The sequence below is a fragment of the Mucilaginibacter sp. OK098 genome, assembly GCF_900142915.1.
Classification (GTDB): domain Bacteria; phylum Bacteroidota; class Bacteroidia; order Sphingobacteriales; family Sphingobacteriaceae; genus Mucilaginibacter.
Map to the genome: position 1 here is coordinate 13,503 of NZ_FRCM01000006.1, position 57,671 is coordinate 71,173.

The 57,671-nt window shown below is 40.1% G+C and carries 47 protein-coding genes and 1 pseudogene (1 of these 48 only partly in view); 21 read left to right on the forward strand and 27 right to left on the reverse strand.

Annotated features, from left to right (window positions below):
• Together BUE31_RS31135 and BUE31_RS19810 are read left to right on the forward strand one after the other, a co-directional pair.
• Nucleotides 1-321, forward strand: a pseudogene (locus BUE31_RS31135) (hypothetical protein); the annotation flags it as partial.
• Nucleotides 322-354: 33 nt separating this feature from the next.
• Nucleotides 355-2,451, forward strand: coding sequence for a M56 family metallopeptidase (locus BUE31_RS19810; protein WP_073405582.1), 2,097 nt, complete (start codon nucleotides 355-357; stop codon nucleotides 2,449-2,451).
• 239 nt (nucleotides 2,452-2,690) lie between these two features.
• On the opposite strand, the gene BUE31_RS19815 is transcribed toward BUE31_RS19810, so the two are convergent.
• Nucleotides 2,691-3,140, reverse strand: a complete 450-nt coding sequence (locus BUE31_RS19815; RefSeq protein ID WP_073405583.1) for a hypothetical protein — start codon at nucleotides 3,138-3,140, stop codon at nucleotides 2,691-2,693.
• Nucleotides 3,141-3,631: 491 nt separating this feature from the next.
• On the opposite strand from BUE31_RS19815, the gene recN reads away from it, so the two are divergent.
• Nucleotides 3,632-5,323: a DNA repair protein RecN gene (recN, locus tag BUE31_RS19820; RefSeq protein ID WP_073405584.1), complete on the forward strand. Its 1,692-nt coding sequence runs from the start codon at nucleotides 3,632-3,634 to the stop codon at nucleotides 5,321-5,323.
• A gap of 398 nt (nucleotides 5,324-5,721) precedes the next feature.
• Here the strand turns inward: recN and BUE31_RS19825 are convergent, their stop codons facing one another.
• Together BUE31_RS19825 and BUE31_RS19830 are read right to left on the reverse strand one after the other, a co-directional pair.
• On the reverse strand, nucleotides 5,722-6,312 hold the full coding sequence (locus BUE31_RS19825) for a hypothetical protein (protein WP_073405585.1): 591 nt from the start codon (nucleotides 6,310-6,312) through the stop codon (nucleotides 5,722-5,724).
• On the reverse strand, nucleotides 6,302-6,772 hold the full coding sequence (locus tag BUE31_RS19830) for an RNA polymerase sigma factor (protein ID WP_073405586.1): 471 nt from the start codon (nucleotides 6,770-6,772) through the stop codon (nucleotides 6,302-6,304). Before BUE31_RS19830 ends, BUE31_RS19825 begins: the two co-directional genes overlap by 11 nt.
• Nucleotides 6,773-7,009: 237 nt before the next feature.
• Between BUE31_RS19830 and BUE31_RS19835 the strand changes: the two genes are divergently transcribed.
• Nucleotides 7,010-7,822 (forward strand): enoyl-ACP reductase FabI, encoded by an 813-nt coding sequence (locus tag BUE31_RS19835; protein WP_073405587.1) that lies wholly within the window; start codon nucleotides 7,010-7,012, stop codon nucleotides 7,820-7,822.
• Nucleotides 7,823-7,947: 125 nt separating this feature from the next.
• Here BUE31_RS19835 and BUE31_RS30765 read toward each other — a convergent pair whose 3' ends face one another.
• A complete protein-coding gene (locus tag BUE31_RS30765; protein ID WP_143167193.1) occupies nucleotides 7,948-8,358 on the reverse strand; it encodes a hypothetical protein in 411 nt (136 codons plus the stop codon).
• Between the two features lie 144 nt (nucleotides 8,359-8,502).
• Between BUE31_RS30765 and BUE31_RS19845 the strand changes: the two genes are divergently transcribed.
• Nucleotides 8,503-9,627, forward strand: coding sequence for a carboxypeptidase-like regulatory domain-containing protein (locus BUE31_RS19845; protein ID WP_073405589.1), 1,125 nt, complete (start codon nucleotides 8,503-8,505; stop codon nucleotides 9,625-9,627).
• 62 nt (nucleotides 9,628-9,689) lie between these two features.
• Here BUE31_RS19845 and BUE31_RS19850 read toward each other — a convergent pair whose 3' ends face one another.
• The 4 genes from BUE31_RS19850 to BUE31_RS19865 all read right to left on the reverse strand — a co-directional run bounded on the left by BUE31_RS19850 (nucleotide 9,690) and on the right by BUE31_RS19865 (nucleotide 15,523).
• Entirely contained in the window at nucleotides 9,690-12,404 is a 2,715-nt protein-coding gene (locus BUE31_RS19850) for a TonB-dependent receptor plug domain-containing protein (RefSeq protein ID WP_234997874.1), read from the reverse strand.
• A gap of 176 nt (nucleotides 12,405-12,580) precedes the next feature.
• Nucleotides 12,581-13,117: a dCTP deaminase gene (gene dcd, locus BUE31_RS19855; RefSeq protein ID WP_073405590.1), complete on the reverse strand. Its 537-nt coding sequence runs from the start codon at nucleotides 13,115-13,117 to the stop codon at nucleotides 12,581-12,583.
• Nucleotides 13,118-13,345: 228 nt separating this feature from the next.
• Complete coding sequence (locus BUE31_RS19860; protein WP_073405591.1) at nucleotides 13,346-14,539, reverse strand: Gfo/Idh/MocA family protein; 1,194 nt, start codon at nucleotides 14,537-14,539, stop codon at nucleotides 13,346-13,348.
• 138 nt (nucleotides 14,540-14,677) lie between these two features.
• On the reverse strand, nucleotides 14,678-15,523 hold the full coding sequence (locus BUE31_RS19865) for a phytanoyl-CoA dioxygenase family protein (protein ID WP_073405592.1): 846 nt from the start codon (nucleotides 15,521-15,523) through the stop codon (nucleotides 14,678-14,680).
• A gap of 99 nt (nucleotides 15,524-15,622) precedes the next feature.
• Between BUE31_RS19865 and BUE31_RS19870 the strand changes: the two genes are divergently transcribed.
• The 5 genes from BUE31_RS19870 to BUE31_RS19890 are packed head-to-tail and all read left to right on the forward strand — an operon-like array spanning nucleotide 15,623 to nucleotide 18,636.
• Nucleotides 15,623-16,258: a 4'-phosphopantetheinyl transferase family protein gene (locus BUE31_RS19870; RefSeq protein ID WP_073405593.1), complete on the forward strand. Its 636-nt coding sequence runs from the start codon at nucleotides 15,623-15,625 to the stop codon at nucleotides 16,256-16,258.
• A gap of 3 nt (nucleotides 16,259-16,261) precedes the next feature.
• A complete protein-coding gene (gene lipB, locus BUE31_RS19875) occupies nucleotides 16,262-16,987 on the forward strand; it encodes a lipoyl(octanoyl) transferase LipB (protein ID WP_073405594.1) in 726 nt (241 codons plus the stop codon).
• Nucleotides 16,984-17,712 (forward strand): SGNH/GDSL hydrolase family protein, encoded by a 729-nt coding sequence (locus BUE31_RS19880; RefSeq protein WP_073405595.1) that lies wholly within the window; start codon nucleotides 16,984-16,986, stop codon nucleotides 17,710-17,712. Before lipB ends, BUE31_RS19880 begins: the two co-directional genes overlap by 4 nt.
• A gap of 55 nt (nucleotides 17,713-17,767) precedes the next feature.
• Nucleotides 17,768-18,178, forward strand: a complete 411-nt coding sequence (locus tag BUE31_RS19885) for a type II RES/Xre toxin-antitoxin system antitoxin (protein ID WP_073405596.1) — start codon at nucleotides 17,768-17,770, stop codon at nucleotides 18,176-18,178.
• Nucleotides 18,175-18,636: an RES family NAD+ phosphorylase gene (locus BUE31_RS19890; RefSeq protein ID WP_073405597.1), complete on the forward strand. Its 462-nt coding sequence runs from the start codon at nucleotides 18,175-18,177 to the stop codon at nucleotides 18,634-18,636. The genes BUE31_RS19885 and BUE31_RS19890 overlap by 4 nt, the downstream gene beginning before the upstream one ends.
• Nucleotides 18,637-18,709: 73 nt before the next feature.
• On the opposite strand, the gene BUE31_RS19895 is transcribed toward BUE31_RS19890, so the two are convergent.
• Together BUE31_RS19895 and BUE31_RS19900 are read right to left on the reverse strand one after the other, a co-directional pair.
• Entirely contained in the window at nucleotides 18,710-20,026 is a 1,317-nt protein-coding gene (locus BUE31_RS19895; protein WP_073405598.1) for an aminotransferase class V-fold PLP-dependent enzyme, read from the reverse strand.
• Between the two features lie 90 nt (nucleotides 20,027-20,116).
• Nucleotides 20,117-21,544, reverse strand: coding sequence for an L-serine ammonia-lyase (locus tag BUE31_RS19900; RefSeq protein ID WP_073405599.1), 1,428 nt, complete (start codon nucleotides 21,542-21,544; stop codon nucleotides 20,117-20,119).
• A gap of 131 nt (nucleotides 21,545-21,675) precedes the next feature.
• Here BUE31_RS19900 and BUE31_RS19905 point away from each other — a divergent pair, with 131 nt between their 5' ends.
• Both BUE31_RS19905 and BUE31_RS19910 read left to right on the forward strand, forming a co-directional pair.
• On the forward strand, nucleotides 21,676-22,167 hold the full coding sequence (locus BUE31_RS19905; protein WP_073405600.1) for a DUF5684 domain-containing protein: 492 nt from the start codon (nucleotides 21,676-21,678) through the stop codon (nucleotides 22,165-22,167).
• Complete coding sequence (locus tag BUE31_RS19910) at nucleotides 22,167-22,532, forward strand: DUF2752 domain-containing protein (protein ID WP_083620141.1); 366 nt, start codon at nucleotides 22,167-22,169, stop codon at nucleotides 22,530-22,532. The genes BUE31_RS19905 and BUE31_RS19910 overlap by 1 nt, the downstream gene beginning before the upstream one ends.
• Here the strand turns inward: BUE31_RS19910 and BUE31_RS19915 are convergent.
• Entirely contained in the window at nucleotides 22,514-23,239 is a 726-nt protein-coding gene (locus tag BUE31_RS19915) for an RDD family protein (protein ID WP_073405601.1), read from the reverse strand. The two genes, BUE31_RS19910 and BUE31_RS19915, sit on opposite strands and share 19 nt — an antisense overlap.
• Before the next feature lie 87 nt (nucleotides 23,240-23,326).
• Between BUE31_RS19915 and BUE31_RS19920 the strand changes: the two genes are divergently transcribed.
• The 7 genes from BUE31_RS19920 (at nucleotide 23,327) to BUE31_RS19950 (ending at nucleotide 30,656) form a co-directional block, all read left to right on the forward strand.
• Nucleotides 23,327-24,304: a stage II sporulation protein M gene (locus BUE31_RS19920; protein ID WP_073405602.1), complete on the forward strand. Its 978-nt coding sequence runs from the start codon at nucleotides 23,327-23,329 to the stop codon at nucleotides 24,302-24,304.
• Nucleotides 24,288-25,163 carry a hypothetical protein gene (locus BUE31_RS19925; protein WP_073405603.1) on the forward strand — a complete coding sequence of 292 codons (876 nt, stop codon included), beginning with the start codon at nucleotides 24,288-24,290 and terminating at the stop codon, nucleotides 25,161-25,163. The genes BUE31_RS19920 and BUE31_RS19925 overlap by 17 nt, the downstream gene beginning before the upstream one ends.
• A 4-nt stretch (nucleotides 25,164-25,167) precedes the next feature.
• The gene (locus BUE31_RS19930; RefSeq protein ID WP_073405604.1) at nucleotides 25,168-25,896 is read left to right on the forward strand and encodes a DUF4129 domain-containing protein; all 729 of its coding nucleotides are present in this window, start codon (nucleotides 25,168-25,170) and stop codon (nucleotides 25,894-25,896) included.
• A complete protein-coding gene (locus tag BUE31_RS19935; protein ID WP_073405605.1) occupies nucleotides 25,896-27,071 on the forward strand; it encodes a DUF4350 domain-containing protein in 1,176 nt (391 codons plus the stop codon). Before BUE31_RS19930 ends, BUE31_RS19935 begins: the two co-directional genes overlap by 1 nt.
• 1 nt (nucleotide 27,072) lies before the next feature.
• Nucleotides 27,073-28,050: an AAA family ATPase gene (locus tag BUE31_RS19940; RefSeq protein WP_073405606.1), complete on the forward strand. Its 978-nt coding sequence runs from the start codon at nucleotides 27,073-27,075 to the stop codon at nucleotides 28,048-28,050.
• A gap of 91 nt (nucleotides 28,051-28,141) precedes the next feature.
• Nucleotides 28,142-29,488, forward strand: a complete 1,347-nt coding sequence (locus BUE31_RS19945) for a DUF58 domain-containing protein (protein ID WP_073405607.1) — start codon at nucleotides 28,142-28,144, stop codon at nucleotides 29,486-29,488.
• Nucleotides 29,489-29,696: 208 nt separating this feature from the next.
• Nucleotides 29,697-30,656, forward strand: coding sequence for a hypothetical protein (locus BUE31_RS19950; RefSeq protein ID WP_143167194.1), 960 nt, complete (start codon nucleotides 29,697-29,699; stop codon nucleotides 30,654-30,656).
• 181 nt (nucleotides 30,657-30,837) lie between these two features.
• Here the strand turns inward: BUE31_RS19950 and BUE31_RS19955 are convergent, their stop codons facing one another.
• From BUE31_RS19955 to BUE31_RS19995, 9 genes are all read right to left on the reverse strand, one after another.
• Complete coding sequence (locus tag BUE31_RS19955; protein ID WP_073405609.1) at nucleotides 30,838-31,629, reverse strand: mechanosensitive ion channel family protein; 792 nt, start codon at nucleotides 31,627-31,629, stop codon at nucleotides 30,838-30,840.
• Between the two features lie 415 nt (nucleotides 31,630-32,044).
• The gene (gene groL, locus BUE31_RS19960) at nucleotides 32,045-33,679 is read right to left on the reverse strand and encodes a chaperonin GroEL (RefSeq protein ID WP_073405610.1); all 1,635 of its coding nucleotides are present in this window, start codon (nucleotides 33,677-33,679) and stop codon (nucleotides 32,045-32,047) included.
• 166 nt (nucleotides 33,680-33,845) lie between these two features.
• Nucleotides 33,846-34,133 (reverse strand): co-chaperone GroES, encoded by a 288-nt coding sequence (gene groES / locus BUE31_RS19965; protein WP_073405611.1) that lies wholly within the window; start codon nucleotides 34,131-34,133, stop codon nucleotides 33,846-33,848.
• 247 nt (nucleotides 34,134-34,380) lie between these two features.
• The gene (gene secG / locus BUE31_RS19970; protein WP_073405612.1) at nucleotides 34,381-34,737 is read right to left on the reverse strand and encodes a preprotein translocase subunit SecG; all 357 of its coding nucleotides are present in this window, start codon (nucleotides 34,735-34,737) and stop codon (nucleotides 34,381-34,383) included.
• 11 nt (nucleotides 34,738-34,748) lie between these two features.
• A complete protein-coding gene (locus BUE31_RS19975) occupies nucleotides 34,749-36,941 on the reverse strand; it encodes a hypothetical protein (protein ID WP_073405613.1) in 2,193 nt (730 codons plus the stop codon).
• Nucleotides 36,942-36,959: 18 nt separating this feature from the next.
• The gene (locus BUE31_RS19980) at nucleotides 36,960-37,487 is read right to left on the reverse strand and encodes an LptE family protein (RefSeq protein WP_073405614.1); all 528 of its coding nucleotides are present in this window, start codon (nucleotides 37,485-37,487) and stop codon (nucleotides 36,960-36,962) included.
• A gap of 4 nt (nucleotides 37,488-37,491) precedes the next feature.
• The gene (locus BUE31_RS19985; protein WP_073405615.1) at nucleotides 37,492-38,739 is read right to left on the reverse strand and encodes a sigma-54 interaction domain-containing protein; all 1,248 of its coding nucleotides are present in this window, start codon (nucleotides 38,737-38,739) and stop codon (nucleotides 37,492-37,494) included.
• A gap of 96 nt (nucleotides 38,740-38,835) precedes the next feature.
• The gene (locus tag BUE31_RS19990) at nucleotides 38,836-39,204 is read right to left on the reverse strand and encodes a four helix bundle protein (protein ID WP_073405616.1); all 369 of its coding nucleotides are present in this window, start codon (nucleotides 39,202-39,204) and stop codon (nucleotides 38,836-38,838) included.
• A gap of 52 nt (nucleotides 39,205-39,256) precedes the next feature.
• Nucleotides 39,257-40,783 carry a MiaB/RimO family radical SAM methylthiotransferase gene (locus BUE31_RS19995; protein ID WP_073405617.1) on the reverse strand — a complete coding sequence of 509 codons (1,527 nt, stop codon included), beginning with the start codon at nucleotides 40,781-40,783 and terminating at the stop codon, nucleotides 39,257-39,259.
• A 472-nt stretch (nucleotides 40,784-41,255) separates the two neighbouring features.
• Between BUE31_RS19995 and BUE31_RS20000 the strand changes: the two genes are divergently transcribed.
• Nucleotides 41,256-43,073: a hypothetical protein gene (locus tag BUE31_RS20000; RefSeq protein WP_073405618.1), complete on the forward strand. Its 1,818-nt coding sequence runs from the start codon at nucleotides 41,256-41,258 to the stop codon at nucleotides 43,071-43,073.
• A gap of 129 nt (nucleotides 43,074-43,202) precedes the next feature.
• On the forward strand, nucleotides 43,203-43,901 hold the full coding sequence (locus tag BUE31_RS20005; protein WP_073405619.1) for a head GIN domain-containing protein: 699 nt from the start codon (nucleotides 43,203-43,205) through the stop codon (nucleotides 43,899-43,901).
• Nucleotides 43,902-44,203: 302 nt separating this feature from the next.
• On the opposite strand, the gene sprA is transcribed toward BUE31_RS20005, so the two are convergent.
• The 7 genes from sprA to gatA form a co-directional block, all read right to left on the reverse strand.
• Complete coding sequence (gene sprA / locus BUE31_RS20010) at nucleotides 44,204-51,250, reverse strand: T9SS outer membrane translocon Sov/SprA (RefSeq protein WP_083620144.1); 7,047 nt, start codon at nucleotides 51,248-51,250, stop codon at nucleotides 44,204-44,206.
• A gap of 23 nt (nucleotides 51,251-51,273) precedes the next feature.
• A complete protein-coding gene (ruvA, locus tag BUE31_RS20015; RefSeq protein ID WP_073405620.1) occupies nucleotides 51,274-51,858 on the reverse strand; it encodes a Holliday junction branch migration protein RuvA in 585 nt (194 codons plus the stop codon).
• A 247-nt stretch (nucleotides 51,859-52,105) separates the two neighbouring features.
• Nucleotides 52,106-54,397 carry an NADP-dependent malic enzyme gene (locus BUE31_RS20020; RefSeq protein WP_073405621.1) on the reverse strand — a complete coding sequence of 764 codons (2,292 nt, stop codon included), beginning with the start codon at nucleotides 54,395-54,397 and terminating at the stop codon, nucleotides 52,106-52,108.
• Nucleotides 54,398-54,564: 167 nt separating this feature from the next.
• Nucleotides 54,565-54,954, reverse strand: a complete 390-nt coding sequence (locus BUE31_RS20025; RefSeq protein ID WP_143167195.1) for a VOC family protein — start codon at nucleotides 54,952-54,954, stop codon at nucleotides 54,565-54,567.
• Nucleotides 54,955-55,037: 83 nt separating this feature from the next.
• On the reverse strand, nucleotides 55,038-55,505 hold the full coding sequence (locus tag BUE31_RS20030) for a hypothetical protein (RefSeq protein ID WP_073405623.1): 468 nt from the start codon (nucleotides 55,503-55,505) through the stop codon (nucleotides 55,038-55,040).
• 146 nt (nucleotides 55,506-55,651) lie between these two features.
• Nucleotides 55,652-57,055 carry a lytic transglycosylase domain-containing protein gene (locus BUE31_RS20035; protein ID WP_073405624.1) on the reverse strand — a complete coding sequence of 468 codons (1,404 nt, stop codon included), beginning with the start codon at nucleotides 57,053-57,055 and terminating at the stop codon, nucleotides 55,652-55,654.
• A gap of 57 nt (nucleotides 57,056-57,112) precedes the next feature.
• Nucleotides 57,113-57,671, reverse strand: the 3' portion of a protein-coding gene (gene gatA, locus BUE31_RS20040; protein WP_073405625.1) for an Asp-tRNA(Asn)/Glu-tRNA(Gln) amidotransferase subunit GatA. Its footprint extends 866 nt past the window's final position; the window shows 559 of its 1,425 coding nt (coding positions 867-1,425); its start codon lies off the right edge, out of view; its stop codon occupies nucleotides 57,113-57,115.

The following is a 57,671-nucleotide window of genomic DNA, read 5'->3' on the forward strand; positions in this document are numbered from 1 at the left end:
CAAATGTTAGCCATGAAGAAACAGGGTGAAGAAATGAAAAAGCATTTCGACAGCCCCGAGTGGAAAGCCCAGATGGAACAAATGAAGAAACAAGGCGAGCTGATAAAAAAACAATTTGACAGCCCAGAGTGGAAAGCCCAGATGGAACAAATAAAGAAACAGGGTGAGCTGATGAAAAAACAGTTCAACAGCCCTGAGTGGAAAAAGAATATGAAAGGCAGAAAATGGATCTTAAAAGATTCGGTAGGCGGTGTAAAGATCTACGCGCCAAAAGATACTGATGAAAAGAATGACCAGCCTGTTAAAGAAGATCAGCAATAAACCAGGATAATATTAACGCTAAGCTTTAATACAATGCAAAACATATTGTATAACATCAGCCAGGTTTTAGGGATTACCATAATCCATTCCTTATGGCAGGGTTTGCTCATCTATTTTGCGCTCAGGTTAGCGTTAATGTTCTCGGGGCAGTTATCAGCATCAAAAAAATATGTGTTTGCCGTGATAAGCCTGTTTGCCATAACCGGCTGGTTTGGATATACGCTTATTAACGAGATAAATATTTACAACTGGCTGGCAGTTGCTCCTTCAAAGCTATCAGTTTTACCTTTGCTTACTGAATTACCATCGGGAATCAGCCAGTTTAATGATCAAACTGTACGCTATTATTATAGTATTGAAGAATACCTACCTTATATAACTGCCATATATGTTGCCGGCTTGTTGTTTAACACCGGCAGGTTGGTACTGGCGCGAAAAAAAATAAGCGCCATAAAGCAAAACCTGGGTATTGATAATGCACTGCAGCAAACTGTAAACAAGTTTACCGGAATGCTCAATATCCCTAAAAATGTAAAGGTAGGGTTAAGCAAGCTGGTTGATGTGCCCTGTATGGTTGGCTACTTTAAACCGGTGATCCTGCTGCCATTTGCTTTGGCTACTTATCTGTCTGCCGAAGAAATTGAAGCTATATTATTGCATGAGCTTGCCCATATTAAGCGTAACGACTACCTGGTAAATATGATACAACAGGTTATATCAATCCTGCTGTTCTTTAATCCGTGTGCGCTACTGATAAACAAGATCATAAACGAAGAACGTGAGAACTGCTGCGACGACCTGGTTGTAAAGGCCACCGCAGACCCTATCATCTATGCAAAAGCTTTATTGAAGCTGGAGCAAACCCGCCAAAACGACTGGCAGCTAGCGCTGGCCGCAACCGGCAAAAAGTACCAATTACTAAACAGAATTGAAAGAATCATGAAAACCAAGAAACAACTACCCAGCCTGCGCCCAACATTGTTGGCCATGCTTATATTAACCATGGGCATATGTGCCATGGCCCTGCTTAAACCTGAAGTGGCACAGGGAAAAATTTCTGTAAAAGCCCTTACCCCTATAATTAATGAACTGCTTGCCGATACCGGTCGTAAAGTGGCTGTAAAAAAATCAACACACCTGCGGGCTCATCCGGCAAAGAAAGTTGCACATGCCGTTAAGCCGAATGATGACAGCGACAACAATGACAGCTATACTGATAGCTACGCCAATGAAGACGGCGATAAAAAGATGCAGGCTTTAAGCGCCGAGATACAAAGACACTCACAAGCAGTTACCGCATATTATCAGAGTGATGAATTTAAAAAGGCGCAACACGAATTGGAAGAAAATGGTAAAGTGATCCAGGATTTTTACAACCGCCCGGAGTTGAAAAAATTACAGGAGGAGTTGTCAAACGCCAGCCACGACTATTCAAAAAACTTTGGCGAAACCGACAAAATAAAAGCGATTACCGAGCAAATGGGTGAAAAAGGCCGCAAGATAGGTGCTTACTATAGAACGCCCGAGTTCAAGAAAATGAACAATGAGCTGAAAAAGAAATACGGCATTCCTGAAAACTATTATTACGATGACAGGGACCGGGAAAGTGATAACTACAAAAAATACCAGGCCGAACTGGACACCCATATTCCATCAGATATTAAATTGACACAGGAAGATTTAAAAAAGATGGGCGAGCAGGTGAGCGCACATTATGAATCACCTGAATTTAAAGCTCAAAATAAAAAGGTCCAGATGCTGGGTGATAGTTTGAGAAGAGCCTATGATGACCCTGCTATAAAAGAAAAACAAAAGGACATGGACAGGCTAAGCCGCCAAATGAGTCACTTTCAAAATAACGCCGAAATAAAAAATGAGCAGCGGCTATTGGAACAGGCCGTTAAAAAGATGACTGCTTACGAGCACAGCCCGGAATTCAGAAAATACTTAAAATCAAAAATGAACTATAGTTTTGATTTTAACTATAATAATGATGAGAATGAAAAGTCGGAAAAGGTAGAAAAAGCCGACAAACAGGAACGGCACGAAAAAAGACAAAAAGCCGAGAAGGTTGAAAGAAAAGAAAAGGCTGATAAAGCTGAGAAAGCAGAAAAATCAGAAGATGAGTAATAAGGTATAATTACCCTAATTACATACTGTAACTGCCCAAAGCGGGTAAACTCATAACACATCCCTTGCGATTAAAGCTGCAAGGGATGTATTATTTAATAAGGTTTCCTCTAAAAATAAAGTAATTAGAACAACATTGTTTTTCGGTTAGTACTTAAGTTTGACCCATAAGAAGTTTTAGTATACTCCATGCGGACAATTTTAGAAGAATCTCAATTTTATGTTTGCTTGTATTCTTATTAAAAATTTCTCCACACCCTATCTTCCTTGAATTTGATATGATCTTTATCAAAGCAATTGATCAGAGCATACATGGCAGCAAACATATAGCCTATAGCTTGCGAATCGACAGGGTGATAGCTTCCATCATTTATTTCAAATATTAACGCAATTGACTCCCCTTTAATACCTGCAAAGTAATCTATAAAATATTCAAGCACTTTTTTGATAGCCGTCTTTGCACCATATTCGTCCGGCAACTGTTCTTGCGTTAAATTCCAAATCATCTTACTTTCTTGGTTTGATGATTTATACATTTTGATTTGAATATGGCCATATTTGGTGTGCATAGCACCTAAATGAATCCCTTTTCCTTCTACGGGGCTTAAATCCCAACTAACTAAATATTGATTTATATTAGAGAGTCTGTAGGCATCAAACACTGTTTTTCTTAGAAAAATTTCTTCCACGCTATTGGTTTTTATAGAAATTTAAATCTATTAATAATTAAGCTAAGCTACTAATCATCTAATATTAAAAATCAACGTTACCTTTTGTAAATCACTAAAACATATCTGGGAAAATTACGTAATTACACCCCAATTTCTTATAAAACAAGTTTCCTCTGCGTTCTCACGGAAAAAGCCTGGGTGCTATCCGCAGTTTGGGCAACTTGGGTTTCAGATTTTTTATCCTATTACCTTTTCCGTCCTTTTAGTTTTTTTAGTCAGTATTGGTTTGAAGCCATAATTCCTGCGCCTTATGATATAACGCTGCCTTGGCCTCATAAATATCCTCCATCTTTTCTATGAAGTACATTTTTATGAGCCCGGGTGTTTTCAAATGATGATATTTAGGTTGATAAGTTTTAAAAAAAACAACCGCTCACTTAATCAACTCAATCTAACTTAATCAACTAAAACTCCTAATTTAGTACCTTTAAAACAGAGGTACTTTTTTTATGCTTCAGAAGCTCAGTATTAATAATTACGCATTAATTGATAACCTTGAAATTAGTTTCGACGGTGGTTTAAATATCCTTACAGGTGAAACCGGGGCGGGAAAATCAATCATATTAGGTGCTCTTTCCCTTATTTTAGGGCAGCGTGCCGAGAGTCGCTATTTTTTTAACCAGCAAAAAAAATGTGTTATTGAAGGCACATTCAAAATTGGTGCATTCCATTTAAAACATTTTTTTGAGGATAACGACCTGGATTATGAAGCCGAAACGGTTTTAAGGCGCGAGATCTCTGCCGATGGTAAATCACGGGCATTTGTAAATGATACCCCTGTTAATTTAAATTCGCTTAAAGCCTTAGGTGAAAAACTGATAGATATCCACTCGCAACATGCCACCCTGGAAATTAACGACCCTGAGTTTCAACTGCTGGTGGTTGATGCCGTTGCCAAACACGATGATCTGTTAAGCGATTACAGGTCAAAATTCCGTGCATACAAAAAATCGACAGCAAAGCTGCAACAGCTTATTGAGGAAAGTGATAAAGCAAAAGCCGATTTGGATTATTACCAGTTTCAGTTTGATGAGCTCGAAAAAGCAGCAATTGTAGCAGATGAGCAGGAATTGTTGGAGCAGGAACTTTATTCGCTCAACAACGCAGGCGAGATAAAACGGAACCTGCTGGGCGCTTTTTACTTAATGGAAGATGGCGAAGCATCTGCCATTATTCAGTTACGTGAGGCCGGTCACCAGCTTTTAGCCCTGGAAAAATTCAATCTGTTAATTGCAGAACTGCACCAAAGATTAAACAGCGCGGTTATTGAATTAAAAGACATAGCCGCTGAAATAGAAACCATTGAACAGCGTACGCACACTAACGAAGCAAGGGCTGAAGAAGTGAATACCCGCCTGAGCCTGATCTATAACCTGCAGAAGAAACACCGTGTTGATACCAATGCCGAACTACTGCTGCTCCAGGATGAGCTTTCAGATAAAATACAACAAGCCGTTTTTGGCGATGAGGCGATTGAGAAGCTAAGGGCTCAACTTGGATTAGATAGAAAAGAGCTTGAAGAATTAGCGGCCCAATTATCGGCTAACCGCAAAAAAGTTATTCCTGCAATAGAAAAACAAGTATTGCAAACATTAGGTGAAATGGGTATGAATAACTCCAACCTAAAAATTGAGCTATCCACTCCCGCAGGACATAACTCTCCGCCGGGTAGCGGAGGTTTGGGGGCTGACGGAATTGACCACGTTCGTTTTTTGTTTACTGCGAATAAAGGCCATGCGCTATCCGAAATGAGTAAGGTAGCATCTGGAGGTGAGCTTTCAAGGCTAATGCTAAGCATTAAATCATTAATAGCACAAAACACCGCATTGCCTACTATAATTTTTGATGAGATAGATACCGGAGTGTCCGGCGAGGTGGCTAACCAGGTAGGCCAGATAATGGAAAAACTTGCTGATAACTTACAGGTGATCACTATTACCCACCTGCCGCAAATTGCCAGCAAAGGCCAGAGTCATTATTTTGTTTACAAAGATGACGAGGCGGCAACCACCTATACCCGCATTAAGCAGTTAAATAAGGAAGAGCGGATTTTAGAGATAGCCAAAATGTTAAGCGGCGATAAGCCGGGCGAAAGTGCATTACAAAATGCAAGGGAATTGCTAAGCCCCCTGGCCCCCTGAAGGGGGAATGACAAGAAAAAGGGTGCCATGCTGAGGCACTCGAAGCATGCGGGCAAAGGCCTCAGCACCGTGCTTAGCAAGCGGATAGGCCACTGCGCTCATCCTTCGAGTGCCTGCCAATGACAAGTTTCAACACCGTCAGATTTACGAAGTTTTTAAAACTTCGTAAATCTTTATACCCCGTGTCATTTCTCCTTCAGACTTCCCCGGAGTTTATATCTCAGGATGACATCCCATTTAGTGCCCTTGTTGGTGTTGTCACCAACGAGTTGGATGAAGCTTTTGCATTTGAGAATCAGCCGCATGCTAAGTACACCATGTTTCATACCACAGGCCCTGCGTTTTGTTGGTGACAACACCAACAAAGGCGTAAAATAATAAAAAGCCTCAATTCCCAATCAATCCAATAACTGCTTGTTAACCACTTCCAGCCTGGTAATAATATCATTAATAGCGCTTAGTTGTTTCTTAACGGTCTTTGCGCGGATATAAAACCAGTTAAAAGCTATCCAGGCGAATGTTATTCCATAGGCAGTTAATTGGAAAGTAAGACTTCCACGCCCGGCATACTCTATCATGTAAAGGAAAATACCAAGGGATAAAAAGATGAAGTAACCGGTAAGCATGGTTTTATTTAAAAACTCCTGCTTTTGTTTAATACGGATCATCTGTGCCAAAAAATGCTGGCTATCGGTTTCCACGTTGGTTTTTGCCAGCAAGGGAACCATTTGATTGGTGGTTGCCAGGAACATAACAATAGCCGTGATAACCAGTGTTAATCCAATTTTTGTAGTGATTAGCTGCGGCTGGTAATACCACCAGATAAATATCATAAAAGCAACAGTTAATGATAATAAGAGATTCCCCCGCCAGATCTTATTGCGTGTTTTGCGGTTGAGCTGATCTGCTTTTGCAAAAATCTCGCTTATATCCGGTGCGCTGGACTTTCCGCGATTCCATAGCTCTTTAAAATCTATGTTATTGCTCATATTGTTTAAATTTTTGAGTCAGCTTTTCTTTTATCCTGAATACTTTAACCCTTACATTGCTTTCTGAAAGCCCGGTTATTTTGGCTATTTCGGCTTGTTTTACATCCTCCAGTTCCAATGAAATAATTATACGGTCGGTTTCCGGCAACTCCGCAATACATTTATATAAAAGTTTACTTTGCCATTCTTTATCCGGATCGGGCTTATACTCAATTTGCTCCGGCAGCTCAGTTGTGGGCATCCGGTTTTGCCGCTCAATTTGGCGCAGGCAATTATTTGAAGCTATCCGGTAGATCCAGGTGCCAATAGCAGATTCATTTCTAAAATTTGGCAGTTGCTTCCATATAATAATGAAGATTTCCTGCGCAATATCTTTTGCCCAGTCGGCATCATTAACATAACCCATACAAATCCTGAATACTTTATTCCAATAATCCCGGTAAATATCTTCAAACACCATAAGGGGTTTTATTTTGCAATTTGTTTACTGTACAACAAAATATGTTTATAGCTAATACAAGTAATATACATTATTTTCTTACCCTCATTTTGTTTGATTTTGCTGTTAGATACGGTGAGCTATAAAATGCTACAGTAATAAATGATTTATTTTTTCAGATAAATTCTATCAGTAAAGCGAAAATTCTCAATACCAATAATTAATTTTAATTTTATCGCGATAATCAAAATCACTAAAATGGCTTATAACTTATTAAAAGGTAAAAAAGGAATAATTTTTGGCGCTCTGAATGAGCAATCAATAGCCTGGAAAGTAGCTCAGCGAGCTGTACAGGAAGGTGCGGAAATTATTTTGAGCAACGCCCCTATTGCTTTACGCATGGGCGAGTTAAATAAACTGGGCGAAGAATGCAATGCCCCTATTATTGGTGCCGATGTAACCAATAATGACGACCTGGTTAACCTGTTTACCAAATCACAGGAACATTTTGGCGGCGGTGTTGATTTTATATTGCACTCTATTGGGATGAGCGTCAACCTTCGTAAAAATGTTCCCTACGTTGAAAATAATTATGACTTTACCCATAAAGGGTTTGATATATCGGCCCTAAGCCTGCACCGCGTATTGCAAACCGCAATGAAAATGGATGCAATAAACGAATGGGGGTCAGTACTGGCTTTAACTTATATTGCTGCACAGCGTGTATTCCCTGATTATAATGACATGGCTGATAACAAAGCTTACTTAGAAAGCATTGCACGCAGCTTTGGTTATTACTACGGTAAAAAGAAACATGTACGCATCAATACCATATCACAGTCGCCAACCCGCACAACAGCAGGATCGGGTGTTAAAGGGTTTGAAGGATTTATAAGTTATGCCGAAAAAATGAGCCCATTGGGTAATGCCAGTTCAGATCAATGCGCCGACTATTGTGTAAGTATGTTCTCTGATCTTACCAAAATGGTAACTATGCAAAACCTGTTTCACGATGGCGGTTTCTCTTTTACAGGGGTAACTGATGAAGTGATTGAGCAGATGGAGAAGTAGGTTGTAGTGATTAGAGACTGGAGGTTAGAGATTAGTTTTTTGTCCTCCCGAAGCCCGAAGAATAAAAAAGCCTTTGCAATTAGTTTGCAAAGGCTTTTCCTTTTCAATTAGATGCTCTTCTATTATTAATTACTGGATGCCACCAACACAATTTTCGCATCAATCACGTCAGTAGGCTTAATAGGCGTTGTTCCGTTGGGTGCCTGCGCATAGATTGCTAAACTTCCCGGATTGTAAGTAAAGCTAAAAGATGTTCCTCCATAAACTTCGGGCAATTGCTCATACACCTCATCATTAGGATTTGAGTTTGGATAAGATATGGAAACTATTACGCCGCCAAAATGATTAAAATCAGTCCCTATCTCATCCATTTTTAAAGCTGCCGAATAAGATGTTCCGTCTGATGATAAAGTCCAATCCGAAGGATTTATTGTTCTAAAAACCGTTAGATTCGGATTAGGAGTAATATACTTTTTAGTACATGAAGATGCTGCCAATACTATAACGCAGCCGATGATAGATAAGATTCGTTTCATATGTATGTTGTTTATTTATATACTAAGAACAACGTTTTTAAAAAAGGTTTAATATAAATTTTAACTTTTTTTTAAAATCCTGTTTATCAAGCAAAAATAAAACTCTTTTTTTGCTTAAACTAATTATTTAGTTAATTTTAAAGCATGAGATGGTCATGTTTCCTTATTTTATTTTTATTACCCGTTACCTGTTTTGCGCAATATGTAATTACAGGTAAGGTTTTAAACAGTGCAGATAAAACACCTGTAGCCAATGCCAGTGTATTTTTAAATAATGCAGTGGCGGGAAGTAAAACGGATGACAAAGGCGCCTTTACAATAACAAATGTAAGATCAGGCCAGTATGACCTGGTGGTATCAAGCCTTGGCTTTGAAACTTCACATCAAAACATTATGATAAATGGCGATATCAGGCTAACCGATATTGGCCTGGCTCCCAAAATAATGATGTTGCAGGAAGTGCACATTAAACCCAAAGGCGATTGGGCAAAAAATTATGAAAAGTTTAAGCAATGCTTTTTTGGCAATTCAGCCTATGCGCAGCAATGTAAAATATTAAATAAAAATTTGGAAGACTTGCTCGACCTTGACTACAATAGTAAAACCAGGGTGTTCACTGCCAGGTCGGCTGATTTTTTAGAAATAGAGAATAAAGCTTTAGGCTATAAAATAAGATACCTGCTCCAGGAGCTTAAAAGTGATGGCATTGCTAATATTAATTATTACGAAGGTACAGCTGCGTTCGAGGAGCTTAAAGGTTCAACATCGCAAATTCGAAAATGGAAAAAGAACAGGTTGAGTGCTTATGAAGGCTCCAGTATGCATTTTTTGCGGTCGGTTATTGCCAATAATTTTAACAATGAGGGGTTTAAAGTATTGCGATTGATAAGGAAACCTAACCCTGACTATAAAGGCTTCGGCGCTAAATACAACCAAACCCTGGTTAATACCCCGATGGATGTGAGAGATTTTGTAAAGGTTACCGATGTTACGGGAGAATATGCTTTAAGTTTCAGTGACTGCCTTTACGTAATGTATGACAAAAAAAGAGCTCATATAAGTGATAAGGATTCGAAAAACTTATTGCTCAGTCCCGATTTTATGGACGATCCGTTAACCACTACCCTGATTTTTAATGAACAGAATGCTTTTTTTGATAATAACGGGATAATAATAAACCCTTTAAGCCTTCTTTTTGATGGCAACTGGGGCCGCAGGTTAATAGCTGAACTTTTACCGGTTGATTATGTGCTGGGGAATGGTGATTAGAAACCAGAGATTGGAGGTCAGAGATTAGTTGCGTCGTGGCCTAATCTCTGATCTCGAAATACTTACTCAACTTTATATTTAAACACTTGTCTGCCTAAATTGCCATCACTGTCAATACCTTCTACAACTACACGATAGATTCCTTTGCCATCAGCATTAAAATAACTGAACGAAGCTTTACCGCTCTTATTTGTAATAAAGTTGGGGTTCCAATAGATAGTGCTGCGCAGATCAGGTAATTGTTTATCTGTTTTAGGATTATCATGCTGCGGCGAATAAAAGTCACGTACTTTATAATATCCTTTAGGCGTATAAGTAATAACACCCGGAGCATAACGCTCATAGGAGGTCATTGCATCCCTGCCCCTTTTGCTTGTTATTAACAAGATCCCATTTGCGCCGCGGCTTCCGTAAATGGCTGTATGTGACGGTCCCAGCAAAACCTCAACGCTTTGAATGTTATTTGGGTTTATATCGCTAAAAAGATCATTGTCAATAAAGTTACCATCAAGTACTATAGCCATTGCCGCATTTGCGCGATTATTATAAGGTATATTATTACGAAAGGTGACGCCAGCAATAAGACCCTGTAAGCAGTTGGTAAGAAAACCACCGCAGTTTCCCAGCCTGTCAGCAGTAACAACATCGTCTGCATTCCCCGGCCCGTTTAAATTTTCCGAGTACGGTATCATGTACTTTCTTGCCTTAACTACTACTTCCTTTAATATGATAGGCCGTTTTACTATACCGGCTTTTAGCTCACTATCATACAAAGCCTTACTGCTTTGTAAATATTGCGACAAGCCATCATTAATGTTTACCTGCATATCAGCTGCATTTTTGTTAGGCCCTACCGCTTGAGGAATAATATTGTCAAGATCTATTTGTACATTTTTGCGGTCTTTGGCCGATCGCGCCTGGATCAGAAACTTTGTACTGTCTTTAAATACCAACCCGTTAAAGGAAAATGCGCCCGAATTATCAGCAACAGTATCTCTAAAAAAGAAACCACCCTTATTGCTTAGTATTTTAACGCCCCCATTAGGCAAGGGTTTACCACCCATTGTTTTTATATGCCCAACTATGCTTAATGATTTTTCGGCGGGGTAGGCATCCTGCGGGATACTGTTATTCAACAGCTGTTTCCATTCAAATCTCCGGTATCCCTGGGTAAGCATCAGTACGTCCAGGTCAGCCTGTGTTGTTTCGTTGATATTTGTAAAGTAATAATTAGGCTTTTCTACGTAACCTTTAAGATCCGAGGTAAGGAGCAGGTTTGATAAGATAGTACTTTCTGAAATTTCATCAACCGACACATTTGATTCGTTTGTTACCGATACAGAAAAACTTCCTGTAACCGGCTTATCCTCTTTGTCTTTTGCATTAACTTCAATTTTTATTTTCTGCCTGGGCGAATAGCTTTCCTTTTCGGATGTTACATTTAATTTAAGCTGATCTGGATTTGAAACAAATACTACGCGCTCATTTAACGGTTCACCGGTTGGGGAAAACAAGGTAAACTGAACAATTCCCGAAGGAAATTTACTTTTAGGGATATGTGCCATAAATGGTTTGCCGGCTTCGCTTTTTCCGGCATAGCAAATAACACCGTTAACATGAGCTATTACACTCATTGGCCCGGTTTGAACCGTGGTTGAAGCTATCGGCCCCGGTAAAACCCTTAAACTAAAATGGGAAGGTCCGGCGTTCGAAACAATTAAAGAATAACCCTGTTCGGTTGCTTTTGGCAGCTCAACAGTATTTTCCGAACCATCCGCATAAGTAAGCTTTGCTTTGTAGGTTTTATTACTTTCGGGCGTCAGGCTAAACACTCCCATGCCCAAATGCGTGGTAATAATTTCTGCCACCTGGTTATTCTGATCATCAGTAACCACACCTTTTACAACTGCCCCGAGGCCATCGGAGCCTATAGCTTTAAATGCTATTTTTGAAGGATTTCCCGTTACCAGGTTACCACCTTCAGGAAAAAACTGTACATCCACTTTATCTGAGGTCGCCTTTATTACAATTGATTTGATAACTGATTCTTTATCATCAACTTTTAAAGTGGTAATAATGCGGCCGGATTTTAATAGACCCGCTGAGATATTAGCAAAGCTGATATTAAGGTTTCCCTTGTCATCAGTTTGGCCTTTGCCCTTACCTATCGTTTTAGCGCCTGCTATCACTTCATAGCTTACCGGTTTACCGGTGTAAGGCTTGCCATCAATATCACTGTAATTTATTGCTGCATTTATTTTTTGCTGTCCGTTTTGGGTGCTGAAGCTATAATTGGTTTTTGTAAATACGGCATTGTTTATTGCATTAACAACTGTTATAGTTTTATTAAAAAAATAATCCTCGCCGGCATTGCGCATCCAGTTGGTGTAAGCTCTAACACTATAATTACCTTCTTTAAGTGAATCTGGCAGTACAAAATCACCCCAACTTGTACCACTCTCTATCGGAAGCTTTATGCTTTTCTTAACTGAGTCGCGGTCATCAATCAAGTCTACATTCAGTACCCCGCTTAATGCCGATAGTTGATGCCTGCTGGCTATTACATCATATGCTTTAAACCAAATTGTATCTCCAATAGCGTAATAGGGTTTGTCAAATTGCAGGTAAACTTTTTCCAGTGGATGGTTAGAGAGCCACTCTTCTAATTGTGCAGCAATTTTAGCTATGGGGTCGTCGTCAATTTTGGTAAAACCCCATAAGGCTGTAACACTGATTATTAAAAGTAAACTCGCGATTATTTTCCTGTATTTTATCATGATAAGTGCTTGGAAATCTGAATCTAATAAATATACCTATCAAAAACATGCAACAAATCCGTTACAATACAGAGCGCACTGTCTATCAATACTTTGAACTAAACACTTAGTGCATATTAGCCCAGTGGACTATAATTGATGGCAGATAAATTTTGATGTAGTCTATTAGAAATTGATTAAAACACATTCTTCCACATCATGCTCTCCACCGGTTTGGTAGATGGGGTATTATATTTAGCGTTACCCTTGGTATTATAAAAGGTCTCTATTTCGCCCTCAACCACAAAATATATCAGCTGACCAATAGGCATACCCGGATAAATTTTAACGGGTTGGGTGCATGATATTTCCAATGTCCAGGTATTGCAAAACCCTACGTCGCCTTTGCCGGCAGTTGCATGGATATCAATCCCCAAACGGCCGGTGCTTGATTTGCCTTCCAAAAATGGCACATGGCGGTGGGTTTCAGTGTATTCAACAGTTACGCCCAGGTATAAAGTATTGGGTTGTAAAACAAAGCCATCCTTCGGAATTTCAAAATAGCTGATCTCATTGTGCAGCTTGGCATCCAGCACTCTATCCCGATAAGTGGCCAAATATTTGCCCAAGTGCACATCATAGGAGTTCGTGCCAAGGCAATCGCGGTTAAAAGGCTCAATAATAATCTGTCCCTCTTCTATTTCTTCTAAAATTCGAATATCTGATAATATCATAACGCCCTGTAACGAGGGGCTAAATTATAACTAATTGCCCGGCATGGCAATGCTATGTTACCAACAATTGTTTTAGGAAAGATGTGGAAAGTTTTGAACCATGATTTGCTTGATTAAAAGATTTAGGGATTGTTTCCTGGCGATAATTATTATGCATAAAATCGTCATGATTAGTAAATCAGGCAAATCATGGTTCAGACAAATAATCAGCTTCATCAAAAAATCAACTTAATCAGCAGTTATCTCCCTTACCACCACTTCACCGCTAACCTTATGTTTAAGGATCAGCTTATGCTCTCCTGACGGCAGGATCTCTTTTTTTATCAGGTAATAATTTTCATCATACGATGTTGTGGCCGGCCCGCTATCTTCTTCAGTGTTGCCGCGCCAGCCTTCTATTTGTACCGGCTCCCATCTGCCTGATTTTGCAGAAATATAAGCAGCATCTATTATCGCATTTACAATGTAGCCATCATAAAATGATTCCAGCGGTTCAGTTTTGTTTTCAATGGCATTAAACATATCGGTAAACATGTTGGTATAACCCAGCTCATGCACTTCATCTCCCACAGGGAACAACCATCCGCTGTTACTTTCGGCCTTTTCAGCCACATAGCCACCTTTACCGGTACTAAACATCTCAAAACCGGTTCGTAAAAAACTATTGAGCCAAATGGTGCCTTCTGTCCCCATTACTTCATCGCGCAAATCCATCCCACCTCTAAAACACCAGCTCACCTCAAACTGTCCCATTGAGCCATTGGCGTATTTTATAAGGCCTATAGCACTGTCTTCAGCTTGTATAGGATGTACCTGGGTTGCCGTCCAGCACATTACCTCGACAGGCCTGATCTCTTTACCAATAAAATTGCGAGCTATCTCAATACAATGGCAGCCAAGGTCGACCATTGCACCACCGCCCGATTGTTCACTATCCCAAAACCAATCACTATGCGGACCAGGGTGCGCCTCACGCGACTTGGCCCATAAAACCTTACCAATACTGCCATCTTTTACCGACTTCATCGACTTTAAAAACTTTGGCGTATAACACAAATCTTCCAGGTATCCGCCCATTATGCCAGCTTCTTCAACCAGATCCAGCATCCGCTTTGCCTCGGCAGCAGTACGGCCCAGGGGTTTGGTGCAAAGCACATGCTTTTTAGCTTTGGCACAGGCCGCAACAGCAGCTTCATGCAGGTTATTAGGTAATGATATAATAACTACATCCACATCATCACGACTGCATACTTCATCCATATCAGCGCTAAAAAAGGACAGCTTATAATCCTCCGCGAATTTTTTTGCTTTATCAATATTGCGGGAATAAACACTTATCAATGTGTCTTTTCCACGTTGCGCTACCAATGAGTCTGCATAAAAACGGGCAATAAAACCCGAACCAAGCATGGCAATGTTCATATTTTGGGGTTAGTTACGGTTGTAAATGTTGTAGTTGTTCCAAAGGTTGAAAACTCTAAAATCATTCTTTATTTTCAAACTATCAATCAATTTTTCAATTTTTTCATCTTCAAATTTTCAAATCAACATATCTTCAAATCAAACACTCTCCCAGCCTGTTTCCTTTAAGGCAGGGTCATTTTCTTTCTTTAAAAAATCGGCGTTTGATAATGATTCTGGCTCCCACTCTAGTATAGCTTCATCCGGCACTACATTAACCGGGACTTTGTATGAAGCAGATGTTTCGTTATAGGCCAGGTTTGATTGCAGGTTATAACAGGAAATAACCGACCATCGGGGACGGCCAGATAGGTTAGCTTCTGATCTGTGGAGCAAATTGCTGTGAAAAACAAGCGCATCACCTGGTTCTAATTCAACATAAACCAGGTCCATTGTTTTTAAGGCATTGTTAACCATCTGCATATCGGCACCCACCTGTTCGCCTGCAAACCCGTGGTTTACCCGGCCCAATTTGTGTGAGCCTTTTATCACCTGCAGGCAACCGTTTTGCTTATTGGCTTCGGTTAAAGCCACCATTACGCTTATCAATTCATCAGGGAACATAAACTGGTTTTTATACCAATAACCATAATCCTGGTGCCACTCCCATGCGCCGCCAACTTTTGGCTCTTTTTGCATCAGCTTTGAATGGAAATGACATACGGGGGCCTTATCGCCAAGTAATTGTTTTACAACGCTTACCATCCTTTGACTGCGGGTTAAATAGCCAAAAACGTCATTACCAGGGGTAAACCATAAAGAAAGCTTTGTTTTTTTACCGGATTGATCATTAAGATCAAGCGCGTTATTGCGCATGGCATTATCATCCAGGGCAGTATGATATAATTTATCAGTTTCGGCAGGCGAACAAAAACTTTTAATAATTATGTAACCATCGCGGTTATATCGCTCAACCTGTTGAGGCGTAAGTTTTTCGGTTGGCATGATGTAATTTTTTATTGATTGAGTTTATAATTGATAAAAAGCAATACAATTTAGCGTTATTTGATATAAGTTTGTCATCCTTTTTGCAATTTTACTTTTATGGCTATAGCATACAGACAGCAGGTTGACGACGATACAGAATTTGCGATCTGGAAAATTGAGGAAGAAGCTGACGAGTTATACAGCCAACTCCGTTTAGACGAACAGGAACAAGCACATTATGAAAGCCTTAAAGTTGGCAAACGTAACCTGCATTGGCTTGGTACGCGTGTTTTGCTGCGTAAAATGCTGCACACCGATGAGTATATTGATTGTAAGGTAGACTCACATGGCAAACCTTATTTGGTAAATCTCCCCTATCATATTTCTCTGAGCCACTCTTTTGATTATGCTGCCGTAATGATCAGCAAACATCCCGTAGGCATTGATATTGAGCAGGTAAAGGAAAAAGTTGAACGCATTTCCCACAAGTTTATGCGAAAGGAGGAACTGGAATTTATTAGCGAAGCAGATAAAATACAGCAGCTTTATGTTTGCTGGTGTGCAAAAGAAGCCGTTTATAAATGCTTTGGCCAAAAAGAGGTGTCATTTGCCGATAATATTTTATTGGAACCGTTTAATTTCGAAGGGCATGGCTGGGTAGATGCACGGCTGCTTAAAGGCGATATTGACATTAAATATGAGGTTGGCTACCTGCAATACCAGGACTATATGGTTGGATACGTAAAGGGATAAAAGATGAAGAACAAACAAGTATTTTTTCAGGACTGGGGACTCATTGATTATAAAGAGGCCTGGGATAAACAGGAAAGGTTGTTTGCCGATACAGTTAACCTTAAAATCCAGATCCGCAACCGCGAAGTAGCTGCGGGAGTTGAGGAAGAAGATGATACGCAAACCCCAAACTATCTTGTTTTCTGCGAACATCCGCATGTTTATACTTTAGGCAAAAGCGGAAAGCCCGAACATTTGCTTTTGGATGAACAGGCACTAAAAGAAAAACAAGCGGCTTATTACTCCATTAACCGCGGCGGTGATATTACTTATCATGGACCGGGGCAAATTGTTTCATATCCTATATTAGACCTGGATAACTTTTTTACGGATATCCACCTGTACCTGCGTACCCTTGAAGAAGCGGTAATACTTACCTTGGCCGATTATGGTTTAAAAGCAGGCCGGTACCCGGGTTATACGGGCGTTTGGTTTGATGCCGACAATGAAAATGCCCGTAAGATCTGTGCTCTTGGTGTGCGCTGCAGCCGTTGGGTAACTATGCATGGCCTTGCTTTTAACGTAAATACCAACCTTGCTTATTTTAAAAACATTGTGCCTTGCGGCATTGATGATAAAGATGTAACCAGCATGCAACGGGAACTTGGGCATGAAGTTGATATTAATGAAGTAAAAAGAATCTTAAAACATCATATTTCCGTATTGTTTAATATGGAGATGATGTTATGAAGATATTACAAATTTTTTTGATTGTTATAACTGCCTTATCGGGCTGCGCTAAAAAAGCTGTGCTACCGCCCCTGGTTGTTAAGACTGATACCACTATAACCACAAAACAGATGACAACTCCCGTCACTTACCTTGCCTTAGGCGATTCATATACTATTGGCGAAGCCGTGCCTCAAATTCAATCGTTCCCTTACCAGCTTACCAACTTATTAAATTTCTATAAGCTTGATGTGCAAACACCTGATATTATTGCTGTAACCGGCTGGACGACCGATGAATTGATAAGCGCAATTGCCCGCAGCGACTTTAAAGATAAAAAGTATGATTTTGTAACTTTACTAATCGGGGTTAATGATCAGTATCAAAAGCAGAGTAAGGACAATTACCGAATAAAGTTTGCGCAGGTTTTACGTACTGCGATCAATTTTGCGAAAGGTGATAGCAGCAAGGTTTTTGTACTGTCGATACCAGACTGGGGCGTTACGCCGTTTGCAGGTGGAAGAGATAGTGAAATAGGACCTGATATTGACCTGTTTAATGACATTAACCGCGAAGAAACTGCTAAGGCACATGTTCCTAATTATATAAATATAACTGCAATATCAAAGAGGGCCGCTACAGAGCAAACTTTAATTGCAGCTGATGGGCTGCATCCTTCAGGCGCAATGTACCAGTTATGGGTACAAGAACTTGAACCTTCTGTGAAAGAGCAATTGGAAAAATAAATTTGGAAATTAGTGACATTTGTCGTAATTTTATTGACAATTAGCGGATTCAACTATGAATAACCCCAAAAAATATGTTTTTAACGAGGAGGAGGACGAGGTAAACTTAGCCAATATGGCAAGGGAAGGTGTATCATTTTATCGCCTTACCAAGCTTTCTGAATACATTCAGCTAGGCATGCAGGAATGGGCCGAATATCTTCATCTTTCTGAACGTACCATGCAGCGGTATAAAAAAGAAGGTAAAACTTTTGATCCTATCTATTCCGAAAAAATCATAATAATTGAGCTGCTTTATAAAAAGGGCATTAATATCTTCGGCATTAAAGATAATTTTTACACTTGGATGGATACCGTAAGTGTTGCCCTGGGTGGCGTAAAACCCAAGGATATGCTTGATACTAATTTTGGTATCACCATGGTTTATGATGAACTAGGCAGGATTGAACATGGTATTTTTGCATGATCGTTTACAGGCTTGGTAAAAAGGAATATATAAATGATATTTCAGGTCGCGGCGCTGAAAAAAGCGGGGGCCGGTGGAATAACAAAGGGCTGCCTGCTTTATATACAGCCGGCTCACGTGCTTTGGCTGTGCTTGAGATAGCAGTTCACGTGCCATTGGGTATAATGCCAACGGAATATCATATGGCGACAATTGAGTTTCCTGATAACGCGAGTGTCCTGAAAATAGAAGCTACCGACCTGCCTGCAAAATGGAATAGTAATCCCCTAATTAAGGCTACTCAAAATATTGGTGATGATTTTTTGAAAGATAATAAATATTTAATATTGCAAGTTCCTTCAGCTAGTGTTAACGGCGATTTCAATTATGTTATAAACCCGGCACACCCTGATTTTAAAACAATTAAAATTAAATTTACTGAAGCTTTTGAGTTTGATTCACGCTTATTTAAAAAGTAATAAGCGGGGCAACCTGTTCTATTGACCTAATCAGAATATTCCCCCTTGCAGATACTGCTACTGTACATTAAATTTATTTACTTCCACCTGTTTTGCCTTTTGCTGCAATTTCTTCAATTGCCCTTGCAAACTTATCCAGATCATGCAAAGTGGTATAAACATGCGGTGTAACCCGTACGCAACTGATATTTTCAATATTTATACCAACAACATGGATCTTATAATTAGAAAAAAGGGCACTGTCTAATTCAGCCGGTGTCATTCCGTCAATACTAACACCACAAATGGCGCATGAGTATTTGGCATTTAACGAAGTATACAGCTTTACTTTAGGAATATGCTGAACCTTTAAAGCCCAGTAATTTTTAAGATATCTTATCCGCTCCTCTTTTCGCTTGCTGCCAATTCCTTCGTGAAAATTTATCGCCTCACCTATCCCCTGTTCAATAGGAAAACTGCGGGTGCCTAATTCTTCAAACTTCCTTATGTCCTTACTATGTGGCTCGCCGCTACTTGGTAATGGCCACACTTTTTCTATCTTTTCTTTTTTAATCCACATCATCCCGCTGCCAATTGGCGCCGAAAGAAATTTATGCAAACTGGTGCCAAAATAATCACAACCCAGATCGGGGATCTTAAAATCCATCAGGCCAAAAGAATGCGCCCCGTCAACCAATACTTCTATACCTTTTGTGTGTGCCATGTCACAGATCTTTTTCACCGGCATAATCTGCCCAACCCAATTAATTACATGGGTAATATGTAGTAATTTTGTTTTTGAGGTGATGGCATTTTCATAAGCTTTAACAAGTTCTTCATCATTTTCAGAAGGCAGGTTAAGGTTCACCTGGTTGTAAACTATCCCATCGCGCATGGCTCTTTGTTTATAGGCCTGTACCATGTGCGGGTAATCAAACTTTGTACCCACTACTTCATCGCCACTTTTTAAATCGAGGCCTAATATGATGGTGTTAAGTGCTTCAGTTGCGTTACGGTTAATGGCAATTTCTTCAGGATTTATACCTGCCAGTCCGGCCAATTTCTCGCGCAGGGGTTCACGGCCCTGATCCATAATACGCCACATAAAGTATGACGGCCCTTCATTTGCCAACTGGTTATAGCGTTCAACCGCTTGCTGCACAACCAGCGGAGATGGGGAAACACCGCCATTATTCAGGTTGATGATATTGGGGCTTACGGTATATGACCGCTGGATAACGCTCCAGTAATCTTCATCTTCTGCGGCTTGTGCCGGGCTTAGATGGTTAATTTTTTGTGAAGCCTTTTCCCAATCGGCAGCGTGCGCCTGGTTAAAAAGACTGTTTACAGAAAAAGCACCTGCAAGAGTTGCTGCCTGTTTCAAAAATACCCGGCGATCGTTTGTCATCATACAAACGAATTTAGGAATTTATGTATTGATTATCAATACGCTGCGAATAAAATCGAAAAATATTTTAATAGGTAATCAAGATCGAAACACCTAACACTCCGGCAAACTAATTGGAATATTAATTGCCAAACCACCGTCTGAAGTTTCTTTATACTTTGAGTTCATATCCAATGCGGTTTGCCACATGGTTTTAACTACGGCATCAAGGCTTACTTTAGCATTGTCGGGATTGGTTTGCAGAGCCAGCTGCGATGCCGTTATTGCTTTAATGGCGCCCATGGTGTTACGCTCGATACAAGGCACCTGCACCAATCCACCAATCGGATCGCACGTTAAACCCAGGTGATGCTCCATAGCAATTTCGGCAGCCATTAACACTTGCCGCTGTGTGCCGCCCAAACATTCAGTAAGCGCAGCAGCGGCCATTGCCGATGATACCCCTATTTCCGCCTGGCAACCGCCCATAGCCGCCGATATGGTAGCCCCTTTTTTAAAGATACTCCCGATCTCGGATGCGGCAAGTAAAAATTGCACTATCTGCCCATTGGTATTGCCATCGCAAAAAATAATGTAGTAGGCCAGTACTGCCGGGATAACACCTGCCGCTCCATTAGTAGGCGCTGTAACTACCCGCCCGAAAGAGGCGTTCTCTTCATTAACAGCCAAAGCGAAACAGCTTACCCAATCAAGTATATTCTTAAAGCTATCGCCTGTGCTCCGGATAGCGATTAGCCATTCATCAAAATTAGTATAGGAATTGCTGCCGATTAGTCTTTTGTTAAGGCTGGCAGCTCGGCGTTCAACGTTAAGTCCGCCGGGTAAAGTGCCGCGGGTATGGCAGCCGCGATAAATGCATTCCTTAAGTGCCGTAAAAATATTGTTCAACCCTTTAAGGGTTTCCTGTTCGCTGCGCCAGGCCAGCTCATTTTCCATTACTACCTCTGAGATCTTGAGGCCGGTTTTCATACACCAGTGGAGTAAATTATTGGCCGTATCAATAGGGAAAGGTAAATCCACCTCAGTCTTATGCTGGTCATCTCCCCCCTCCTTAACCACAAAACCGCCACCAGTGGAGTAATAAGTTTCGGACATAGCTGTTCCATTGCTTAAAAATGCCTGGAAGGTAACGGCATTAGGGTGAAAAGGCAGACTTTCATTAAACAGAAAAAGCAAGTCATCATCTGCATAAAAACTAACTTCTTTTTTCCCCGCCAATGTAAGCTTGTGCGAGCTTCGTATTTTATCTGTTTTAGGCCCAACCTGGTTAACCTCAAAAGTTACCGGGTCATCGCCGCTTAAGCCTAACAGTATGGCTATATCTGTACCATGCCCCCTGCCTGTTTTTGCTAATGAGCCGTACAATAAAATCTTTACCTGTTCAACCAACAGCAAAACCTCTTTTTGTTCAAGGGTTTGCACAAACTGCTGGGCCGCCCTCCACGGGCCAAGCGTATGTGAGCTTGATGGACCTATACCTATTTTAAAAATATCGAAAACTGAAATTTGCTCTCTTTGCACGGGATCAAAATTACAATAATAAGGTTATATTAAGTTTTAAATAAAATTATTGCAGAATAAAATTTGCAACTATTTTTTTATACTTTGCAGATAATTAATCACTTAAAACTTTCACTTATAAACTTAAAACTATGCAAAATTACGATTATGATCCAAATTCGGCCGGTGCAGTAGCCGGAGTAATGGCACTTATTGGTGTTATGTTAGTTCCAATTATTATTTTTATTTTAATAACAGTTATTGGCAAATGGAAAGTATATGAAAAAGCTGGCAAACCCGGTTGGGCTGCACTAATTCCAATTTATACCTGGATTGTTATGCTCGAAATTGTAGGTAAACCTATATGGTGGGTAATTTTGTTTTTTATCCCATGTGTAAATATTATATTCATCATTTGGACCATTAATTTACTAAGTAAAAGCTATGGCCAGAGCGAGGGTTTTACAATAGGATTGGTTTTATTGGGTGTCATTTTTTGGCCGATATTGGGTTTTGGCAGTTACCAATACCTCGGCCCATCTGCTGCTGAAGCAGGCGGCTTAAGGCCAAAGGATCCATTTAATCCTAACCCCAACAACTATCAGGATCCATTCAGTAATAACAATCCTCCGCCACAAGCTTAATGTTGCTAAAGGTTTCTTTAATACAAATATTTTGCAGCCGGTTAGTTTTTATTAACTGGCTGCAAAATCATTTAATACCATGCCCATTCAAATATTTAACCGGGATTGATTGCCCGGGCTGTGGATTTCAGCGTTCGGTAATTGCACTTGTCAGGGGCGATTTATATAAAAGTCTGACTTTGTATCCTGCAACCATCCCTCTCCTATTATTGAGTGCCTACCTTATTATAGACAAATTTTTTACGCTTGATAACTCAAAAAGCATTGTAAAAAAAACGCTTTTTATGTTTGTTGGGAGCATTATACTGGTGAGCTATTTTATCAAAATGTGGAGTATATACGAACATTATAAAGCATCTGCCTGAGCCGAAATATGAGTATAATCCTTTATAATGGTTTGTAAAAACAGCAGGCTGTTCATATTTGGCGGGAGCGCAATCTGCAAATGGGCCCTTATCTTTTCGGCCAGGGTAAAAACTATGGTGCTGTTCCCTGTTTTAAAATAGTTGCTTATTACTTCGTGTATTAAGCTAACGTCTTTATCGCTTAGCTCAGCAGCCTGGATAAATACAGGGACGTAGTTTTCTTCTACATTTGCGTACACAATATTGTTCATGGTGGTACGCGGAACAGACCGGATCAATGCCGTTCCGGCAACTACATCACCTATCCGCTGGCCTTTATCTGTCATTACAGCGGTTACCAATGCTGCCAGGCCGCCCGTAACGCCAAAATCAACCAGCCTGAACAACCAACGCAAAAGATACTGACTAAACCTGGGCCGTGCGCCATCAAGGCTGATCACTCTTATCTTCATTATTTTTTTTCCAAAGCTTTGCCCATTAAAAAAAACTTCGCATAAAAGGTCATAAAACAAAAACAGTACATAAAGTAAGATGAAATACCACTCTAATATCTGACCGTTTAGTGTTGTCCCCAAAAAAAGGCCTCCAATTACAAACGGAATAAATATGGCATAATCAATAATCTTTCCCAGGGTTCGTTCGCCAAGGCCGCCAATTTCGTAATCAATGTCAATATTTTGGGTTGTATTTACGGTTATTGTTTCCATCGTAAACAAATATAAAATTGTTATTGAAATTATACCTTCAGTTTAAACTTTTGTGATTATTTTAACAAAAAAATCGAAGCCTTAAAAATGCGCGAGTCTTTATTTATCAAACAAAATACGCAAAAGTGGAAAGATTATGAAAACCACAAAAATACCGGGCCCGATGACCTCGCCGAATCATTCATAAGCATAACCGATGACCTGGCTTATGCAAAAACATTTTATCCAAAATCAAACACTACCAAATACCTTAACGGCCTGGCGGCATCGTTCCATCAATCTATCTACAAAAACAAAAAAGAAAAAACCAACAGGTTTATCACCTTCTGGAAATATGAGTTGCCACTGATCTTCTATAAGCACCGCAAACCCTTATTATACTCATTTATATTTTTTATAGTCTTTTGCCTTATGGGGGCATTGTCTGCAAAATATGATAACACCTTTATAAGGCTTATAATGGGGAACGATTATGTTAATATGACCAATGATAACATAAAAAAAGGTGATCCTTTTGGGGTTTATAAAAGCGGAAGCTCATCGTTAATGTTTTTACAAATTGCTTTTAATAATATACTGGTTGAGCTATATACCTTTGTTATGGGAATAATTTTTTCTGTAGGAAGCATTTACCAGCTATTAAATAATGGGATAATGCTGGGGTCGTTTGAATATTATTTTTTCAGCCGGGGCTTAGGCTGGCAATCTGTACTGGTAATCTGGATCCATGGTACGCTTGAAATATCGGCTATTATACTTGCCGGCGGTGCGGGCCTGGTACTTGGCAACAGCCTGCTTTTCCCAAAAACTTATAAAAGAATAGTATCAATAAAGAATGGAGCCAGCGATGGCCTGAAAATAGCAATAGGGCTGATCCCGATTTTTTTAGTGGCTGCTTTTTTTGAAAGCTTTGTTACCCGGCATACCGAAATGCCGGTTTACCTGAGCCTGCTTATTTTACTATCGTCATTATCCTTTATAATTTGGTATGTAATTATATACCCTGCACTATTGAACCGAAAATTTAACCACAATAATTATACAACTGATGAAACAGCCTATTGAGCTAAGAAGGGTACGCGACTTTGGACAGATCATAAACGACTCGTTCACGTTTTTTAAGGAAAATCTTAAGCCGTTACTAAAGGTGCTTTTTATTATTTGCGGCTTCTTTATAGTGATTGGCTGTATTTCAACCATATCCACGTACCTGAATATGAGTAGTTTTTACGCTATGGACTCCAATAGGTTTGATTCGTCAAAACCGTTGGCATATTTAGTAAATGTCTTAATAAACGCTTTCATAACTTTAATTACGCAGGCGTTTATCCATTTAACAACCCTTTGTTACATATCTGTTTACCTGGAGAAAAACAATACAACGCCTACCCTCGCAGAGGTTTGGGGTTATTTCAGGTATTACTTTTTCAGGGTATTGGGAAGCAGCATAGTCGTGTTTTTTGTACTGGGGTTGGGATTTTTGTTTTGCATTATCCCAGGCATTTACCTCATGCCAATTGTTTATCTTATTATCCCAATTATTGTTATAGAAAACTCATCATTTGGATATGCTTTTAACAAAAGTTTCCGGCTTATAAAAGATAACTGGTGGGTGGTTTTTGGTGTAATTTTTATCATGTCATTAATTATCAGTATATCGGGTTCAATTGCAAGTATTCCATTAAGTGTTATAGGTGTGAGCAGTAAATTTCTTTCACTTAAGGCTTTTAAATTACCCTTAATTATTATTTTCAGCATATTACATAATATGATAATGCTTGCTTATGCTATCCCGGCTATCGCAATTAGCATGTGTTATTTTAATCTTTCTGAACAAAAAGAAGGTACAGGGCTGCTTGGACGTATTGATAAGATAGGGAAGGACACTGACGATACTTCAACTTTACCGGCCGAGGAATATTAAACTTATGCTAAAGCTGTTTACCGCTTTTATATTTACCCTGGTGCTTACCTTATTTTTGACAAGCACAGTAGCTGCTGTACCCAAAAAGCTTCCACAGCAAATTAAAACTGACTCATCAAAAATCAGTGTAAAAAAGTTTGATGCAAAAGCCATTGAAAAGCTTAAAGCTGAAAAAGATTTTAACTATAATGGTGAAAGTACGGGTGAGCCCACCTGGTGGGATATTTTTTGGCAATGGGTGTGGAATACGCTCGGAAAAATATTTAACAGTATTCCGTATAGCGGCAAGATCCTGAAATATCTGTTAATAGCGTTAAGCATCGCACTTTTGGCTTATATCATATTAAAATCATTAGGGATTGATGCCATGAGATTATTAAGCGGAAATGCTAAAAAGGTTGATATAGCGTACAGTGAATCGCTTGAAAATATTCATGAAATAAATTTTGACGATGAAATTGAAAAGGCAACCGCCAATCTTGACTATAGGCTGGCCATTCGCTTACTATACTTAAAATGCTTAAAGCAGCTGAGCGATAAAAATTTAATACAATGGCAGATAGATAAAACTAATTCGGCTTACCAGCATGAGCTGGCAGACCAGCAGCAAAAGCAAATTTTCGGCTTGCTTACCCGGCAATTTGAATATGTGTGGTATGGCGATTTTACAATTGATAAAAATGCCTTTGGCAATATTAACCTGTTGTTTCAAAACTTTAACAAGCAGCTGTGATGAAGAGTTTGAGAGTGTATTTGATAGTTGCAGGGGTGTTATTGGTGTTTTATATAACAGCACAACTAAATCAACCCAGATCTGTTGACTGGAGCGAAAATTTTAACAGTAAAGAAAAATCGCCGTTCGGAACTTATATTTTATTTAACCGGATCAACGATATATTTCCGGGTTCAAAAATAACTACGTATCGCCAGCCTGTTTATAATGTAATTGCTGAGGATTCGATAAAAAATTCATCGTACCTAATTGTTTGCCAAAGCATCGCCCCAACACCTGCAGATTATGAACAACTAACCAATTATATTAAGCAGGGTAATAACGTTTTTATTGCATCCGACTATTTTGGAGGTGCGTTCGACAAAAAATTGCATCTTGTAACCAATTATAATATTTCATTTGGTCAGAATGATAAATCTGTAAGATTTTTAAGTCCTTACCTCGACAGTGCCAGGCAATACAAAATTGAAAAAGGGTGCGGTAATGTTTATTTCAGCAAGTTTGATACTGCGCATGCAGTAGTAATTGGTGAAAATATTGACCACCGGCCCAATTTTATAAAGTATCCTTTTGGGAAAGGATCATTGTACCTTGTTGCGAATCCGAAATTATTCAGCAATTACAGCCTGTTGAAACCGCAGGGCGCGGCATATGCGGCAACGGCATTATCATTTTTAAAAGGCACAAAACAGCTGGTTGTTGATGAATATTACAGCCAGGGGATGGAAGAAGCATCACCAATGCGCCTGTTTTTGAGTAACCCAACACTGCAATGGGCCTATTATATAACTATTTTTAGCTTATTGGTTTTTGTGTTATTTGAAATTAAGAGAAGACAGCGCATTATTCCCGTAATTGAGCCTTTGAGCAATGCTACCTTAGATTTTGTGACTGTTGTTGGTCAGGTTTATTACGAAAAACACGACAATGCAAACATCGTACAAAAAAATATCACCTACCTTTTAGCACACTTACGGGACGATTACCAGTTAAGAACCGACAAACTTGATAATGAGTTTAAAGAAAAGCTGGTAAAGAAAACCGACATTGAAAGCAAGTTTGTGACCGAGTTGATTGATTACATTAACTATATAAGCGTACAGGATAAGGTAACCGACCGCGAACTGATTAAACTAAACCAACTGATAGAAAAATTTTATATCAAAGCCAGGTAATATGGAAGACGGAATATTTGAACAAAGAACTGATTTGAGCAAGCTTAGCGCCGCCGTTGAGCAAATGAAAGCTGCAATAAGTAAGGTAATTGTGGGGCAGCATGATAGCATTGAGCTGTTAATTGCGGGGATCCTTGCCGATGGACATATATTGATTGAAGGTGTACCCGGGGTGGCCAAAACATTAACTGCCAAACTGATTGCTAAATCAATAGATGTAAAATATTCAAGGATCCAGTTCACGCCTGATCTGATGCCTTCGGATATTTTGGGGACGTCGGTTTTTAACCCTAAGACTACCGAGTTTGCGCTTAAGCGGGGGCCAATTTTCGGCAATATTATATTGATTGATGAAATTAACCGTGCGCCTGCTAAAACACAATCGGCCTTATTTGAGGTAATGGAAGAGCGCCAGCTAACAATTGATGGCGAAACCTACCTGATGGATGAGCCTTTTATGGTGCTTGCCACACAAAACCCCGTAGAGCACGAAGGCACTTACCGGCTGCCCGAAGCACAGCTTGACCGCTTTTTATTTAAGATAGAGATCCAATACCCTACACTTGACGAGGAGATAGCGATTATAACGCAGCAGCATCACCAAAAAACAAATGATCAGCTATTGGATATTAAACCGGTGTTATCTGCAAGTGATATAAAATCAATAAAACAGACGGTAAAAGGCCTGCACGTTGAGCCAAATATCATTGAGTTTGTTGCCAAAATTATTCATGAAAGCCGGAATAATAAATCGTTAGACCTGGGCGGATCGCCAAGGGCATCGCTTGCAATTGTAAATGGTGCTAAAGCCCTGGCAGCCATAAAAGGACGCGATTTTGTAACACCTGAAGATATTATTGCTGTTGCTGCACCGGTTTTAAGGCACCGTATAATGCTTACCCCTGATAAGGAAATGGAAGGCGTTACACCCGATAATGTTGTGTCGCAAATAATTCAAAAAATTGAGGTACCTAGATAGAGATTAGAGGATGGAGGTTAGAGATTAGTTGGGAAAGAGACTTACGAAGTTTTTTAAACTACGTAAGTCTCACAATTTAACAAACTATTAAGTGAAGAAAGTTTTTAGGTTATTTTATACAGATCTTTTTTTTACCAACCGCTTATGGTCAGGGATCGGGCTTTGCGTGGTGTTGTTTTTATTTGCCTTCTTTTTCCCATGGCTGGGTGTTATTCCTGAACTGGTGTTTTATACACTGGCGCTGCTTTTTATTGCCGATATCATTATGCTTTATCAAACCTCAAAAGGGATCTTTGCCAAGCGGCATGCTCCCGAGCGCTTGAGTAACAGCGATGATAACGATTTGGGCATTTATATAGAAAACTGGTATCCTTTTAATGTTAATATCGGCATTATTGATGAAATACCTTTCCAATTTCAAAAGAGGGACATCTGGTTTAAAACTGAGTTAAAGCCCCGTCAGCGAAAGCTCATCAGCTATACTTTACGGCCAACAAGACGGGGTGAATATGAGTTTGGATATATCAGGGTGTATGTAATGTCGTCATTGGGCCTTACCAGGCGACGGTATAATTTTAGCCAGGGCGAAACATTGGCTGTATATCCTTCCTTTTTGCAGATGCGTAAATATGAACTGATGGCCATATCAAACAACCTGTCAGAAATCGGCATAAAAAAAATGAGGCGGCTTGGACACAGTCTGGAGTTTGAGCAGGTAAAAAATTATGTGCAGGGCGATGATTACCGAACCATAAACTGGAAAGCAACGGCAAGGCAGGGCACCTTAATGACCAATTCATATACTGATGAAAAATCGCAGCATGTATATTGTGTGATAGATAAGTCAAGGGCTATGAAAATGCCTTTTGAAGGATTGAGCCTTTTGGATTATGCAATTAACGCCAGCCTGGTATTATCAAACGTTGCCCTGCTTAAGGAAGATAAAGCCGGATTGATAACGGCAGGTGAAAAAATAGGGGCGGTAATCCCTTCCGACAGGCGCCCTACACAGATCAATAAAATCCTTGAGGTTTTATACAAAGAGAAAACGCGCTACCTGGAAACCAATATGGAGCTGCTATATGCCACCATCCGTAGTGTAATTAAACAGCGCAGCCTGGTGGTGTTTTTTACTAATTACGAAAGTATGTCGGCCTTGCAAAGGCAACTGCCTTTTTTAAAGCGGATTGCCAAATTTCACTTATTACTCGTTGTATTTTTTGAAAATACCGAGCTGAAAAAGTTAAATGAAAAACCTGCTGACGATGTTGAAGGCATCTACATAAAAACCATCGCTGAAAAATTTGCCTACGATAAAAAACTGATTGTAAAAGAGCTGGCCAAATATAATATTCAATCTATTTTAACCACACCGCAGAATCTTACTATCAATACCATTAACAGGTATCTGGAATTGAAGGCAAAGCAAAAAATTTAAGATCATGGGTATATACGCAATAATACTTCCCATCTTGTTCCTAATTATCAGATTGATAATCAGGAACCAAAACCGGCAGGCTATCAATGAAATTAAGGAAACCGTAGTAGCCCTCCGACCTTCACAGGATCCGTCAGATTACCTCATTATGGCAACCAATGCTATGATAAACAGGGGGCAGCATCCGGATTACATTAAAAAGAGCTTAATGGTGAAGAAGCTTTCTGAAGAAGCTGCTACTGCGGTAATTGATAAAGCGCGTGGAATCTACGAAAAATGGGAATCGGGTTTAAGCCCTGAAGAAAGGCTAAGGCATGACGAAAGAGTCAAAAATTTTGACGCGGCTGTAAGCGAATTGCCCGAAGAGGTCACCATAAATCCCAGTATTTACCGGTTTTCAAAGATGGCACATACCGTTCTCAATTATCGGGGCTCTTTAATGGGCCATGTAAATTTGAGACAACGACAAACAGCTAAAGAAAAGCTATATTTAGTTGCTGCCCTGGCATCGGCCGCACCAGTAAAATCGAATAAAATTGCGGAGGTTGGCGAGGCCTCATTTAAAGAAGCTGGTGGTGATGACCTTTCTCCTTTTGTACGGACTGTTACCGTTAAAGGCACCACGACAGGAATTTTGCCTTATTTGCCAACGGAGCTCCTCACGGCTTTTAAGATCAAAAAAATAGGCGAATGGAAGCCAGCAAATGATGTCGGTTACGTTACGGAAGCCGAAATACTGGGCACGGTCAACAGTGCCTTTGAAGTCGGGTTTATGGCGACAGATTATGCAATCAATCAGCATATTTACAAAACACAGCCGAATTTAAAAATGAGGCTTTCTGCATTTTTATTTTCAGTTGCAGAATGGAGTGTGGATAACGATTTACTTGACAGGGCAGGAAATTCAATTGGATTTTTGTTGGACAAAGAAGAAGGCCGACTTTCGAACTATTATTTTGTTGGAAAAATTCTGCAATTGAAACCGGTCAAAATTTATAATGAGAACTACGGCCACCTGATCAAACTGGAAATCGATATGACTGAAAACAATAGCTTCGTAATCGATGTATTCGTAAATAACGAAAATATGAAATTAAATCAGATGACAATAGGTATGATGATCAGAGGCGGTTTATGGATGCAGGGCGAAATTGCCGGCAACTTGTAATTACTCCTTATCCCGGCTTAGGGAAATTAACGCCGGCCGCGCCGAGGTTTTTAAAAATTCGTTCCATCAGGGCTATTTTTACGGTGAGGAAATCGCCGGGTAAAATCCATACGTTTACACCGAAAAATCTGACTATCAATGCCATTAACAGGTACCTGGAAGTGAAAGCAAATCAAAAGATTTAAGCGCCTGGTTTAGGGAAAGTAATACCTGCAACCGCAAGATCTTTTATTATTTTTTCCATCAGGGCTATTTTAACATCCAAAAAGTTAACGGGTTCAACCCAAACATTTACGGTGATCCTTATGCTGTCGTTATCCAGCCCGATAAGTCCTACTCTTGATGCCGGATCAGTCAATATATTTTTTGTTGCTTTAATCGCATCCAGCATTATCTTCCGGGCTTTATCAATATCAGCGGTATAACTTAACCTTACGTCAAAATCAAGGCGGCGTTTACCCTCACGGGTTACGTTTACTATTACCTCGTTAAAGAGTTTACCATTTGGGATGATAACGGTTTTGTTATCGGCTGTAAGCAAAACGGTGTAAAAGATCTGGATAGAGATCACCCTACCATCCTGGCCCTGCGCTACAATGCTATCGTCAAGCTCAAACGGCTTTAATAATAATATCAATACACCACCAGCAAAATTCTGGAATGTACCGGATAAGGCTAAACCTGCCGCAACGCTGAATGCACCGATAATAGTAGTGAATATGGTTAGCTCAAAACCAAGAATATTCATTACCGAAATAATCAGTAAAACATATAGGCTTGTGATGCTGAGACTAAGAAAGAAAGGTTGTAATGATGAATGAACTTTGTTTCTGCTCATCCGGTCGCGCATGCGGGAGCGGATAAATCTGATGAGCCAAAGGCCGAAAACAAAAGCTACTATTCCGAAAATGTAGCTGGGCCCGCGGGTGATGAGCCAATGGTGAAATTCCTGGTAAAATTCTTTTACTTCCATAAACGGAAGCAAAGTTAAAAATTATTATTTACCGTAGATGGTTATGAAAAGCTCGGGGCCTTTAAAAAACACCCATTCAACTATCTGGCTTTGAAGATACCTTGCTTTTTCTGTTAAATTTTTCATGGTATTTATGTATGTTCAAATGCTGTGCCCAATTGCCTTGCTTTGATCTCTAATACAAAAATACTGCTTATTGTAACCCGAATATTACTTAATCAATCATTTGATTAACAGATGACCATCCGTTTACCTTTAAATGACGAAACCGGTGTGTTCTAAAACAAAACCCCTGTCTGATAAAACAGACAGGGGTTTGTTTGGTCATTTGTCATTGGGGCATTAGTACTGAATGTATTCGACTCAAGACTTTGGACTTTATATTATTCCTCCCCCTTTAGGGGGCCGGGGGCTCTTACATCATGCCGCCCATACCGCCGCCGCCCATTGGAGCGCCGCCAGCCGGAGCATCTTCAGGATCGTCAGCCAATACGCATTCTGTTGTTAACAACATTGATGCGATTGAAGCTGCATTCTCTAAAGCTACACGACCTACTTTGGTAGGGTCAATAACACCTGCACCAATTAAGTTTTCGTATTTATCAGTACGTGCGTTGTAACCAAAATCAGCTTTACCTTCTTTTACTTTCTGCACTACGATAGAACCTTCGATACCTGCGTTTTCGCAGATTTGACGCAATGGTTCTTCAATAGCACGACGGATGATCTGGATCCCTGTGTTTTCGTCTTCGTTAGCACCTTTAAGGTCAATCAAAGCTTCAACTGCACGGATAAAGGCTACACCGCCACCGGCAACAATACCTTCTTCAACAGCCGCGCGGGTTGCATGTAAAGCATCGTCAACACGGTCTTTCTTTTCTTTCATTTCAACTTCAGATGCAGCACCGATGTATAATACGGCAACACCACCCGATAGTTTAGCTAAACGCTCCTGTAATTTTTCTTTATCGTAATCAGAAGTAGTTGACTCGATCTGAGATTTGATCTGGCTAACGCGAGATTGGATTTCTTCAGGTTTACCTGCTCCGTTAATTATAGTAGTGTTGTCTTTATCAATAATGATCTTTTCAGCAGTACCTAAGTAAGTAAGATCAGCATTTTCAAGTTTGTAACCTCTTTCTTCAGAAATTACAGTACCACCTGTAAGGATAGCGATATCTTCAAGCATAGCTTTACGACGATCGCCAAAACCAGGGGCTTTAACAGCAGCAACTTTCAGTGAGCCACGGATCTTGTTAACTACTAATGTAGCTAATGCTTCACCGTCTAAATCTTCAGCAATAATTAAAAGTGGTTTGCCGGTTTGAACTTGTTTTTCAAGTATAGGCAATAACTCTTTCATTGAAGAGATCTTTTTATCGTAGATCAGGATGTATGGGTTTTCCAACTCAACTTCCATTTTATCAGCATTGGTTACGAAGTAAGGAGAAAGGTAACCACGGTCAAACTGCATACCTTCAACAGTTTTAACTTCTGTTTCAGTTCCTTTAGCTTCTTCAACAGTAATTACACCATCTTTTCCAACTTTTTCCATTGCCTCAGCAATTAACGAACCGATAACCTCGTCGTTATTGGCAGAAATAGATGCAACTTGTTTGATCTTGTTATTGTCTTCGCCAATACTTTGTGATTGTGCTTTTAAGTTTTCAACAACCTTTGAAACTGCTTTATCAATACCGCGTTTCAAATCCATTGGATTTGCACCGGCAGCAACGTTTTTTATACCTGCAGTAACAATAGCCTGGGCTAAAACAGTAGCAGTAGTAGTACCATCACCTGCAATATCAGCAGTTTTTGATGCAACTTCTTTAACCATTTGCGCACCCATATTTTCAATAGGGTCTTTAAGCTCAATTTCTTTTGCTACAGTAACACCATCTTTTGTAATAGCAGGTGAACCGAATTTTTTATCAATAATTACGTGACGGCCTTTGGGACCTAATGTTACTTTAACTGCATTAGCTAAAATATCCACACCGCGTTTTAGCGCGTCGCGTGCTTCAACATTGTATTTAACTTGTTTTGACATTTTTTTAATTTTGAATTAGTGAGTTAGTGAATGAGTGATTTTTAAAGCGCACTTTAAAACTACCCTTTCATTCGTTTTATAGTTTCAATTTTAAGTTATCAATGAGTAACTGACCTGGAATTAAGATTTAATAAATCACTAATTCACCCAATCAGTAATTCACTAATTAAAGAACCGCGTAAATATCAGATTCACGCATAATTAAATACTCTTTGCCTTCGTAGGTAATCTCAGTTCCTGCATATTTTCCATACAATACTGTATCACCAGCCTGAACAGTTGGTTTTTTACCTTCACCATCTTCCTGTGATATTGAAATTACTGTTCCTTTTTGTGGTTTTTCTTTAGCAGTATCCGGAATAATGATACCTGATGCTGTTTTCTCTTCAGCAGGGGCAGCTTCTACAATCACTCTATTTGCTGTGCCTGCAATAGGTTTAATGTTTATTGACATAGTTATACAATTATTTAATTTATATATAATTTAAGTTCCGCTGGTATTCATCATCAATTATGCCAAGCAGGTTCAAAAGTTCAAAATTGGCATGCTACCTGTTCAATTGTCACTTTAAACGGTAGTCCTATTTTCATTATTAATGATAGCTTAACATCCTAGTGCCATCATGTCAGTACATGTTTAAAGTAAAAAGGCTTCGCCCTGATAGCTATCGGGGCAAAGCCTTTTAAAATATTTTATTTACTTACTTCGCTTTCTTAGGGGCAGCAGGTGCCGGAGTACCTGGCAAGCTTAGCGGTGCATTTGATGGTGCAGCAACCGGTTTTGCAACTTTGTCGGCCTGTTCTTTCGTTTGAGAATTATCGCTTTTTTCTGTTCCGCCTTTTACTGCAACATTAATTGCCATTGATAAAACCATTAAAGAGATAGCCAATATCCAGGTGCCTTTTTCTAAAAAGTCGCCGGTTTTTTGCACACCCATTAACTGTGATGAACTTGAGAAATTTGAGGATAGACCGCCGCCTTTAGGGTTTTGTATCAATACGATAAGCACTAAAAGGACACACACAATGATCGATATGATCAACAATAATGAATACATTTCTTTTTATATTAATTGGTTTTCTTTTCTAACTGTTCAATCTTTGTGGCAAAGTAACGGCTTTTTTCCGGAAATTTCAACATCAATTTTTTGTATGATGCTATTGCCTTGTGATATAGCATCTGATCTGAATAAATAGCTGCCAATGTTTCGGATACCAGTTCATCCCTGTCTTCCGAGCTTTTTTTGGCTTTGTTTTCATTATCCAGTTTATCGCTGCTTTGCGGCCTTATCTGGGGCTCTTCCTGTATAAAACGCTCAATAATAACCTGCTCTTTACTATTTTTCAGATCAAATTCAAAAGGGGTATGCGGCGGAGGTACGCTTTTATCAAGCTCTTCAACCGAAGTGATATGAAAAATATTCTCATAATATTGCTGCTGTAATTCATCAGTATTCGGTTTTGACCTGGTATTTGTATTTACAGCATTTTCTTTTTCCGATGCAATATATGGCTGATAAACTCCGGAATGTTCCTTCCGTGTTTTATCAAGCCACCACAAAAAGCTGTAAGGCAACTTTTCGTCGTTGTATTTTGATACATCCTGCTGTTCTGCTTCGCCGTCCTGCTCATTTACAGGCTCCGGAGCTGATTGTGCCGCCTCACTTACCGGTTCCGGTTCTTTATGCTCGCCAAAAGCGCGGTCAAATACAAAATAGTCAGTTGCAGCTATATTGTTTATAATATCCGGCTCAATATCAATATTTCCTGTAAACTCATCAAAGGTTTCCTCTTCAATGTTATGGGTATTTGTTTCAGCTTTAATCTCAGGTTCATGAGCAATTTCTTCATGCTTATGTTCCGGCACTGCTGCTTCAGTATTATTGTTACTTTCAGGAGTAAAATAATTCACCTGTTCTTCTTCATGCCTATGTTCCTGTACAGGTGCTTCAATTACAACATTTTCAACCGGGGTTTCAGGATAAGTTGCAATTGGGGTTTCGGGCGCTGCCTCTTCATGGGTGGCCGAAGCAGTTTCATGAGCAGTTGCTTCTGCCGGGATACCATCTGTAACCTCTGCATCGGGCGGCATTCTATGTCCCATTCCAAATGCATAGTTTACAATAGGTTCTGCATAAGGAACATCTTTTACTATTTCGTCCTTTATTTCAGCAGCCCAGCCTTCATGCTTTTCTTCTGCTATGTTACTTGCTTCCCCCACATTTTCATATGTTTCTTCCGCAGGGCTTGGATCATGATGTACAAAAGGAATATGACTTGCAATTTCATCTTTTATTTCAGCAGCCCAACCCTCAGGTTTTTCTTCAACAGCATTACTTACTTCGTTTAAAGGTTCATGTGTTTCTTCCGCAGGGTTTGCGTCATGATGTACAAAAGGAATATGACTTGCAATTTCATCTTTTATTTCAGCAGCCCAACCCTCAGGTTTTTCTTCAACAGCATTACTTACTTCGTTTAAAGGTTCATGTGTTTCTTCCACAGGGTTTGCCTCATGATGCACAAAAGGAACATGTTCTGCAATTTCATCTTTTATTTCAGTAAGCCAGCCTTCGGGCTTTTCTTCTGATACATTGCTTACTTCCTGTATATTTTCATGCACTTCTTCCACAGGGCTTGTATCATGATGCATAAACGGAACATGTTCTGCAATTGCATCTTTTATTTCAGCAAGCCGGCTTTCTCGTGTTTCTTCTACAGGAGGTGGAGCCGGGTGTTCATCTGTCAAATGATTTTCAACCTGCTCTTCAACCGGGGTATGGTTTAAAATTTCTGAACCGGTTTCTGCTACATGAAGTTCATCAGTTGTGGGTTGGGCAAATTGGTGGTCGGCAGCAGGTTGCTGATCCGTATCATAAGCCGCCACTTCATTTACTGTTTCAACCGGGGTATTATCGCTGAAATAGTTTTCTCCACTATCCGCATCAGTGGTTTGATGCTGATGAACTGCATAGTTTGCAGACTGGATATTATTTTGAACTATTATTTTTTCATCAGACACGCCTATAAATGATGAAGGGGCATTGATAAGCTTATACAGCGATTTTGAATTGAAATAAGCAGATGCCCGTCTTAAATTCTTTTCATCGCTTGAATGTGCAAGCAATGCCTGTAAAATACCACTCTGCGGAAAATCATTAACCAGTCGTTGTAAATTATAATTATACAAATGCGCATCATTAGCCGGATTAGCTAACAATGTCCATAAAAATTCGTTCTGACTATTATTATAATTTTGATCCACGTTGTTGAAAGCTACGAATTAATCCCAATTTGCAAACGCTTTGTTAAAAATATCTTCAGTTAGCTGCTTATTAATATCCGCAATAAGCGACTGTTCTACAGGGGCAATAGCACCTTTAAAGTCTTTATATTTTGTAAATGGTTGTTCAAAACTAAGCTTTTTATCGGCATCATACACATATTTTACGTTAACCGTAATAGTTAAGCGGGTTTGATCGGCCAAAGGCTGTGTTGTATTGTTTGTAGCCTGTATTGATACCGGCGCTATATTATAATCAGTAATTGTGCCAGACATTACCGCATCAGCAGTCTCGCCGGTTACAATACTTAATCTTGTTGTATTCCTTATCCGGTCTTTCAATGCTTCGGTAAATTGCTGGCTTAAGTTGTTTACAACTAACTGAGCAGTATTTTCAAAAAAATCAACCCTTATGGTTTTCATGTTTGGCGGAATTGAAGCTCCGTTTAAACTCAGCTTATAAGTACATGACTGTAAAACCCAAATTAAACCAATAAGTGTTATTGCTAACCCCTTAACTCTTCTCATTTAATTATAAATTTAATTCTTTTATTTTTCTGTACAAAGTTCTTTCTGAAATTCCAAGCTCGTTTGCTGCCAGCTTGCGCTTGCCTTTATGCTTCTTCAATGCCTTCCTTATCAGGTCCGATTCTTTATCTATCAGTGAAAGTGATTCTTCCACCTCTTCGGCATCCTGGGTTATATTATAAGGGTTAGCATTATTGCCGCTGTTATTATTGCTATTAACGGGTTGCTGCAAAGTAAATTGCGCTTCGGGAGCATTTGGCAATTCAATATCCCTGTATAGCTGATTTATGGTTTGTGAATGATTGGCATGATTGATAGAGATGCCGCCATGTTCAATAATATCGGCAACCAATTTCTTTAATTCAACCATGTCGCGCTTCATATCAAACAACACTTTGTATAAAATATCACGCTCAGAAAAATCTTCCTTTGGCTGGTTCTCAACACGCATTGGCAGGTTTCTGCCGCCCATTTCAAGCGGAATGTAGGTAAGCAATGTTTGCGCAGTAATAATGCGGTCGCGTTCAAGCACTGCTAATTGTTCGGCCATGTTTTTTAACTGGCGCACGTTGCCAGGCCACGAATAATTGATCAGCACCTGCTGTGCTTCTTCGTCAAGCTGGATAGGCGGTGTGCGGTACTTATCAGTAAAATCAGAAGTAAACTTCCTGAATAACAAATAAACATCCTCTTTTCTATCTCTTAAAGGTGGGATCCTTAGCGGAACAGTATTTAAACGATAATAAAGATCTTCCCTGAATTTGCCATTTTTAACGGCATCGTAAACGTCAACATTGGTAGCTGCTATTACGCGCACGTTTGTTTTCTCTACTTTTGATGAACCTACTTTTATATATTGGCCTGATTCCAGTACCCTTAATAAGCGGGCCTGTGTGCCCAACGGCATTTCGGCAATTTCATCTAAAAATATGGTGCCGCCGTTAACGGTTTCAAAGTAACCTTTACGCTCACCTACGGCACCTGTATATGCACCTTTTTCGTGACCGAACAATTCTGAATCAATAGTCCCTTCTGGTATAGCGCCGCAGTTCACTGCAATAAATGGCCCATGCTTACGCGGGCTCATCTGGTGAATAATGTGCGAAAACACTTCCTTACCACTCCCGCTTTCGCCGGTTATTAATACCGATATATCAGTAGGCGCAACCTGGTTGGCTATATTTATGGCTCTGTTTAATAGTGGCGAGTTGCCAATAATCCCAAAGCGTTGTTTAATTTCTTGAATTTCCATGTTGTTAAGATTCAAGAATCAAGAAGTCAAGATTCAAGAAGAAAATAAGATAAACATTCTAACTTCCAGATTCAAACTTCCAAATTCTATTTCCCTCTATTCGCCACCGTTCAAAATACGCCCTCTGAAAGAGAATATCATTTTCTGAACTTCAGCAACGAGTTCTAAACATTCCTTTAATTTTTTTTCAGAACCATAGGCTCTGCGTTCATATATTAATGATTGAGTTTCAACTTCAAATAATGATGTTAAAGATGTTGTTAAAAACTCTGCAAAATGAACATTTGTCCTTTTACCAGATCCTTCAGCAATATTTGAAGGAATAGAACAAGAACATCTGTTAAGTTGATCAATTAAGTTATACCGCTCTTCTACAGGTAACCCTTTGCAATAATCATAAGTAAGATCTGTAAGATCCATGGCTTTTTGCCAAATTTTCAAGTTCTTAAAATTATGCTTAAACATATTTTCTTAACTCTTTTTTCTCTCTTGATTCTTGACTTCTTGATTCTTGACTCTAAATTACTTTACCTATCAAAGTAGCCGTTGTGCACTTATCAATAAGTACATTTACATATTCTCCCGGTTTGTAATTTTTTCCTACAGGGAAAACCACTACCGTATTTTGATCGCTCCTCCCGGAATAATCATTGTTCGATTTTTTTGAAAAACCTTCTATCAGTACCTTTTGTGTGGTGCCTACCAGTTTTTTCAAACGCTCGTGCGAGTGTTCCTGCTGTTTGGCTACCACTTCCTGTAAGCGGCGTTTTTTTTCAGTTTCAGGAATATCATCTGCATAACGCTTGGCCGCTAAAGTGCCGGGCCTTTCTGAATACATGAACATATAGGCGAAATAAAATTTAACATGATCCATCATGCTTAATGTATCCTGGTGCTCTTCTTCTGTTTCGGTGCAAAAACCGGTTATCATATCGGTTGATATGGCACACTCCGGTATAATGCGGTTTATTGCTGCTACCCTGTCCATATACCACTCCCGGGTATAGGTACGGTTCATTAACTTAAGCACCCGGCTGTTGCCCGATTGGATTGGCAGATGAATGTAATTGCAAATGTTATCGTACTTCGCAATGGTATACAATACATCGTCTGTAATATCCTTAGGATGCGAGGTTGAAAAGCGTACACGCAATTCCGGACTTATCAGCGCCACCATCTCCAAAAGGTTGGCAAAAGTAACATCACCTTCTTCAACCGTGTGGTTATACATCACACTCAAATCCTCGCCCGAAGCAAGCACCTTATCCAGCAGATCCATCCCCAAAACAGGTTTCTCACTTTCGGACTTTCCGACTTCCTGACTTCCGGACTTCCATTTGTACGAATCCACATTTTGCCCCAGCAAAGTAACCTCACGGTAACCTCTATTGAACAGATCGGTACATTCGGCTATTATAGATTGGGGATCGCGACTGCGCTCGCGGCCACGGGTAAATGGCACCACGCAGAATGAGCACATATTATCGCAACCACGCATAATAGATACAAAGGCGTTAATGCCATTGCTGTTTAAACGCACCGGGCTTATATCAGCATAAGTCTCCTCGCGCGATAATAGCACGTTCACCGCCTTTTGACCACCACCAACCTGCTCAATCAAATTTGGCAGATCACGGTATGCATCAGGACCAACAACTACGTCAACCAGTTTTTCTTCTTCTAAAAATTTCGACTTTAAACGTTCAGCCATACAGCCAAGCACGCCGACTACCAAACCAGGGTTTTTAACCTTGGCAATAGTAAAATCTCTTAAGCGGTTGCGTACGCGTTGTTCAGCATTCTCACGGATAGAGCAGGTATTTATAAAAATAACGTCGGCAGTAGTATAATCAGATGTGGTTTCAAATCCCTTTTCCGATAAAATAGAAGCTACTATCTCGCTATCAGAGAAATTCATAGCGCAGCCATAACTTTCAATATATAATTTGCGGCCGTTATTATTGCCTTTAGCGGGTTCTAACAACAAAGCCTCACCTTGTCTGCTTTCATCATGCGCTTTATCCGGAACAAGCAAATCCATCATCATTATAAAAATTAGTCTGCAAAAATACATAAAATTTAAACATAGCGTGACAGATTGGCAGTTATTTTAGTTGATTAAGTTTAATCGCAGTTAAAGTCCTATCTCATAAGTCATAGTTTAAATCCCTCTTGCGGCGAGTGATAAAAAAAGAAGATTTAAATACAAACAATTATGCAGTGAGGGTGAAAGTAATAACCCCGATAAAAAAAGCGTTCTCATACAAGATCCTGGTAATTAAAAAACAGTACCAGCTGTACTCTTTTTTAGCTTTTTACATAGTGGATTGCCGGATGGCTTAAAGCCGGGTGTTGGTTTGAAAAAAAACCGGGAACAAAGTTAACAGCACTGTTACAAAAGTTAGTAATTTGCCCGATAAATTCAATAAATTTAAAGAAGACCGTAAAGCGAGAAAACGGGCCTGCGGGGCCAAAAAAGATTCTCTTGAAAAAATAAAGCAAAATAATGGTAATTAATGGCGTTTAAATATTTAAAGCATAAGTGGCAAAAAATAAGCCTTGCTATTGTATTGATTTTTACTTTACTTATCATAATAGCCTCTTTGCTTATCAACAGCTATTGGTCGCCGATATTAGAGGGAAAAGTTAAAGATATAGTTACAACCAGCAGCGATAGCCTTTACACGGTTGATTTTTCCTCGGCCGAGCTGCATGTGTTACGGGGTTCCATTGTAATTTTTAATATTACACTAAAACCTGACACGGCTGTTTACAACTTTAAAATGAAGCAGCATCTTGCGCCAAATAACTTGGTTGAGCTGCACATAAAAAAGCTGGTTTTATCAAATATTCATCCCTTTGGCCTGTATTTCAGGCATAGACTTAACATTGGGCGGATCATTTTATACAATCCCGAACTAAAAGTAAGCTACCAGCTTAATCATACCCGCGATACCGTTTTAAAAGATAACCGCACCGCCTGGCAAAAGATATCAAAGAGCCTTGATTACATACACATTGGCGACGTATTAATGGGCAATGTTAAGTTCATGTATAAAGATTACTCCGGCAACAAATTAGTAATATCCCAGCTTAAAGAAATGAACCTGAGCGCTCATGACCTGCTGATAGACTCAGCTACACAAACGGACAGGTCACGATTGCTTTATTGTAAAGACATAACAGCCGAACTGAATAATTATACAGGTAAAACCTCAAGCGGGTTATATTCTTATAATGTCAAGTCGCTTAAACTATCAACGTCAAAATCGCAACTGAATGTTCTTGATTTAACTTTAAAACCGGCTGATACAAGCGTATTTTTCTCAAAAAGCCACCGGGACCGCTTTACGCTCCGCCTTGATTCTGCCCAGCTTAATCATTTCGACTTTTTAAATTATCATAAATACAGAGCATTAACAGCTTCAAATCTGGTATTAAGCAATGGCTCGTTCCAGATATTTGCCAATCCAAATCATTCAAAAATTATAAAAGATAAAATAAGGAGTTTCCCCAATGCCGCCATTGACAGCATCAGCGCGGATATAAGGATAGACACAGTATTGTTCCGGCGGATGCGCGTTGTATATAACGAGTACAATTCAAAATCAAACCAAACAGGCACATTGGTATTTAACAACACAAGTGGGAGCGCTTTAAACTTTACCAATAATAAAGCAGCCCTGCAAAAAAACAATATCAGCACCATAAAGCTCAGCACCTATTTCATGTACCGGGGCAAGCTTACCACCACTTTTAATTTTAATTTAACCGATAAGGATAATGCCTTTAGCTATAAGGGCAGCCTTGGCCCAATGAACCTGCAGGTTCTTAACCAGGCCGTAATGCCATTGGCTATGGTTAAAGTTAATTCGGGTACACTTAAGGAGTTTAGCTTTGATATCACCGCTAACCGAAATTCATCAAAAGGGAAAGTTATGATGCTATATAACGATGTAAAGGTGTCGTTACTAAAGGCTGACACCACTAACGATAACCTAAAGAAGAAAATGATAGCCTCTTTGTTTGCCAATATCTTTATTCTAAAACACAATAACCCGGATAATGCAGGCGAACAACCACGGGTAGCCTATGTTAACTATTCGCGCACGCCTGAAACAGCATTTTTTAAATCGGTTTGGCAAACATTGCTAAGCGGCATAAAACCATCTGTTGGCCTGGATAAAAAAACACAGCAGGCGGTTACCACTATGCAGGACCAGCAGAAGCAAAATAAAAAGGACCGTATGCTAAGAAAAGAGCTAAGGCAACAACGACGGGCCGAACGTAAATTAAAAAAGGAACTAAAAAAGAAAACAGAGGCTGGCCCTTAGCCGTTAGGTTCTAAATTTATTATGTCATCTCTTTGGGGGCGTTCTATGCGTTTCTGATTTTTATTGTGTTTCAGTGCAACGTTTGGCAAGACAATTGCATCTTATTAATAAAGTAATGAACTAACAACTATGAAAAGAATAACCTACATCATTTTTGCAGCTGTGTTGACAGTTGCAACTACATTAAGAGCATCGGCCCAATCGGAAGGGACACGCCAGGTTTCAGGATTTACCAGCATTGGCTCAGCCGGCCCGTTTGATGTGCATGTAAAAATAAACGGTACTGAAAGTTTAAAAATTGAAGCATCACCAGATGCTATAAAAGAAATTGAAACAAATGTTGAGGATGGCGGATTGCAAATAAAATTCAAACACCGTGGCAATCATGAGAATTATGGCAAGATCGATATTTACGTTACTGCAAAATCGTTATCCGGCCTTGTTAATGCAGGTTCAGGTTCTATTAACGTTGAAGGTACTGTTAGCGGCAATAAAGTTAGTATTGCATTAAGCGGCTCAGGCAGCATTTCTACACCAGTTAAAGCAGGTGATTTTCACTCAGTACTAAGCGGATCAGGATCAATTTCACTCAGCGGCAGTGCAGATGTAACGCAAGTTATCATCAGCGGATCCGGAGGTCTTGACGGAAGGCATTTTAAAACCAATACCGCTTCAGTTACTTTAACAGGGTCGGGCAATGCTCACTTTGGCGTTGATAAAACCATCTCGGCGCGTATCGTTGGTTCTGGCAATGTGGTTTATTCAGGCAACGCAACAATTACTGATAGCCACACATTAGGTTCAGGCCGGTTGAGCAAGGAAAACTAAGGAGAGTAAAGCGAAAAGCTGAAAGCTGAAAGCAAAAAGGTTTTTCGCTTTGGTCTTTATGCTCTTTTCTTAAAATGCACTTAATAATTTATAATATATATTCTTCAAGCTGCTTTAACGGGCAGCTTTTTTGTTGGATAATTTCCGGTGCAAATTGCAAATGTTTTGAACCATGATTTACCTGATTTTAGGATTACCTGATTAAAAAATCAAGCCAATCTTCTAATCAGGCAAACGACAACGCCCTCTTGAATGCACTTAAAAAACAAACAATACGTGAAAAATCATGGTTCAGGCAATTATTATTGTAGCAACAACTTTAAATTAATGCCAAAATTGGTAAATGCGGTGTTAAATGTTTGCGAGGTATAAGGGCGTGTTATGTTTGAATCATAAAACACATTCAAGTTAAACCGTTGGTTTATTACATAATCAATTGATGGGCGTACGGTTATATTTTGCGCACCTGATGATATTTCGGCAGCAGTTACATCTGCGCGGTATATCAATGTTTTATTGTCCTGTAGTGAAAAATCAATCTTAAAATTCACATCATTATCCTGCTTGCCACTCATCAAACCAAAAGGGAACCTGAAATTTTTTGCATGATAGCCCCAGCCAAATACCAATATGCTTTCGTTCTGCTGTGCAAGCTGGCTATTCAATAAGCTAAGGCTTAACGACCGGCTGCTGCGATACTCAAAATTAGCCGTCATGTTGTTTTTAAAACGGGCAGACATGCCGATCAATGGCACAAACTGTTCAAAAATTGTAACCTGCGAAAATTGGTAATAAGGCAAAAAGTCGTTATTGGCATCTCTTGAACTTACAGCCCCGTTAGCGGCCTGGTATTGTAACAGCGTGGTAAAGCCTGATACACTATAAGTTGACCGGTAACCATGTGTTACATCAAAAGAATCAAACCACTCCATAAATAACGGCACGTGGCTTAAGCCGTTATACGTTATCTGCCAGTTTGGAATTGGGATATTGGGAAATTGTCCAAGTCCTGATTTTCCCGCGTCCTTACCTGAATAAGCAGCCAGGAATGCCGGCACCAACACATTTTGCGAATTCTGGCTATAACCATCACTAAAGCCGCCCACCGGCGAACCTGTAGAGTTAGGATTTTGCTTTCCTAACCTTTGCGAAATAATAGCCCTGTCATCCAAAAATTTCTGGAAGGTTGGTGAAGTATTATCAATTCCCTTTGATTTTGAAAATGCGGTTGCCAGTGTTAAATAGGATATAGTGTAGTCGCCGGTTGTAGTTGGGCTAAGGTTTTGGATATTGTTTGACCCATCAACAGACTTAAAGGATGTTTGATAGGTATGATCCTGCGTTTTAAAGGCTTGCAGTTCTATCCGCAGGTATTTAACAGGCTCAAAAGTGCCTTTTAAGTGTAAGTCCTCATTCAGCGTTTTTACATAAAGCTGATTTTGGAGCGTATCCGTACTTATCCAGCCATTGGCAATCGCTTTTTGCCGCAGGTCAGCCTGGCTACCCAATAAAAATCCTATTCCTGGTGCACCGTAGTTTAAATCCTCACCCGCAAAATTAGATTGTGGCAGGTAACCCGGTATAAATGTACCTTCTGTACGGGTATATGTACCACTAATATTTTTAACGCTGGTTAACAGGCCAACAAAGAATTTGGACAGCGAGTTTGTATTATCAGGTCCCAATGCCCTTTTTATAAATTTAAACTTGTTGTAAAACTGGTCGAAATTCAAGGTTGGATTAAGCTGGATGGTGCGTGCGTTCTGAATGCTGTTACCTACATCATACTGCGGGTCATTTATAGCAAAAAGCGGTTGGGTTTGCCAATGAAAATTTGTGCTGTAGTGGGCAATCATGCTTGTCCAGTCCATACCAGGAATTTTGGCAAGCGGTACGGTATAATTAAAGTTTATGGTATGGTTATAATTTGTTGTACGCCCAAGCCGTTTTAAGTTTTCCCACAGCGTATCAACTTTTAAGCCGTTAACACGGCCGGTTGGCTCATCCACTGTTGAAAGGTTGGTGGCGTCAATATCCATTGTAAGAGATTTCGACAAGTTCCAGCCTATGCCATAAACCCTTGTAATGTTGAACGTTTTATTAAATGTAGTAGGTATAGGTATGTAATTATTTGGATCATTGTTCCTTAACGTATTTTCTGAATAAAAACGATTAAAGCTAATGCTGAAATTTAACCGCGAGGGCAACAAGCTGAAATTAATATCGCGAAGCAGTGCCAGCGTGTTGTTTTTAATGATCTTGCTGAGCGGACTATAATATTTAGGCTGGGTAGTATAATTATAATCCAGCTCGGCTTTATAGGTTTTCTCCAGGTCATTTTGTGTAGTAAAGTCGTGATGCTCATATGTTGAATAAGAATAAGTAGCATTCAGGTTTGAAACGTCCCATGGATGTTTTTTTGCTTTCGGATTAGTTTGGGCAATATGCACATTGGTAAAGCTGATACTTTTGCGCATGGTATAGTCTTCGGCAGCATTTTTTATTGAATCGCGTTTTTTAGCGTCGCTGGTTGCATTTAGGGTTTGCTTTAAAGTGATATCGGGTGATGCAGGGTCATATTCAGGCGTACTTACCTGCGATGATACATTTACATATGCCGGGATATGTACACCGCTTTTATCAGGAAAGAACTTACCAAGTTCAACGTTGGCAGCCACGTCATATACCTGGTTATCATACAGGCTGCGATCGGCCAGCCTTGAATCAAGTGCACCAAAACCTACAGTGGTCTTACTGCCTGATACCGTTATATCTGCAAAATCAGCAAGCTTGGCATTAACCCTGGCGGTTGCGGCCCATCCTCCTTTTTGGTCAAAGTCGGTAAGGCGTAATTCATCAAACCAAAGGGTCCCATCCTTATTAAGGCCATCGTCATTACTGGTGTTTGATGCAGGTTTTAAAGGGTTGCGCACACCCAGCATTACGGCTGTAAGCCGGCTCAGATCGGGCTGGCCTACAATAGTGATTTTGTTTTTACCGTCAGTTACGGTGAAAGGCAATGTTAGCGGCCATGGCTTACCCAGGTATCTGGCGTTATTACGGGCAAGCTTTGCGGTAGTTAGTAATGAAAGCTGCAAATCAAGCTCATTAACATCGGGCCATATAGAAGTAGGCGCCGAGGTGCCGGGCTGAGTTACCTTTAACGGTATTTCATATTCGTAATAGTTATCTACATAATCAACCCCCAGTCGTATAAATGCGCTAAGGTCATTATCTTTTAGCTGCGTGCCCTCGGCATGTATAAACATTTGTAATGCTTTATACTTGCGCAGATCATTATTAAACAAACGGAAGGCTGCACGTGAGTAACCATCACGCAGATCAGTCACTTTTAATGATAATGATTGCTCATTTAGCTTGGTATTGGCCTGTATGTTATTATAATCAACCTGGCGGGTTATGCCCGGCGGAACAACATAAGGAATTGGCTGACGATTACCGTTCGCTTCAATATTTACAGTTTCAACATCTAATACAGAATTATCAAGCGGCGGGTTGATTATTGAAGGGTCAGCTATTACATTGTTAGGATTATTCTCTGTATTAAAAGCACGCCACTCACCGCGCACCAACTGCATCGATGCAAAACGCAATATAGCGGTATCGGCAAAATTAGTCATGAACATGCGGATGTAGCGGATGGATTTAAAATCCTGGATGCCGCCAACGGCCTGTTGGTATGAATTTATTGGTACCCTGAACTGGTACCAGGTAACGTTCGCCGGAGTGCCGTTTGCCAGCTTAACAGTTGAAGTAACCTTATCACTAACAAAGTTTTTACCAACAACCAGATCTGCCGGGCGCATGGATACCTTATACTGAAAGTATTCATCATCCTGGTCCATATTATTGTCATGGTTAATGTCTTCCCCATCAGGCAGGGATGTTGATGCCGATGTTTGCAGGCCAAGTAAAGCCTGTGACTGCTCAGCTGTTGGGGAGTTACCGTCTGTGCCGTTATACCTGCTGTAACGTTTCAGGATCCCCGCACCGGTTTTATCCAGATCCGGTCCCTGGTAATACTGGTAATCATCCGATGACGGATCTGCTGCAAAATTATTAGCCGCCTGCGCACTAACTGCACCCTTAACCTGCTGTACAACTCCGGAGAATTTTTTCTGCTCATCGGCATCGTTCAATCCGTCCAAACCAACATCCTGTAATTTACGCGAAGCGGGATTATTATCAAAAGCATTTACAACCGGCTGTAGTTTTGATACCCTCCCCCAGTTAGTTTCATCGGTGTTACTATAGTTGCCATCAACAGGCAAACCATTTTCCAGGCTTTTTCTTCCGTCCTTTAATATATCTTCAGAAATATTACCAAGGTTAAAATACAGGTCGCCACCCGCTGAATTAGGTTTATAGATGTAAGGATCCATCACCCAAAACTCAATGTACTGTACGTTTAACGATTCAAAATCATTTGCGTTTATGCCCCTCATTATACCACCCCAGCGCGATTGAGGGTTTTTCAGGCTTCCGTCGGTATTAAGCCCTGTTATTGAAAAGTTATATGGCCCCCTTACGGTTGGATAAAATGCAAGATCTAAAGTTGCAATATTTAATGGCTGGCCCGTAGGTGACTGCTTGAACGGATACACTTCGTTTTGAAGGATTTGCCTTACATAGTGGTTTGACAGTTCGTTTCTGCTAACCGGGATAGTACTGCCTGTATAAAAAACAGGGTCGATATTGTAGAAGGCCAGCCTGGCACGGTTGTAACCATAGCTTAGATCATTAAATGCCTGCGACTCGGGAAACAGTTGCGGCGTACCCGAAATTTGCCAGCTATTCGCACTTTTAACATCAATTACCGATTGACTATTCTCAAAATCGTCAAGATATGCTGTTCCGTTCTTTGAGCCGGCAAAATTCAGTATTGAAGGGCTGCCGGGTAACAATTGTGCAAATTCACCATTAAAGCTTATTGATGACGGGGCTTTGGTATGTATAAACGGTATTTTATCAACCAAACGGGTTAATAACCTTGAATTAGCGTTATAGTTTACATCAAACCCATAAATGGTATTGGATATTGACTCTTCGCCAATAATTTCATTTTGGGTAATAGGCTGCTCGGTTAAATGCATTATGGTTGCCCCTATTGCCAGGTTATCATTAACCTTGTAGTCAAACCTTGAGCCAAACAATGATTTTTGCTGTACGCCAAACAATTCATTATTCTCCACCTTTACCGTTATGGGCTGGCCCGATGATAGCAATGCGGTATTTAATATCCTGATGCGGCCCGCGCTGTAATCAATGGTATAATCGGTGCCTTCCACAAGTTTTAGCGTTCCGGCATTTACCACTACAGATCCCTGCGGTATGTTAACCGCATTCAACTGGTATTCAGATCCTGATGTTGCCGTGTAAGTACCCTTTATTAAATACCGGTTTAACTGCGGGAAAAATTGTTGTGCTATGGTTTTAGTTGAATCATATAATTGCTGGTAAACATATCGTTTAGCAAGATCCGACTCTGCCGCGGTAAATTGTTTGGCAAGGTCTGACCCAAAAGGTTCCAACTTAGGGAATATGATCTTCCCGTTTTGCGAATCGATCGTTATTCCTTCTAAAAAGTCAAAATAACCATCGGGCTGTTTATTTTGCTGCTGATCAAGATTATCCAAATCGGTTAGCTGCAGCCAGAGCTTGCTCTTGGTATTCTGCCCCTCTTCCATTATGGTTTTCTCGATCCCCGATTTGTCGTCCAGCCGGGTCACCGTCAGCTTAAAGTCTTTAGGGCTAACCTGGAAAGAGTTTAATGAATAAATATTTTTCATCATTAACTTCCAGGTCGGCAGGCTGGTTTTTAACAGTTGGTTTTTAAGCAGCTTTACATATAAAACTTTGGGGTTGTTTGGATCAACCGGAACATCGCTTGAAAACTCACCCACCTGGTATTGCACGCCATTAACGGTATACTGGTAGGCTACCGCTAAAACTTCATCATTATTCAACGGGTAATTTAGCGAGATATAACCCAGTTGCGAATGCAGTGTAAACTCCTTAGCCGTTAATTTACGTGCATAAGTAAGCTTGCTGTAGTTATCAGAACCGCCTGTACTTTGAAAGTAACTGCCAATGGTATTCTGAGGGTCGTTAGTTAAACGTGTTGATGCAGGCAAATTTGCAAGCAATGTATTTGACTGCTGCGGAAAACCCGGCCCTTTAAAACCGGCGGGATAACCTGAATAAGCCGGGCCACCATGTACAAGTGTTTTATTATATGGGCTGTTTTCGCCCAGGTCCATAAGTGCCAGTACATCTCTTGAATCTGTTGTATTGTTTGTTCTGTTGGTTGTCCAAACCTCAATTTTTGTAATATTTATGTTTGAGGAGATGATAGGAATATTTGCAAGCGCTTTGTTGTAGTTATTACGGAAAAACTGTGCTAAAAAGTAATGCCGGTTAGCTTCGTAATCAGCAGGTGTAAATTTAAACTGGCCCTGTTGCGCCCCATTTGTTATGGTGATTGTTTTTGATTGCGACCGCTGCTGTGAAAAGATGGTTGTAACATCAAGCTTGCCAAATTTCAATTTCGTTTTTACCCCAAACAAAGCCTGGCTACCCGTAATAAGCGTGGTATTTAATGGCATGCTTACGGTACCGGCTTCAATTTTTTGAATGATCTCGTCGGGCTTACCGGTATAATCCAGCTTTATCTGGTTTTCAAACTGAAACTGGGCATCGGTATTATAATTGGTGGTGATCTTTAATTTATCACCAATGCTTCCGGTTACATTCAGCTGGATCTTCTGATCGAAATTGAAATTGAACTGGGTACGCTGCTTCGTATTAAAAAGCGGGTTTTCATTTTTATTTATTTGACCTGACATGATTGCCTCGGCAGATCCCTGCGGCTTTATGTCGATGGTCGATCCTCCGAAGATCTGGTCAAACGTTTGGCTCCTGAGCCTTATGGGTGGAATAAAACCAGGCTGCTGTGACGCATAAGCATAGTTATCGGCGAGTTTCTTGAAATAATTCCGCTGATTTTCCTTCTCTAAATAATGCAGATATTCATCAAAAGTGAGGTATTGTGGGGGTCTGTATAATAAGTTCCCGACGCGTTCGTACATTACATACCTGTTGGTCACCACATCATATTCAAAAGTACGCACAAGGTTTATTGGGTCGTAAAGAAGGGCGCCTTCGCGTAAACGGTAGTTTTTTGACTCGTTTATTTTAGCCGGGATCTGAACTTTAACTGAATCTTTTTTTGTACCTGCTGCCTGCTGGGCAAAAGCATTGCCTATCCCGCAAAATGCAGAAATAAATGATACAATTACAGCAACTCTCCAGGTAAAAAATCTAATCAAGGCCCAAGTAATAATTTACGTAATTATAAAGCTTTTAGTGCAGATTTAATCAACTGTTCAACAGTTAAATCATTATTATTTTTGCTTATTTCATTGTCAATAACCTTCTCAGCAGCATTACGGGCAAAACCCAGCATAACCAGGGCCGATAACGCTTCTTCCCTTACTGTTTTATTTAGCGGCACTGTACTTAGTGTATCAGAACCTTCTTTACGTAGTTTGTCCTGAAGCTCTAATATAACCCGCTGTGCTGATTTAGGCCCGATACCTTTTATGCGCTGGATTAATGCGACATTGCCTGAAATTATTGCGTTTTGAATTTCTTCGGGCGTAATTGACGACAGCATCATCCGGCCTGTATTTGGCCCTATGCCTGATATGGAGATCAGGTGAAGGAATAAACGGCGCTCGCCTTCATCAATAAAACCATACAAAGTGTGGGCATCTTCTTTTACATGCAGCCAGGTAAAAAGCTTACAGCGTTCAGCGCTCCCAATTTTTGAATAGGTATTTAATGATATATTGATATGATATCCCACGCCGCCCACATCAATCACCACAAAAGCAGCGCTTTTAAAAGCTAATTTCCCATCAATATAAGCGTACATAATTTATCAATTTGGGGGTATAAGGTTAAGGGTGAAGGTAAAGGGTTTTTATGGTTTTTTAAAAAAAATCTTATCCTCAATTTATATGAGGGGGATTTCGGAGGTAAAAGGTTAAAGGCGAAGGGTTAAAGGTTTTTACAATAATGCGGAAGTCGAAATGCCGATTGCGGAATTAAGTAAGACTTACGAAGTTTTGAAAACTTCGTAAATCTGCTCTAACCTTTTGCCTTTCACCTTCTTCTATAATTTATTTTTTGTTTTTGATTTCTTCATCACCTTTTTCCTGGGCGTCAACTACCGCTATGGTTATCATGTTCACTATTTCGCGTACAGAGCTTCCCAATTGTAATACATGCACAGGCTTTTTTAGTCCCAATAAGATTGGACCTACAGCTTCAGCGCCTCCAATTTCCTGTAACAGCTTATAGGCTATATTACCCGATTCAAGGTTTGGAAAAATCAGCGTGTTGGCCGGTTTGCCTTGCAATGTAGAAAAAGGGAAGTTGTCGGCAAGCAGATCGGCGTTTAGCGCAAAATTGGCCTGCATATCACCATCAATTATCATAGCAGGATACTTTTCATGCAAAATGCGAACAGCTTCCATCGTTTTTTCAGGGATAGGGCCCTGGTTTGATCCGAAGTTTGAGTACGAAAGGATAGCAACCCTTGGGTCGATATTGAATTTTCTTACCGAACGTTCAATAAGCACGGTAATATCTACCAGGTCCTGTATAGATGGATTTACGTTAACTGTAGTATCACCAAAAAATACGGGGCCCTTTTTAGTGATCATCATATACATACCGGCTACCCGGCTAACACCGTCACCGGTACCTATAATTTGCAGTGCCGGTTTTATAGTGGTTACATAATCCTTGGTCAGGCCCGATATTAAAGCATCGGCCTCCCCAAATTGTACCATACAGGCGCCATAATAGTTACGATCATGCATCAGTTTCTTCGACTCATAAACCGAAACACCTTTTCGCTGGCGCTTGCTGTATAAGTATGCCGCATACTCATCCATACGCTCGCAATTTTCCTGCGGATCAATAATATGAACATCACCAAGCTCAATATCATTCTCCTTCATTATTTGTCGGATCCTGGCTACATTTCCCAGCAAAATTGGAGTGGCAATGCCTTCTTCTTTAACAATCTGGGCTGCTCTTAAAATTTTATAAGTATCAGCTTCGGCAAAAACTATCCGTTTAGGGTTTGATTTGGCTTTATTGGTAAGGTTACGCAACAGCTTATCATTAATACCTATGCGCGACCTTAACTCTTCAGTGTAAGCATCCCAATCCGTTATTGCCTGCCGGGCTACTCCTGATTCCACAGCCGCCCTTGCAACTGCCGATGAAACTTCAGTGATCAACCGTGGATCCATCGGTTTTGGAATGATATAATCCCTGCCGAACTTTAAGTTTTTTGTATTGTAGGCCAGGTTAACAGCCTCCGGGATTGGTTTTTTTGCCATCCCGGCTATTGCCATAACCGCGGCAATTTTCATTTCTTCATTAATAGCCGTTGCCCTAACATCTAGCGCACCCCTAAAAATATACGGGAAGCCCAAAACGTTGTTTACCTGGTTCGGAAAATCAGACCGGCCGGTAGCCATTATGATATCCTTGCGCGAATTTATGGCAAGGTCATAAGCAATTTCAGGATTGGGGTTAGCCATTGCAAAAACAATGGGATTCTTTGCCATTGCTTTCAGCATATCGGGCGTAACAATATTACCTGCTGATAAACCAACAAAAACGTCCGCCCCTTTCATTGCTTCGGTAAGAGTTTTCACATCCTTGCGCGTTGTGGCAAATTCCATCTGGATCCCACCAAGATCGGAACGTTCAGGAGTTATCAACCCATTAATGTCAAACATCACCAGGTTTTCTCTTTTTACACCAAGTGCCAGGTACATTTTTGAGCAGGATACCGCAGCGGCACCCGCCCCGTTAACCACCATTTTTATTTTATCCAGCTTTTTCCCCTGGATCTCACAGGCATTTATTAGCGCCGCGCCCGATATAATTGCTGTACCATGCTGGTCGTCATGCATTACCGGGATCTTCATTTCGGCCTTTAACCTGCGTTCAATTTCAAAACAGGTTGGGGCCGAGATATCTTCCAGGTTGATGCCGCCAAAAGTAGGTTCAAGCGCTTTTACAATGTTTACAAATTCATCAACAGTTTTGGCATTTACCTCCAGGTCAAAAACATCAATATCAGCATAAATTTTAAACAGCAGGCCCTTACCTTCCATAACGGGCTTGCTTGCCTCAGGGCCAATATTCCCTAAACCAAGTACAGCGGTGCCATTGGTTATCACTCCAACCAGGTTGCCTTTGGCTGTATATTTATAAACATCCTCAACATTATCTGCAATACGCAAACATGGCTCTGCAACGCCCGGCGAGTAAGCCATACTTAAATCGCGCTGCGAATTGGTTGGTTTGGTAGGTACTACCTGTATTTTTCCGGGGCGTCCTTTTGAATGGTAATTTAGCGCGTCCTGGTTACGGGTGGGTTTGTTCATCTTGTCAGTTACTGATACCGCAAAATTAAGGATAAAGCTGAAAGGACGAAGATTAATTTCGAATTTCGGATGTTTGATTTCGGATTTAAGAAATGCGGAAGTCGGAATTTGGATTGCGGAATGATTGTCTGAATCAGAATTTATGAATTCGCAGAATGGGAAATCGCTTATGCTTTAGGCCGGCCAAAAAACAAAACATAGCCATCAGCATCCGTTACTTCAAATCCGCGCAGCCCATCGCTATCGTCCCTAATGGCTTGGCGAAATATTATACCGCTTGAACTGAATTCTTCAAATAAGGTGTCGGGTTCTTCAGTAGAAATGTACGCATCCCATCGGGCCCATTCATGCCGGGTATGATTGGGAATGGGTTTTATGTCATCAGCAATTGCCTTTAGCATAATGGAAACGGGGCCGCGGCCTACCATAGCCCAATATGGACCATCGTCAGGACCAGTATACCATACTTCAAACCCTAGTTTATTTACATAAAATGATACCGAATCTTTCAAATTCGAAACAATAAAAAAAGGCGAAATGAAGTTAAGCTTTGACATTGTTTTACGTTTTGATGATAAGGTAGCGGCCTTTTCATATAGGCGACTCAAAATTAAGAAAAAGGCGTTAAACGCTTGTTTTTTTATTTATCAAGAAAATTATAACAAGGGCCTATACCATGACTATCAAAATAATATTCATCTTCATTACCATTATCTATTTGGCATCGAACGTATTCAAATTTGAACTTATTTTGAAACTCAGTAGTCCATATTCGTAAATGGTCGATACTTGCCTTATAATCACTAAAATCCAGGTCTTTAAAGTCAAAAAACAATAACAATTCGATTTCTCCATTATAAACACCCAAATTTGCAAATACGTCGGGGATAGCAATCCCAAACATATTTAACTCATTTAAAGAAACAACAAAATCAATATGGACTTCGCTTTTAAACACGTTGATTATATCTTCATGTGTTGTAAATTCAACATCTTCAGGTTCATTGAAATATACATCTCTAAATTTCACAAGCAAGGCTTCCAATAACGAGTGTAAATCTACAATTGAGGATTTTCCGTCGAATATTATGTCTATTGCTGTTATCATATAATTTAATCCATAAGCTGCCGCATCCTTAATTGTGGCCCACTAACCAGCCTTTGAAATCAAAAAAGGCGCCCTGCTCTCACAAAACACCCTTAAATATATTCCTTTAAATCCGAAATCGAACATTCGAAATCCGCAATCTCCCCCTATCCTTTAGTGATCTTGATCATCATACCAGGCTGCAGGCGGCCTTTTTTCAGGCCGTTCAATTCTCTGATCTTTTCAGCCGAAGCTTCAAATTTCGATGCTATCCCGCTAAGCGTATCGCCCCTTTTAACTTTATAAGTTATATAATTATGGCTGCTTACTTTAGCCGGTTTTTCTTCCGGTTCATCGGCAGATTCTTTTACTTTCAGCCTTCTTCCAACTTCGGCTTTATTGTTGTGTAAATGGTTCCAGGCTTTAAGATCCTGCACCTCTATACCATAATTATCAGCAATGTCTCTTAATGTTTCACCCCGTCGTACTTTATGGTATGACGGCGTTTTTTCTTCTTTGTTTTCGTGGTAAGCAGCGTAAACCATTGGTTGAGGAGTAGCTGCAGGTAAATTTGTATTATTCAATGCTTCGTATAATGCAGCATACTGCGCTTTATCTATCTGCGGAATTATCATGCGGCGTGGCCTATTGGCTGTACCGTTAATTATCTGCCTTTTATAGGAAGGGTTCAAAATAGTCAGCTGGCCAAGGTCAAGCTTCAATGATTGTGAAACTGTGCTTAAGGGCAGGTATTTGTTTACTAAAATAGTATCCGTTTTTAATGCAAATTTGCAGGCCTGGGGGATGATATTATGCTTATCATAAAAATTCATCAGGTAAGCCACGGCAATAAATGCAGGCACATAGCCCCTGGTTTCGTTAGGCAGATACTGGCGGATTGACCAAAAATCAGTGGCGCCGCCTGCTTTTTCAATGGCGCGTTCCACATTGCTTTTACCACAATTGTATGATGCTATGGCCAAAAGCCAGTCGCCAAATTCCTGGTAGGCATCTTTTAAATAAGCCGCCGCTGCATAGCTGGCCTGGATAGGGTCGCGGCGCTCATCTACATAATCATCCATATTTAAGCCATAAAGCTTTGCGGTAGTAAACATAAACTGCCACGGCCCTGTTGCCCCTACTCTTGATACCGCATAAGGATCGAGCTTTGATTCAACAATGGATAAATATTTTATTTCATCAGGGATCCCCGCATCGTGAAAAGCCTTTTCATAAATAGGGAAGTAGTATTTTGTTAAACCCAGTACATGCCCCATTTCATCACGGTTATGCATGTATATGTCTATGTAGCTTTGTACATACTCGTTATAATCAAGCGGAATATCCTTCTTTATGGAATCTAAACGATGTTTGTAAATGCCGCTTTGGCTGGTTAATGGAGCGGGTTGGTTAACAACCGGAACTATAATAGTATCTGCGCGGTCTTTTTGAAAGTCATCATTAAGCTTTGAGTTTTGCCGAATAGCTGCTGAAACAGGAGAAAAATGAGGGGCAGCATTAATGATTTGTAATGACAGTAAGCAGATGATCAGCGTAAGTGTTCTCTTCATTCTTTAGGGTTTAACTTAGCGAATGCTACCAGGATATTTTACTAATATATTAATTTTCTATAGTTCAAGGAAGTATTTGGAAAAATTTAACAATTCCTGTTCGTCAAAATGTTTGGTTATCAATTGCAACCCTAACGGTAATCCTTTACTATTATTGCCTGCAGGTAATGAAATAGCAGGTGCGCCCGTTAATGATGCCTGTACGGTAAAAATATCAGAAAGATATGTTACAACCGGGTCTTTTTCCAATTTCCCAATTGCGAAAGCAGGCTCAGGAGCCGTGGGGATCAATATAAAATCATATTCCTGCAAAATAGCATCTGTTTTTTCTCTTATCAACCTGCGTACTTTTTGTGCTTTAGAAAAGTAGGCATCGTAATACCCTGCGCTCAGTACAAACGTACCCAGCATAATGCGGCGTTTAACTTCTTTGCCAAACCCTTCGGAGCGGGATCTTTTATAGGTTGATGCCAGATCAGTTGCGGCAGGGCTGCGATAGCCGTAATGAACACCATCATACCTGGATAAATTTGATGATGCTTCGGCCATTGCCAATATATAATAGGCGGGCACCATATAATCAAGGTAATCAAACGCTATTGGCTTAACCGTATGG

Excerpts from the sequence above, each read along its gene's own strand:
- BUE31_RS19810 (WP_073405582.1), top strand. The coding sequence starts at position 355 with ATGCAAAACATATTGTATAACATCAGCCAGGTTTTAGGGATTACCATA.
- recN (WP_073405584.1), top strand. The coding sequence starts at position 3,632 with ATGCTTCAGAAGCTCAGTATTAATAATTACGCATTAATTGATAACCTT.
- BUE31_RS19825 (WP_073405585.1), bottom strand. The coding sequence starts at position 6,312 with ATGAGCAATAACATAGATTTTAAAGAGCTATGGAATCGCGGAAAGTCC.
- BUE31_RS19830 (WP_073405586.1), bottom strand. The coding sequence starts at position 6,772 with ATGGTGTTTGAAGATATTTACCGGGATTATTGGAATAAAGTATTCAGG.
- BUE31_RS19835 (WP_073405587.1), top strand. The coding sequence starts at position 7,010 with ATGGCTTATAACTTATTAAAAGGTAAAAAAGGAATAATTTTTGGCGCT.
- BUE31_RS30765 (WP_143167193.1), bottom strand. The coding sequence starts at position 8,358 with ATGAAACGAATCTTATCTATCATCGGCTGCGTTATAGTATTGGCAGCA.
- BUE31_RS19845 (WP_073405589.1), top strand. The coding sequence starts at position 8,503 with ATGAGATGGTCATGTTTCCTTATTTTATTTTTATTACCCGTTACCTGT.
- BUE31_RS19850 (WP_234997874.1), bottom strand. The coding sequence starts at position 12,404 with ATGATAAAATACAGGAAAATAATCGCGAGTTTACTTTTAATAATCAGT.
- dcd (WP_073405590.1), bottom strand. The coding sequence starts at position 13,117 with ATGATATTATCAGATATTCGAATTTTAGAAGAAATAGAAGAGGGACAG.
- BUE31_RS19860 (WP_073405591.1), bottom strand. The coding sequence starts at position 14,539 with ATGAACATTGCCATGCTTGGTTCGGGTTTTATTGCCCGTTTTTATGCA.
- BUE31_RS19865 (WP_073405592.1), bottom strand. The coding sequence starts at position 15,523 with ATGCCAACCGAAAAACTTACGCCTCAACAGGTTGAGCGATATAACCGC.
- BUE31_RS19870 (WP_073405593.1), top strand. The coding sequence starts at position 15,623 with ATGGCTATAGCATACAGACAGCAGGTTGACGACGATACAGAATTTGCG.
- lipB (WP_073405594.1), top strand. The coding sequence starts at position 16,262 with ATGAAGAACAAACAAGTATTTTTTCAGGACTGGGGACTCATTGATTAT.
- BUE31_RS19880 (WP_073405595.1), top strand. The coding sequence starts at position 16,984 with ATGAAGATATTACAAATTTTTTTGATTGTTATAACTGCCTTATCGGGC.
- BUE31_RS19885 (WP_073405596.1), top strand. The coding sequence starts at position 17,768 with ATGAATAACCCCAAAAAATATGTTTTTAACGAGGAGGAGGACGAGGTA.
- BUE31_RS19890 (WP_073405597.1), top strand. The coding sequence starts at position 18,175 with ATGATCGTTTACAGGCTTGGTAAAAAGGAATATATAAATGATATTTCA.
- BUE31_RS19895 (WP_073405598.1), bottom strand. The coding sequence starts at position 20,026 with ATGATGACAAACGATCGCCGGGTATTTTTGAAACAGGCAGCAACTCTT.
- BUE31_RS19905 (WP_073405600.1), top strand. The coding sequence starts at position 21,676 with ATGCAAAATTACGATTATGATCCAAATTCGGCCGGTGCAGTAGCCGGA.
- BUE31_RS19910 (WP_083620141.1), top strand. The coding sequence starts at position 22,167 with ATGTTGCTAAAGGTTTCTTTAATACAAATATTTTGCAGCCGGTTAGTT.
- BUE31_RS19915 (WP_073405601.1), bottom strand. The coding sequence starts at position 23,239 with ATGGAAACAATAACCGTAAATACAACCCAAAATATTGACATTGATTAC.
- BUE31_RS19920 (WP_073405602.1), top strand. The coding sequence starts at position 23,327 with ATGCGCGAGTCTTTATTTATCAAACAAAATACGCAAAAGTGGAAAGAT.
- BUE31_RS19925 (WP_073405603.1), top strand. The coding sequence starts at position 24,288 with ATGAAACAGCCTATTGAGCTAAGAAGGGTACGCGACTTTGGACAGATC.
- BUE31_RS19930 (WP_073405604.1), top strand. The coding sequence starts at position 25,168 with ATGCTAAAGCTGTTTACCGCTTTTATATTTACCCTGGTGCTTACCTTA.
- BUE31_RS19935 (WP_073405605.1), top strand. The coding sequence starts at position 25,896 with ATGAAGAGTTTGAGAGTGTATTTGATAGTTGCAGGGGTGTTATTGGTG.
- BUE31_RS19940 (WP_073405606.1), top strand. The coding sequence starts at position 27,073 with ATGGAAGACGGAATATTTGAACAAAGAACTGATTTGAGCAAGCTTAGC.
- BUE31_RS19950 (WP_143167194.1), top strand. The coding sequence starts at position 29,697 with ATGGTGAAGAAGCTTTCTGAAGAAGCTGCTACTGCGGTAATTGATAAA.
- BUE31_RS19955 (WP_073405609.1), bottom strand. The coding sequence starts at position 31,629 with ATGGAAGTAAAAGAATTTTACCAGGAATTTCACCATTGGCTCATCACC.
- groL (WP_073405610.1), bottom strand. The coding sequence starts at position 33,679 with ATGTCAAAACAAGTTAAATACAATGTTGAAGCACGCGACGCGCTAAAA.
- groES (WP_073405611.1), bottom strand. The coding sequence starts at position 34,133 with ATGTCAATAAACATTAAACCTATTGCAGGCACAGCAAATAGAGTGATT.
- secG (WP_073405612.1), bottom strand. The coding sequence starts at position 34,737 with ATGTATTCATTATTGTTGATCATATCGATCATTGTGTGTGTCCTTTTA.
- BUE31_RS19980 (WP_073405614.1), bottom strand. The coding sequence starts at position 37,487 with ATGAGAAGAGTTAAGGGGTTAGCAATAACACTTATTGGTTTAATTTGG.
- BUE31_RS19985 (WP_073405615.1), bottom strand. The coding sequence starts at position 38,739 with ATGGAAATTCAAGAAATTAAACAACGCTTTGGGATTATTGGCAACTCG.
- BUE31_RS19990 (WP_073405616.1), bottom strand. The coding sequence starts at position 39,204 with ATGTTTAAGCATAATTTTAAGAACTTGAAAATTTGGCAAAAAGCCATG.
- BUE31_RS19995 (WP_073405617.1), bottom strand. The coding sequence starts at position 40,783 with ATGATGGATTTGCTTGTTCCGGATAAAGCGCATGATGAAAGCAGACAA.
- BUE31_RS20000 (WP_073405618.1), top strand. The coding sequence starts at position 41,256 with ATGGCGTTTAAATATTTAAAGCATAAGTGGCAAAAAATAAGCCTTGCT.
- BUE31_RS20005 (WP_073405619.1), top strand. The coding sequence starts at position 43,203 with ATGAAAAGAATAACCTACATCATTTTTGCAGCTGTGTTGACAGTTGCA.
- ruvA (WP_073405620.1), bottom strand. The coding sequence starts at position 51,858 with ATGTACGCTTATATTGATGGGAAATTAGCTTTTAAAAGCGCTGCTTTT.
- BUE31_RS20020 (WP_073405621.1), bottom strand. The coding sequence starts at position 54,397 with ATGAACAAACCCACCCGTAACCAGGACGCGCTAAATTACCATTCAAAA.
- BUE31_RS20025 (WP_143167195.1), bottom strand. The coding sequence starts at position 54,954 with ATGTCAAAGCTTAACTTCATTTCGCCTTTTTTTATTGTTTCGAATTTG.
- BUE31_RS20030 (WP_073405623.1), bottom strand. The coding sequence starts at position 55,505 with ATGATAACAGCAATAGACATAATATTCGACGGAAAATCCTCAATTGTA.
- BUE31_RS20035 (WP_073405624.1), bottom strand. The coding sequence starts at position 57,055 with ATGAAGAGAACACTTACGCTGATCATCTGCTTACTGTCATTACAAATC.